Raw genomic sequence first — 56,608 nt, forward strand, 5'->3', positions numbered from 1 at the left:
CCTCTTCGAGGTCCTGCCCCAGCTCACCCAGGAAGTCCACACCCGCAAGGGCTGAACCGCCTCCCTCGCCCCGGCACGGCCCGGGACCCGCACGCGCGGTGCGGGTCCCGGGCCGTGCCGCGTCCGGGGCCCGCGGCGCGGCCCTGACCCTTGACCCTCTGCGCGCCGGGGCAGTAGCTTCCGCCAGGAAGTTCAACGTTTTGTTGATTCGAGCGCGGGTCGCGCACGGAGCAGAGGAGCGGGGCAGATGAGCCAGGGCGCCACAGTGCCGACCACCTTCGCGGAGTCCGTACGGGAACGGATCGGCGCGTCCCTCGCCGGCGTGGACGCCGAGCTCGCCCGCCGGTACCCCGGTGATCCGGGCACCCGCCAGCCGGTGCACACCGTCTACGTCCCCGGTGACGTGGTGACGCCCGCCACCGTGCGCGAGTGGGGCGAGCAGGCGCTCGCCCTGCTCGACGAGCACGCCCCGGACGCCGGCGCCTTCGCCTCCGCCGTGGGACTTCCGGAGGACCAGGCCGCGCAGGTGTACGAGCGGGTCCGCGCGAAGCTCGCGCGGGAGCCGGTGGAGGACCTGCGTATCGACTTCGAGGACGGGTACGGGCCACGCCCGGACGCCGAGGAGGACGCCGCGGCCGCCCGCGCCGCGCGCCTCGTGGCGGGCGCCCTGGGGAAGGACGCGGAGGGACCCGTGCCGCTGCGCCTGGGCATCCGCATGAAGTGCCTGGAGGCGGACGTCCGGGACCGCGGCATCCGCACTCTCGACGTCTTCCTCACCGGCCTGCTGGAGGAGGCCGGCGGGCTGCCCGGCGGGCTCGTCCTCACGCTGCCCAAGGTCACCTACGCGGAGCAGGTGACCGCGATGGCGCGGTTGTGTGACGCCTTCGAGCGGGCGCACGGCCTGCCGGCGAGGCGGATCGGCTTCGAGATCCAGATCGAGACCACCCAGTCGATCCTGGGGGCCGACGGCCGCGCCACCGTCGCCCGGATGATCGACGCCGCCGGGGGACGGGCCACCGCGCTGCACTACGGCACCTTCGACTACAGCGCGGCGTGCGGGGTGAGCGCGGCCCACCAGGCCATGGACCATCCCGCCGCGGACCACGCGAAGGCCGTGATGCAGGTGGCCGCGGCCGGCACGGGGGTCCGGCTCTCCGACGGGTCGACCAACGTGCTGCCGGTGGGGCCGCGGGAGCGGGTCCACGAGGCCTGGCGGCTGCACCACGGGCTGGTGCGCCGTTCCCTCGCGCGGGCGTACTACCAGGGGTGGGACATGCACCCGGGGCACCTGCCGACCCGCTACGCGGCCGTCTACGCCTTCTACCGGGAGGGCCTGGAACAGGTCGCCGGGCGGCTCGCCGCCTACGCGGCCCGCGCGGGCGGCGACGTGCTGGACGAGCCCGCCACCGCCCGGGCGCTCAGCGGCCATCTGCTGCGCGGCCTGGACTGCGGCGCGCTCGACGTCGCGGAGGTCGCCCGGCTCACCGGGATGACCCGGGCCGACCTGGACCGGCTGGCCGGGCGCGCCTGATCCGGGTGGCCCGGTGGCCGCCGGGCGGAGGGGCCCGCCGGCGGCACGGGCGGGCGGGGCCGTCCGTACGGCGAGGGTGCGACCCGGTGGGCCCTACCACGCGGCCGTGCGCACGTCCGGATCGCCCACGGGCGGCAGCTCTCCCGAGCCGCGGGGGATCAGCCGGGTCGGCAGCGCCACCCGGCGGGGCGCGTCGCCGGCGCCTTCCAGCCGCCGGAACAGCAGCTCGGCCGCCGTACGCCCGAGCTGGGCCGGGTCCTGGGCGACCACTGAGACCGGCGGCGACAGCAGGTCCGCCAGCTCGAAGTCGTCGAAGCCCACCAGGGCCACCGGGTGCGCATGCCCGGCCAGCACCCGGACGGCCGTCACGGTGACCCGGTTGTTACCCGTGAAGAGCGCCGTGACCGGGGCGTCGCCGGCGAGCATCCGGGTCGCGTCCGCCCGTACCCGGGCGGCGTCGGTGGAGCCGGGCGCCACCCAGCCGGGGAGGACCGGCAGCCCGGCCTCGGTCATGGCGGCCTCGTAGCCGCGCAGTCGCTCGGCGGCGGTCGGGATGTGCGCCTGGTCGCCGATGAAGCCGATTCTGCGGTGGCCGTGCGCGATCAGGTGCGCCACGCCCTCCCGGGCCCCCGCGAAGTTCTCCGAGAGCACCACGTCGGCGTCGAGGCGGCCCGGCGGCCGGTCCACGAAGACCGTGGCCATGCCGGCCGCGATCTCCGGTTCCAGATAGCGGTGGTCGTGGCCGGCCGGGACGATCACCAGCCCGTCCACCCGGCGGGCGCAGAGCGCGAGCACCAGCTCGCGCTCCCGCTCCGGGTCCTCCGCGCTGGAGCCGTTGATCAGCAGGGCGCCGTGCGCCCGTGCCACCTCCTCCACGGCCCGGCTCAGCGGTGCGTAGAACGGGTCGGCCAGGTCCTCCAGGACGAGACCTATGCTCGCGGTGCGGCCCTTGCGGAGGATGCGGGCGCTGTCGTTCCGGCGGAAGCCCAGCGCGGTGATCGCCTCGTGCACCCGCTGCTCGGTCTCCGGGGAGACGCCCTGCTCGCCGTTGACCACCCTGGAGACGGTTTTCAGCCCGACGCCGGCCCGGGCCGCCACGTCCTTCATGGTGGGCCGGGAGCCGTAGCGGGCACCGTCCGGGCGGTGCCCGCGTGCCGTGGTGCGTCCGGAGTCGGGCACGGTGTCCTGTCCTTCTCTGCGTTCGCGGGCGCATCACCGCGCGGTACCAGGGGCACGAGCAGCATAGTCGGCCCCGGGCGAGGCCCGGAACGGTTGCTGGACAACGTTGTCAGAATCCTGTGAGACTTGCCCGGACCGTGCCCGTTCCGGTCCCGAGGACCGTCACCCTGGAGAGCGCCCGCGCATGCAGAACGACCTCGTCGCCGCCCTGGACATCGGCGGCACCAAGATCGCGGGCGCCCTGGTCGACGGGCGGGGCAGCCTGTTCCACCGCGCCCGGCGCCCCACGCCGGCCCGGGAACACGGCGACCGTGTGATGGCCGCGGTGCTCGAGGTGGTGGACGAGCTGCGGGCGGCACCGGCCTGGGAGAGGGTGCGCGCGGTCGGCATCGGCAGCGCCGGCCCGGTGGACGCCCGGGCGGGCACCGTCAGCCCGGTCAACATCCCCGGCTGGCGGGACCACCCCCTGGTCGAGGGCGTGCGGCGGCGGACCGGCTCCCTCCCCGTGACGCTGATCGGCGACGGGGTCGCCGTCGCCGCCGCCGAGCACTGGATGGGGGCCGCGCGCGGCCGTGACGGTGCGCTGTGCATGGTCGTCTCCACCGGCGTCGGCGGCGGACTGGTGCTCGACGGACGGCTGTACCCGGGACCGACCGGCAACGCGGGGCACCTCGGCCACATCAGTGTCGACCTGGACGGCGCCCCGTGCCCGTGCGGCGGCCGCGGCTGTGTGGAGGGCCTCGCCAGCGGCCCGAGCATCGTCCGCCGTGCCCTGGCGGCCGGCTGGCGCCCCGCGTCCGGCACCGAGGCCGACGCCGCCGCGGTCGCCGCCGCCGCCCGGGAGGGCGATCCCGTGGCGCTCGCCTCCTTCGAGCGCGCCGCCCGGGCGCTCGCCGCCGCCGTCGCCGCCACGGCCGGGCTGGTGGAGATCGAGACCGCGGTGATCGGCGGCGGGGTGGCCCGGGCCGGTGAGGTGCTGTTCGGGCCGCTGCGCCGGGCCCTGGGCGAGTTCGCCACGCTGTCCTTCGTCCGCGGGGTGACCGTCGAACCGGCACGGACCGGCACGGACGCGGGGCTCATCGGCGCGGCGGCGGCCTGCCGGGAGCGGGTCCGTACCGAGCCGGAACCCGCCGCCTGACCCTCGTGTCTGCCTCCCGCCGCCGCCGTGGTGCCCCCGCCGCCCACTCCGGTGGGCGCGGGCGCCACGGGGCGCCCGCCCCGGCGCGTACGCGCGGGCGGCTCCCCGGCGCGTTTCCGGGACCGGGTGGAGCGGGCAACTGAAACGGGGGGCGACGATGAGGGGGAAGCGTGATCGTCTGGTTGAACGGCGCCTTCGGCGCAGGCAAGACCACTGCGGCGTACGAACTGCTGGACCTGCTCCCCGGGAGCACGCTCTACGACCCGGAGCTGCTCGGCGCGGGCCTGCGCGGCATGCTGCCCAAGGAGCGCACGGCCCAGCTCGACGACGTCCAGGAGCTGCCCTCCTGGCGACGGCTGGCCGCGGACGCCGCGGCCGCGCTGCTCACCGAGGTCCCCGGCCCGCTGGTCACGCCGATGACCCTGCTCCGCCAGGAATACCGGGACGAGATATTCGGGGCGCTCGCCGCCCGCCGCATACCCGTACTGCACGTTCTGCTGCACACCGCGGAACCGGTCCTCCGTGACCGGATAGCCCAGCGGGCCGCCGCGGACGCCGGCGCCGACCGTTCCTGGCGCCTGTCCCGGCTGCCCGACTACGCGGCCGCGCTGCCCTGGATCACCGCGGACGCGCACACCGTGGACACCACCGGGCTGACACCGCGGCAGACCGCCGAACGGATCCGGGACGCCGTGCACGGCGGCGCGGGCGCCTGCCCCATCGTGCAGACCCCGGAGCCGTCCGCGGAGACCCTGGCCGCCGGCGTGCTGCTCTTCGACGAGGACGACCGGGTGCTGCTGGTGGACCCGACCTACAAGGCCGGATGGGAGTTCCCCGGCGGAGTGGTGGAGCCCGGCGAACCGCCCGCCCGTGCCGGGATGCGCGAGGTCGCCGAGGAGCTGGGCATCGAACTCGCCACCGCCCCCCGGCTGCTGCTGGTCGACTGGGAACCCCCGGGCGACCGCGGCTTCGGCGGCCTCCGCCTCCTCTTCGACGGCGGGCGGCTGGAGGCCGCCCGTGCGGCGGAACTGCTGCTCCCCGCCGAGGAGCTGCGCGACTGGCGCTTCGCCTCCGAGGCGGAGGCCGCCGGGCTGCTCCCGCCGGTGCGCCACCGCCGCCTCAGGTGGGCGCTGCGAGCCCGGGAGCTGGGGACCACGCTCAATCTGGAGTCGGGCGTCCCGGTGGGCCGCTGAGCGGTCGCCCCCGGGGCGGAGGCCGCGCGAGGCCCGTGGCACGCGTGCCGCCACGCGCCGGCGCGTGGCGGCCCGTACGCTGAGCGGACGCACCCGGATCGCGACTCCCGCGGGCCCGGCCTAGCGTGACGGTGGCCGCCCCTCCCCGTCGCGGGGAGGGATCCGCCGGACACCGCGAGGAGGGCGCCCATGCACCACGGCTCCCGCCCGCACGGCCCGGGCAGCCCCGGCGGCCGGTTCGCGGTGGGGCTGATCGCCTTCGCCTTCGTGTTCGGGCTGGCCCTGATACGCGCCGGCACCGAGGAGGGCCCCGGACCGCCGGTCCCGGACGCGGCCGCCGCCCGCACCGCGGAGGACCGCACGGCCGGCGGGCGGGAGCCCGCGGGACGGCGCAGCGGACCCCCGGACGGGCGCCGGGACGCGGCCCCGGCACCCGACGCCGAGCCGCTGCCCGCGGCCCGGCCGCAGCGGGTGCGCATCCCCGCGATCGGGGTGGACGCCCCCGTCACCCCGGTGGGCCTCGACGACCGGGGGTGGCTGGAGGTGCCGCCCGCGGACCGCGCGAACCTCGCCGGCTGGTACCGGGGCGCGGCGCCTCCCGGCGCCCGCGGCACCGCCGTGCTGGTCGGGCACGTCGACAACGACCGCGGGCCCGCCGTCTTCTACGAGCTCGGGGCCCTGCGCAAGGGCCGTACCGTCGAGGTCGTCCGGGCGGACGGGCGCACCGCGGTCTTCACCGTCTACGGCGTCGAGCTGCACCCCAAGGACCGCTTCCCCACGGCGCACGTGTACCGGGACACCCGCCGGGCCGAGCTGCGGGTGATCACCTGCGGCGGCCGCTACACCGCGGAGGGCGGCTACGGCGCCAACGTGGTCGCCTTCGCCCGGCTCACCGCGGTGCGCTGACCGGCTCCGGTCACGGCCGTACAGGGGCGGGCCGCCCGTGCCCCGGACCGGCGGCCCGCCTCAGCCCTCCGCGGCCGTCGCGAACCGGCGGAGGAAGAGCGCCTCGGTCAGCGCCAGCGACTCCAGTTCGCGCGGGGAGACGCTCTCGTTCACGGCGTGGATCTGCGCCTCCGGCTCGCTCAGCCCGATGAGCAGGATCTCGGCTTCCGGATAGAGCGAGGCCAGGGTGTTGCACAGCGGGATCGAGCCGCCCTGCCCGGCGACCGCCATGCCGGCGCCGTCGTACGCCTCCCGCATCGCCTCGGCCATCGCCGCGTACGCCGGGCTGCCGGTGTCGGCCCGGAAGGGCTGGCCCTGGCCCACCTGCTCGAGGTCGAGGCGGGCGCCCCACGGCACCCGGGACTCCAGGTGAGCCCGGAGCAGCCCGGTGGCCTCGGCGGCGTCCGTGCCCGGCGGTACCCGCAGGCTGATCAGCGCCCGGGCGCTCGCCTGCACGGACGCCGTGGCTCCCACCACCGGCGGGCAGTCGATGCCCAGCACCGTCACCGCGGGGCGCGCCCAGATGCGGTCCGAGACCGTGCCGGAGCCGATGAGCCGTACGCCGTCGAGCACCCCGGCGTCCCGGCGGAAGTCCTCCTCCGGGTACTGCAGACCCTCCCAGGAGGCGTCCGGCTCCAGCCCGTCGATCACCGTCGAGCCGTCCTCCGCGCGCAGCGAGTCGAGCAGCCGGATGAGCGCCGCCAGCGCGTCCGGTGCGGCGCCGCCGAACTGGCCCGAGTGCAGGTTGCCCGCCAGCGTCTCCACCCGCACCCGCAGCAGCGTCATCCCGCGCAGAGTGGCGGTCACGGTCGGCAGCCCGGCCCGGAAGTTTCCCGCGTCGCCGATCACCACCGCGTCGGCCGCGAGGAGGTCCGGGTGCGCCTCGGCGTACCGCTCCAGCCCGCCGGTGCCCTGCTCCTCGGAACCCTCCGCGATCACCTTCACGCCGACCGGCACGCCGCCGTTCTCCTTCAGCGCGCGCAGCGCCAGCAGGTGCATCACCAGGCCGCCCTTGCAGTCGGCGGTGCCGCGCCCGTACCAGCGGCCGTCGCGCTCGGTGAGCTCGAACGGCGGTGAGAGCCAGGCGTCCTCGTTCAGCGGCGGCTGCACGTCGTAGTGGGCGTAGAGCAGCACCGTCGGCGCGCCCTCCGGGCCGGGCAGGTGACCGTAGACGGACTGGGTGCCGTCCGGGGTGTCGAGCACCGCCACGTCGGCGAAGCCCTCCGCGCGGAGTGCGCGGGCCACCCAGCCGGCCGCCGCCTCGCACTCGCTGCGCGGGAACTGCGCGGGGTCCGCCACGGACCGGAAGGCCACCAGCTCGGCCAGCTCCTCCCGGGCCCGCGGCATCAGCCCGGCGATGGTGGCGGCGAGGGGGCTCTGCGGCATGGGAACGCTCCTTGTGGGCGCGGTGTCGGGGAGGGCGCACGGGGTGGGTACGCCCGGGTCGCGGCCGATCCTCCCACAGCGCCCCCTCGGGCCAGGGCCGTAGGATGCCGTCGCGGACGTCAAGCCAGCGACGAGCGGAGCGGAAACACATCGTGAGCAGCGAGCACGCAGCCGGGGACACCGAGCCGGAGCGGACCGTGTGGGACGTCGTCGTCGTGGGGGCCGGCCCCGCGGGGGCGTCGGCCGCCTATGCCGCCGCTGTCGCCGGGCGGCGGGTGCTGCTGCTGGAGAAGGCGGAGCTGCCGCGCTACAAGACCTGCGGCGGCGGCATCATCGGCCCTTCCCGGGACGCGCTGCCGCCGGGCTTCGAGCTGCCGCTGCGGGAGCGGGTGCACGCGGTGACCTTCTCCCTGAACGGCCGGCTGGCCCGTACCCGCCGCTCCCGGCGGATGCTCTTCGGGCTGCTGAACCGGCCGGAGTTCGACCACGCGCTGGTGGAGTCGGCGGTGCAGGCGGGCGCCGAGGTGCGGACGGGCGTCACCGTCACCCGGGTCGAGCAGCACGGGCCCGCGGTTCCGGACCGGCGGACGGTCGCGGTGGTCCTCTCGGGCGACGAGGAGCCGGTGCTCGCCCGCGCGGTCGTCGGCGCCGACGGGAGTGCCAGCCGGATAGGCGCGCATGTCGGGGTGAAGCTGGATCAGGTGGATCTCGGCCTGGAGGCGGAGATCCCGGTGCCGGACAGCGTCGCCGAGGACTGGGCCGGCCGGGTGCTCATCGACTGGGGTCCGCTGCCCGGCAGCTACGGCTGGGTGTTCCCGAAGGACGGCACGCTGACCGTCGGGGTGATCTCCGCGCGGGGGGAGGGCGCGGCGACCAAGCGCTACCTGGACGACTTCGTCGCCCGGCTCGGGCTGGCCGGTTTCGAGCCGAGCGTCTCCTCGGGACATCTCACCCGCTGCCGGGCGGAGGACTCGCCGCTCTCCCGGGGGCGTGTGCTGGTCTGCGGCGACGCGGCCGGGCTGCTGGAGCCGTGGACGCGGGAGGGAATCTCCTTCGCGCTGCGTTCCGGCCGGCTGGCGGGGGAGTGGGCGGTGCGGATAGCCGAGGCGCACGACGCGGTGGACGCCCGTCGGCAGGCGCTCAACTACACCTTCGCCGTGAAGGCCGGTCTCGGCGTGGAGATGGGGGTCGGGAGACGGATGCTCGCGGTCTTCTCCCGCCGCCCCGGGCTGCTGCACGCGGCCCTCACCGGCTTCCGCCCGGCCTGGAACGTCTTCGCGCGGATCACCCGCGGCACCACCACTCTGGCCGAGATCGTGCGGACCCACCCGGTGGCCCGGCGCGCGCTGGACGCGCTGGACCGGCCGCAGCGGGCGGGCGCCCCGGCCGACGCTGCCGCGGTTCCGGCGGAGGAGTGACCGGCTCGGTCCGGAAGACCGGGCAGCGCTCCGGCGCCCGGCGCAGTGCGTCCTCCGGCGAGGTCGCGGTGACCCGTCCGTGAACCGTGCGACCTCCCAGTCCCACCGCCGCCGATGGGCGCGCAGCACCACGGAGTGTGTGGCACGCCGGGGCCCCGGTCGGCGGCTACTGCCGCGGGAGTAGGCGCGGGCACCGCCCGCGGCGGACGTCGCGGAAGGCATCGCGGGGCTAGCGTGAGCCGCATGACCCCCGCCCCTCCGCGCCGCGCTCCCGGCGGCGACCCGGACCCGCCGCTCCGGCCCGGGCGGCCCCGGCTCGCCCGCCTGCCCCGGCGTGCCGCCGAGCGGCTGCCTCTTCCGGTGCCGGCCGGGCTCGCGGCGCAGCTCCGTGCGGTGCTCTCCGGCCCGCCGCCCGGCCCACCGGGCTCCCGGCCACCGGCGCCCCGGTGGCCTTGGCCGTCCACCGCGGTGCTCGCGGTGGTGGTTCTCGCCGGTTCCCACTTCGCCGCGCAGGGCCAGCCGGAGCGGGTGGGCATGGACACGCTCTCCCGCGCCCTGCTCCTTCTCGCCGTCGCCTTCCTGCTGGTGCGCCGGCGGTGGCCCGCCGTGGCGGCCCTCGGTACGGCGGCGGCGGTCACCGCCTACGTCGTGGCCGGATACGCCTACGGGCCGGTCTATCTCTGCGTCGTCGTCGCCACGTTCTCCGCCGTGCCGGCCGGGCGCCGGGGGGCCGCCTGGGCCGGGCTGCTGCTGCTCTGGTCCGGGCAGGCCCTGGCGGGGCTGTGGCTGTACCGCTGGCTGCCGCCCGGCGGGGACACGTTCTCCTGGGGCGCGGCCGTCGCCCCCACCGCCTGGCTCCTCGCGCTGGCCGCGGCGGCCGAACTGGTGCGCGTCCGCCGGGAGCAGTGGGCCCGCCGGCGGGAGGAGGAGGCCGCGGCGGAGCGTCGCCGGGTGGACGAGGAGCGGCTGCGCATCGCCCGGGAGCTGCACGACGTCCTGGCGCACAGCATCTCCGTGATCAACGTGCAGGCGGGCATGGGACTGGCGCTGCTCGACTCCGACCCCGAGCAGGCCCGTACGGCGCTGACCACCATCAAGTCGGCCAGCAAGGAGGCTCTCGGCGAGGTCCGCCAGGTCCTGGGCACACTGCGCACCCCCGGCGAGGCCCCGCGGGCGCCGGCCCCGGGCCTCGGCCGGCTCCCCGAACTGGCCGCCCAGGCGGCACGGGCCGGCCTGCGGGTGGAGACCCGTACCGAGGGCGACCCCGTCCCGCTGCCGCCCGGCGCCGAGCTGGCGGCCTTCCGGATCGTCCAGGAGGCGCTGACCAACGTGGTCCGGCACTCCGCCGCCCGCCGCGCCGAGGTGCTGCTGCGGTACGCGGCGGACCGGCTGGAGATCCGGGTGGACGACGAAGGGCCCGGCAAGGCGGCGGACGCGCCCGGCGGCGGCAACGGGCTGACGGGGATGCGGGAACGTGCCGCAGGCCTCGGCGGCACGGTGGAGGCCGGCCCGCGACCCGGCGGCGGTTTCCGGGTCCGCGCCCTGCTGCCGCTGGGCGGCGCCGGTACGGTGACCGGCACACCGCAGAGGGAGGCGCCGTGATCCGGGTACTGCTGGCGGACGACCAGTCGCTCGTACGGGCCGGGTTCCGCGCCCTGCTCGACGCGCAGCCCGGCATCGAGGTGGCCGGCGAGGCGGCTGACGGCGAGGAGGCGCTGGCCCTGGTCCGTGCGCTCCGCCCGGACCTGGTCCTGATGGACATCCGGATGCCGGAGCTGGACGGGCTGGCCGCGACCCGCCGGATCACCGGGGACCCGGAGCTGGACGCGGTCCGGGTGGTGATGCTGACGACCTTCGAACTCGACGAGTACGTCTTCGAGGCGATCCGGTCCGGTGCCTCCGGCTTCCTCGTCAAGGACACCGAGCCGGAGGAACTGGTGCGCGCGGTACGGGCGGTGGTGGCCGGGGACGCGCTGCTGTCGCCCGGGGTGACGCGCCGGCTGATCGCCGAGTTCGCGGCCCGGTCCAAGGAGCCCGCGGCCGCCGCCTCCCTCGGCGGGCTGACCGAGCGCGAGCGGGAGGTTCTGGCCCTGGTGGGGATGGGGCTGTCCAACGAGGAGATCGCCCGGCGGCTGGTCGTCTCGCCGCTCACCGCCAAGACGCATGTCAGCCGGACGATGGTGAAGCTGGGCGCCCGCGACCGGGCCCAACTGGTCGTGCTGGCCTACGAGTCCGGGCTGGTGCGCCCGGGCTGGCTCGGCTGACGGCGGGGTCCCGCCCCGGGCCCTCCGGAGCCGGCGGGCCGCGCCCGGCCCCGTGCCCGGTCCCGTGCCCGTCCGGGCACGGGGCGGCCGGTGCACGGCCCGTTCCGGAGCGCGCGCATGGCGCGCCGGGCCCCTGGTAGCGTGCGGAGCATGGACCGGGCCGACGCGGAGCAGGCCGTGGTGCGGCGCTGGCGGCAGACGCTCGCGCTGCATGCGCGCACCCTCTCCGCGCTCGACCGCGCGCTGCATCCGTACGGACTCGGCGCCAGCGACTTCGAGGTACTCGAGGTGCTGGCCCAGGGCGGCGCGCGGGGCGGCGGCGGTGCCTACCGCGTGCAGGAGCTCGCGGCCCGGGTCCACCTGAGCCAGAGCGCCCTGTCCCGGCTGGTCGCCCGGCTGGAGCGGCACGGCCTGGTCAGCCGGGGGACGTGTCGCGAGGACCGGCGCGGGGTGCGGGTGGGCCTCACCGAGGCCGGCCGCGAGCGGTACGCGGAGGCGCTGCCCGTGCAGCGCGCGGTGCTGGCCCGGATGCTGGGCACCGGCCCGCAGGCCGGAGCCGTGCCGGGCCCGGCCGGCCCGGCGGCCGCACGCGCCGGCGGGGCGCCGGTCAGGACGGCCGGTGCGCCCCCGGGGTCCCGCGCTTGACGTAGAGCTGCTTGCGCACCCGGGCGACGACCGTGCCGTCGGCGCCGGTCACCTGCGTGTCGAACCAGGGCAGCGCCTTCTCCCCGTCCGCGGTCGCGGCGCGGATCTCGTCCAGCCGGTCCTCGGTCAGTTTGAAATCGGCGAACACGTCGCCCCGGCCGGGCGAGACGTACTCGATCTCCGCCGCCTTGTCCCACACGATGTACCCCTGGCCCAGGCGGTGCAGAACCAGCAGCGCCCAGAACGGGTCGATCATCGAGTACAGCGAGCCGCCGAAGTGGGTGCCGAAGTAGTTGCGGTTGAGGCGGCCGAGCCGGAGCCGGACCCGTGCGCTGCTCCAGTCCTCGGCGATGTGCAGCACCTTGATCCCCGCGCAGCGGTACGGCGGCCACCAGCTCATGGCCAGCCGCAGGCCTCGCGGGGTGGAGAGCAGTTTCGGCATGGACCGAGGCTACCATGGATGTTACCGACCGGTAGCCCCGAGGGGGCCCGCGGTCAGACGATCGCGGAGTGCGTCTGCCAGAGCGTCGCCACCGAGGCGTCGCCGTCGATCACCAGCCCGTCGCCGTACGGCAGCCGGTTCCACAGGGCCAGATAGACGGTGGCGGCGGGACCGCTCACCCGGCAGTCGTACTCTTCCGGAAGCCCCCGGGTGGTCCGCGGCGGCTCGGCGCCGATACGGACCGTCCAGGCCGCTCCCGGCACGTCCGGCGCCTGCACCGCCAGCACCTGCTCCCGGTCGCTGCGGACCCGGCTGCGGCGGCGCGCGTGGAAGCCGGTGAGCAGCTCGTCGACGCCGTCCGCCGCGAACTCCGGCGCCACGGGGGAGAGCTCCGCCCCGGCCGCCAGCTCGGCATCGGCCCGGTGCACCGCCGTCTCGTGCGCCTGCCGGCGCGCCCAGAAAGCCCGCGGGGAGGCGGAGCCGGGCAGGAACGACCAGCACTCCAGGGCGTCCTCGGCCGCCCGCAGACCCTCCGTCAGCCGCCCGTGCCCGGTGCGGAACCACGCGGCGAGCTTCTCGTCCGGCGCCGTCTCGGTGCCTATGGGTGCCGGGTCCGTGCGCCCACCGGTGACATAACCGGCCGCCCAGCGGTGCACGTTGCCCGTGTGCAGCAGCAGGTCCCGCACCCGCCAGCCGGGGCAGGTGGGCACCTCGGCGTCCGGGCCCGCGCGCTCCGCGGCCGCGAGCAGCGCCGCGCCCTCATGCTCCAGTGTCTCGATGTGCCGGGAGATCTTCATGGCGGCGATTGTGTCACCGGCCACCGACAGCCCGGCCTGCGGACGCACGGGCTCCGTCCCCGCGGAGGGAGTGCCGGGCGGCCCAGGCCACGGTGGCGGCGACGGCCGCGAGCGCGGCCACCGAGGTCAGCGCCCGCGGCAGCGAGGTCCCCTCGGCCAGGAAGCCGATCGCGACCGGCCCCAGCAGCATGCCGCCGTACCCGAGCGTCGAGGCGGCCGCGACACCGCGCGGTCCGGCCAGCGCACCGGCGCGTCCGATGGCGACCGGGAAGATGTTCGCCAGTCCGAAGCCGGTGACCACGAACCCGGCCAGCGCGGCCCACACGGTGGGCGCCAGCGAGCCCAGCAGCATGCCGCAGGCCGCGGTGAGGCCCCCGCCGACCAGGGTCCGTACCTCGCCCAGCCGGTGCACCAGTGCCGTGCCGCTCAGCCGTCCGGCGGTCATGGCCAGGGCGAAGACCGAGTAGCCCGCGGCGGCCACCCCCGGGCCGGCGCCCAGGTCCTCGGTCAGGTGCAGGGCGCTCCAGTCGGCCAGCGCGCCCTCCCCGTAGGCGGTGCACAGGGCGATCAGGCCGAGCACGGCGACGGTGCCGCGCGGATGCCGGCCCGCCGGGGCGTCGCCGCGCGCCGGGGAGTGCCGTGCGGCGGTCCCCGGCTCCCGCGTGGTCCGCCCGGCCGCCGCCGGCGGCAGCGGGTGACGCAGCAGGGTCCGCCCGGCCACGGCGGTGACGAGCAGCCCGGCCACGGCGAGCAGCGTCAGGTGCCGCCCCACGGTCAGCCGGCCCGCCAGCAGGCCGCCCAGCCCGGCCCCCAGCATCCCGCCGAGGCTGAAAGCCGCGTGGAAGGCGGGCATGACGGGCCGGCGCAGCGCCGCCACCAGGTCCACGGCGGCGCTGTTCATGGCGACGTTGACGGCCCCGTACGCGCTGCCGAAGACGAGGAGCAGCAGACCGAGGGCGAGCGCCGAGCCGGCCAGCGGGGGCAACGCGACGCCCAGCGAGATGAGCACCCCGGCGGCGACGGTGACCGGCGCGTTGCCGAAGCGGCGGCAGAGCCGCCCGGTGAGCATCATCGTCGCCACGGCGCCCGCCGACACGCCGAGCAGCGCCAGCCCGAGGTCGCCGGCCGAGGCGCCGGTCTGCTGTTTGACGGCGGGAATGCGCACGACCCAGCCGGCGAAGAGGAAGCCGTCCAGGGCGAAGAAGGCGGTCAGGGCGGTCCGGAGGCGTATCAGTCCGCGGTCGGCGGGCGGGTGCTCCGGGAGGGCGGTGAGCCGGGTGCGCCCGGTCGGGGCGGTCCGGGGTTTGTTTATTTGCGGCACAAAGTGAGAATAGAGGAGTGACCCAGACACGTACAACAAGGCTGGAGAGGGGCCGCAGCGCCCTCGGGCCCGCGCTCGCGCTCGTACACACCGGCCGGGCGCCCACGCGCGCCGTGCTCACCGCGGAGCTCGGCGTCACCCGCGCCACCGCCGGGGCGGTCGCCGCCGAACTGGAGGCGCTCGGCCTGATCACCGTGGACTCCCGGCCCGGCGCCGCCGTCGGCGTGCAGGGCCGTCCCTCGCACCGGTTGGCGGTCGACCCCGACGGGCCGGTGGTCCTCGCCGCCCAGGTGCACGCGGACGGCTTCCGTGCCGCGCTCGTCGGTCTCGGCGGCCGCATCGTCGCCACCGCCCCGGGCTGCATGACCGTGGACGCCGACCCGGCGCAGGTCCTCGGCGAGGTGGTACGGGCGGGAGCGCAGCTGCTCCGCGAGACGGGACGACGGTGTGTGGGGGCCGGGCTCGCGGTGCCCTCCGCCGTGGCCGAGCCGGAGGGGACGGCGCTCAACCCGCTGCACCTCTCCTGGGAGCCGGGCGCCCCCGTCCGGGACGTCTTCACCCGGTGCCTCGCCGAGGCCGGGGTGCCCGGGCCCGGCGGAGAACGGCCCGCCACCGGCTTCACCGCCAACGACGTCAACCTCGCCGCGCTCGCCGAGCACCGGCACGGCGCCGGGCGGGGTGCCCAGGACCTGCTGGTCGTCGGCACCGGCCACCGCGGGGTCGGCGGGGCGCTGGTGCTGGACGGCCGGTTGCACAGCGGCAGTTCGGGGCTGGCCCTGGAGGTCGGCCATCTGACGGTCGATCCGGACGGCCGTCCGTGCCACTGCGGCAGTCGCGGCTGTCTCGACGTGGAGACCGATCCGCTGGCCCTGCTGGAGGCCGCCGGCCGCGCCCCCGGCCCGGAGATGTCGCTGCTCGACCAGGCACGCGAACTGATCCGCACCGAGTACGCCACGGACGCGCGGGTGCGCGGCGCGGTCGGACTGCTCGTCGACCGGCTGGGGCTGGGCCTCGCCGGGCTGGTCAACATCCTCAACCCCGACCGCATCGTCCTCGGCGGCCTGCACCGCGCCCTGGTGGAGACCGACGGCGAGCGGCTGCGGGCGGTCGTGGCCGACCGCAGCCTGTGGGGGCGCAGCGGCGGCGTGCCGGTGCTGGCCTGCTCGCTCGACCACAACAGCCTGGTCGGCGCGGCCGAACTGGCCTGGCAGCCGGTGCTGGACGACCCGCTGGGCACCCTGACCGGCGGCTGAGGGCGGCCGGGCCGAGCCTCGCCGCACGGGCAACAGGCCCGGCAAACCCCGCCGGTACGGTGCGCGCCCGCCGGGCGCGGGCGACGAGCGCTGCGCGGGGCCGGGGGCGGCCGTGGCCCCGGCCACGGAGTGGGCGCCGGCGCGCCGTCAGGCAGCCGGGACGGGGGCCCGGGCCGGCGGAGTGCGGCACCGGGAGGCGGCGCACGGGTCCTGCGGCCGCTGCTCGTGCCGTGCCCGCAGGGCCGCGGGGTCAGCGGGTCGCCGCGGCTCCGGCGGTCTCCGGGGTGCTCATGGCCGCGGCCGCCGCCGGTACGGGGGCCGTCCGTCCGGCCGCGGCCGGGACGTGCTCACGGGTTGCCGTGCCGCCGGCGGCGGCGGACGGCTCCGGCTCGCGCTCCGCGGACGCGGCGGGCGCCCCGGTGAGCGGCAGGGTGAACCAGACGGTCCTCCCGGTGCCGTCGTGCCGCTCCCGGGCGCCCCAGCTCTCGCCGAGCTGGGCCACCAGCGCCGGCCCGCGGCCGCCGGCGGCCTGCGCTCCGGAGGGGCGTCCCCGGGGCGGCCGAGTCCCGTCGGGCCGCCCCTCCTCCCGCACCGATACGGTCAACCGCTCGGCGGTGAGGCCGAGTTCCACGGTGCAGGTGCGGCCGGAGCGGCCGTGCAGGTGGACGTCGGTGAGCAGTTCGGTCAGCCCGAGCAGGGCGCGGTCGGTGAGCGCGTCGAGACGCCAGTAGCGGAGCTGTGCAGAAACGATTCTGCGCGCCTGACCGACCCGCGCCGGCAGCGCCTGGAACTCCATCGCACAGTGCCTGCCAGGCCTGCTCTCCCGACTCGTCACCACGGCCACTCCCTCGACGAAGGAACCGGGAACGCCCGGGAGCCCCGGGGTCCCAGAGAACGGAGCGTCTGCTCACTCCCCGCGTACGCGTGTGCACCGTACGCCGGTGTATGGAGCCCAGGGTGCGACCGGCCCGTGAGGGCCGCAAGTCGGGTCCGGCCGGGCGGGGGCGCCCGCCCGGCCCGCGGGAGGCTCAGCGGCCCAGCAGCCCCCGCTCGGCCGCGTCCTTCGCGCGGGCCGTGCGGATCGCCGCCAGCAGGCTCTCCCGGCGCTCCAGACCGAGGCGCAGCAGATAGCGGGTGCCGTCCAGGGTCGCCAGCGCGCTGCGGCGGGCGCCGTACCAGGGGCTGATCCGCACCTTGTCCAGGGGCGCACTGTCGATCTCCCGGCCGTAGCTGGTGAGCAGCTCCAGCCGGCCGTCCCGGACGAGCACCTGCCCGGCCCGGGTGAGCGAACGCAGCCAGCGCTCTATGCGTACACCCCTGGCGTCGAACTCAGGATCCGCCATGCCGCACCGTCCTCCGCCTGACTCAACCCGCGGTCTACCCCCGTCCGGGTGCCCTACACCCCGGCGACACCCTCCTGGCAGTGTGCCCGGCATCGGGCGCGGCCACCAGTGCCGTTCTATCCTCGCCGGGTGAGCAGCAGCACCGGGCGGCCCGCGCGCCCCTCCACCGCCCCCGCCCGCACCCTCGACGTCGACCGCAGCGACCCGGACTACCGGGCCTGGCTGAAGGACGCCGTACGCCGGGTGCAGGCGGACCACAACCGCAGCGCCGACACGCACCTGCTCAACTTCCCGCTGCCGGAGGAGTGGGGCATCGACCTCTATCTCAAGGACGAGTCCACCCACCCCACCGGCAGCCTCAAACACCGCTTGGCGCGCTCGCTCTTCCTCTACGGGCTCTGCAACGGCTGGATCCGCCCCGGACGCCCCGTCATCGAGGCGTCCAGCGGTTCCACCGCCGTCTCCGAGGCCTACTTCGCGCGCCTGATCGGGGTGCCCTTCATCGCCGTGATGCCGCGCACGACCAGCAGCGAGAAGACCCGGCTCATCGAGTTCCAGGGCGGCCGGTGCCATCTGGTGGACGACCCGCGGACGGTGTACGAGGTCTCCGCCGCGCTGGCCGCCGAGACCGGCGGCCACTACATGGACCAGTTCACCTACGCCGAACGTGCCACCGACTGGCGGGGCAACAACAACATCGCCGACTCCGTCTACCAGCAGCTCCGTCTGGAGCGCCACCCGGAGCCGGCCTGGATCGTCGCCACCGCGGGCACCGGCGGCACCTCGGCCACCGTGGCCCGCTACGTGCGCTACATGCAGTTCGACACCCGGGTCTGCGTGGCCGACCCGGAGAACTCCTGCTTCTTCGACGGCTGGGTGCACCACGACCCCGGTGCGAGCTGCCCCGGCGGCTCCCGGATCGAGGGCATCGGCCGCCCGCGGATGGAGCCCAGCTTCGTGCCCGGGGCCCTGGACCGCATGATGAAGGTCCCGGACGCCGCCTCCGTCGCCGCCGTACGCACCCTGGAGCGGGTGAGCGGGCGGAAGGCCGGCGGCTCGACCGGCACCGGGCTGTGGAGCGCGCTGAAGATCGTGGCCGAGATGGTCGCCGCGGGGCGCAGCGGATCCGTCGTCACCCTGATCTGCGACCCGGGCGACCGCTACCTCGACAAGTACTACTCCGACGCCTGGCTGGCCGGGCAGGGCCTGGACATCGCGCCGTACACCGCGACCCTGGAGGCCTTTCTCGCCACGGGCGCGTGGCGCGACTGAGCAGCCGGACCAGCCGCCGCACCGCGTCCCGCACGGAACGGCGCACGCCCGGGCGCAGCAGGCGGAACACCGCCCGGGTCGCGGCGGGCCCGTCGAGCGCCGTGGTGTACCGCACCAGCGTGCCGGACCCCCGCGGCACCAGGCGCCACTCCTCGGCCATGGCCCGCACGCCGGGTGTGTCGGTGCGGTCGGTGCCATAGGCGAAGCAGGCCCCCCGCTCCGCGGTGAAGACCATCTCCTCGAACCACAGGCCGCCCCGGGGCCGGATGTCGCGGCCCTGCCCGTCGCGGGCGGGGCGCGCACCGCGTACGGCCGTGAACCGCCGCGGCCGGCCCGCGGTCCGGGCCGGCTCCGCGAAGACCGCGTGCGGTGGCGCCGCGACCACCCCGCCGGACTCCAGCCGCACCGGGGCGGACGCGACGAACCCGGGCTCGACGGGGCGGAGTCGGTGTGCCAAGGCGGCCTCCCACGCACGCGCCGGGGCCCCGGACGGAGCCCCGCTCGCCGTCAACCTAGCCCACGTGCTCCGCGCCGTCAGCCGGTTCCCCGGCCACCACCAGGCCCGGCAACTGCTCGGTGATCTCCGCCCGCGCCTCCGGGGAGATCCCGCCGTCCGTGACCAGGGTGTCCACCTCGGACAGCGCGGCGAACGAACTCAGTCCCACCGTGCCCCACTTGGTGTGGTCCGCGACCACCACCACGCGGCGGGCGGAGCGCACCAACTGCCGGTTGGTCTCCGCCTCCGCCAGGTTCGGCGTCGACAGACCCGCCTCCACCGATATCCCGTGCACGCCCAGGAAGAGCACGTCGAAGTGGAGCGACCGGATGGCGGCGTCCGCGACCGGTCCCACCAGCGAGTCGGACGGCGTGCGCACGCCGCCGGTGAGCACCACCGTGGCCGCACCCGGAGCGGGGAACCCCTCCCCGCGGGTGCGCTGCGCGCTGTGGAAGACGTCGGCCACCCGCACCGAGTTGGTCACCACCGTCAGACCGGGCACGTCGAGCAGGTGCCGGGCCAGGGCGAAGGTCGTGGTGCCGCCGGAGAGCGCGAGGGCGCTGCCCGGCGCCGCCATCGCCGCCGCGGCCCGCGCGATGTCCTCCTTCGCGCTCGGCTCCAGCGAGGACTTCGCCTCGAAGCCCGGCTCGTGGGTGCTCGCCTCGGCGACCGGCACGGCGCCGCCGTGCACCTTCTCCAGGGCCCCCTGCCGCGCCAGCACGTCCAGGTCGCGGCGGACCGTCATGTCGGACACCCGCAGCCGGCGGGTCAGCTCGTTCACCCGGACGCCCCCGCGCCTGCGGACCTCGTCCAGGATGAGGGCGCGCCGCTGCTCGGCGAGGAGGTTCTGGTTGTCGCCCACCCGGTGCCGTCCCTTCGTCCCGCGGCCGCTCGTCCGTTCCGGCACATCCTCCCATGCGCCCCGGCGGACGTCCCGTCACGATTCCGGGTCCGCCCGCTACGGGGGGCTGCGCCGGGGCGGCGCGGGCGGGATGCTGGAGGACGGCGGCCGGGGCGCCCGGCGCACGCGCCGGGACCGGTGCCGGAGCTGACGGACACACACCTACGGCCGGGGAGCGGTATGCAGGGGGAGCGGACGCCCGGGGCGGCACCGGTGCCGGCGGCGGGCCGGGAACCGGCGGAGGGCCCGGAGCCGGGCCAGCGGCCGGGCGGCGGCCCGGCCCTGGAGCTGCGGGTGCACGGCGTGGGCGGCGCCACCCCCGAGGAGATGCTGGGCGACCCCCGCACCCGGCGGATCACCGGGGACGACACCGCCGCGGTCCACCGGCGCGCGGCCGACGTGGACGCCGAGAGCCGGCCGCGGGACCACGCGGGCCGTACGGTGCCCGAGGCGTACTGCTGGTCGCCGCTCACCTCCGGCAACAGCGCGCGCGCCCTCTGGCTGCTCCTGCTGCCCTTCATGGTCGCCAACCTCGCGCACTGGATGCGTCCGGCGGCGGCCGGTCGCCGTACGGCCGTCCGGCTGCACGGCACGCTGGTCCGGCTGCTCGCGTTGAGCCTCACCGTGCTGCTCGTCGCGGCCGCCTGCGAGGTCGCCCTGGACCAGGTCGCCTGGCAGTGCGCCGGGTCGCCGGAGTGTGCCGGCGGCCGTTCCTGGCTCGGCTTCCTCGCCGTGGACGACCGGGGCGCGGGCGGCTGGTGGAGCGCGCCCGGACGGCGTCTCGCCCTGGCCGCCCTGGTGCCCGCCGCGCTCACGGTGCTGCTGTGGTGGCTCTCCCACCGCACCTGGAGCGCGTACGAGACCCAGCCCCCGTGGCAGCGCCCGGTGGAGACCGACGGCCCGCCCGACGGCGAGCGGCCCGCGCTGTGCCTCCCCGGCTTCTGGTACGGCAGGCGGCTGGTGGCGCGGCTGCGTGCCGCGCACACCGCGGCCGGCTTCCTCACCGTCGCCGCCGCACTGACCGCGGCCGCCTCCCGCTTCGACCGGCGGCCGGGCGGCAGCCTGGTGCTGGACACCTTCGGCTGGGTCCTGATCGCCCTGCTGGTGGCCGGAGCGGCCTGGGTGGTGGCCACCGTGTGCGCCCGGGGGCGCAAGGAGCAGGTGCCGGACGACCGCCTGGACCGGCTGACCGTGCGGGCGCTGCCCGGCGCCTCCGCCGCGGTGCTGGTGCTCTGCGCGCTCCATGCCGCCTGGGACCGCCCCGGCTGGGGCAGCGGCGGGGTGCTGCCCGGTGACGAGACGTTCGGCGTGCTGGCCGTCGCCCAGGGGTGTCTGGTGGCGGCGCTGGCGGTGCTCGGCGCGCTGCTGCACCGCACCACCCGGGTGCCGCGCACCGTGCTCCACGGGCAGGGCGCCGCGGCCACCGCGATGCTCGCCTGTGCGCTGGGCGGGGTGATGTCCGGAGGGGTGGCGCAGCGCGTCGCCGACTGGCTGGACGGCGGCGGCACGCCCGGTACGGGCGACGGGCCGATCCCCGGGCCGCCCACGGTGCTGACCTGGCAGGCCGCGACGATACCGGTGCTGCTCGGCGTCGCGGTGCTGCTGCTCGCCGTGCTGGCGGTACGGACCTGGCGCATGGGGCGCCGGCTGGCCGGGACCGTCCACCACGGCTATCCGGGCGCGGTACGCGACGCCGCCCGCTCCCGGCGCATCGGCCGGGTCCTCGCCCGCGCCGCGCTCACCGACGCCGCGCCCCGGCTGGTGGGCGTGGTCGCCCTGGTCGCCCTGGTGCTGGGCGGCGTCGCGGTGCTCGGCACCTGGCTGACCGGCGAGGTGCCCGGGCACGCCGCGGACGGGGCGCCGGCGGTGATCGACGGGCTCGCCGACACGGCGCAGGCGCTCGGGTCCTGGATGATCGGCTTCGCCTTCCTGCTCCTGGTCACCTGCGGCCGGCGCGCGTACCGGGACGCCTCCACCCGCCGCACCATCGGCATCCTGTGGGACGTCGGCACCTTCTGGCCGCGGGCCGCCCACCCCTTCGCCCCGCCCTGCTACGCCGAGCGCGCCGTCCCGGACCTGGTCTGGCGGATGGCCACCTGGACCGGCCGGTACAGCGGGGGCCGGCTCGTCCTCACCGGGCACTCCCAGGGCAGTGTGCTGGCCGCCGCCGCGGTCTGGCAGCTCGACCACGCCACCCGGCGGCAGGTCGCCCTGCTCACCCACGGCTCCCCGCTGGAGCGCCTCTACGGCCGCTGGTTCCCGGCGTACTTCGGGCCCCGGCCGCTCGGCGCGCTCCACGGCGAGCTCGACTGCTGGCGGAACCTGTGGCGGCTCACCGACCCGATCGGCGGCCCGGTGCGGCTGCCGGACGACGGCCGGCCCGAGGTCGACCGCGGCCCGCTCCGGGACCCCCTCGCCTACGGCCGCACCGCCGACCAGCCGCTCCCCGCGCCCATCCTGGGCCACGGCGGGTACGCGGCCGACCCGGCCTTCGACGAGGAGCGCGACGGCCTGCTGGCGCGGCTGTGCCCGGACGGCCGGGTACCCGCCCAGCCGGCCCCGGCGGAGGCGCCGGTACCGCCGGGAGCGGCGGAGGCGCCTCACTCCGGCTCGGGCAGGTCCTCCGCGTAGAGCAGCGTCAGCGCCTCGGTGTCCGGGTCGTCGAGCTCCGCCACCCGTCCGGCGTGCCGCTCCACCATCGCCTCGAACGTCTGCCGCGCGGTGCGCCCGTTCCCGAAGGCCGGGCCCTTCGGCAGCCGGGCGAAGTAGCCGAGCAGCGCCTCCGGCGCGCCTTCGGCGAGCCGGTACTGGTGCTCCCGCGCCTGCTGCTCGACGATGCTCAGCAGCTCCCGGGGCGCGTAGTCGCCGAAGGTGATGGTGCGGGAGAAGCGGCTGGCCACACCCGGGTTGACGGCCAGGAACCGCTCCATCTCGGTGGTGTAGCCCGCCGCGATCACCACCACCTCGTCGCGGTGGTCCTCCATCAGCTTCACCAGCGTGTCGATGGCCTCCCGGCCGAAGTCGCGGCCGGAGTCCTCGGGGGAGAGGGCGTAGGCCTCGTCGATGAAGAGCACCCCGCCGCGCGCCCGGTCGAAGGCCTCCTGGGTACGGATCGCCGTGGAGCCGATGTGCTCGCCGACCAGGTCGACCCGGGAGACCTCGACCAGGTGGCCGCGCTCAAGGACGCCCAGCGCGTGCAGGATCTCGCCGTAGAGCCGGGCGACGGTGGTCTTCCCGGTGCCGGGGGACCCGGTGAAGACCAGATGGCGGCGGACCGAGGCGGCCTTGAGACCGGCCTCCACGCGGCGCCGGCCGACCTCGATCATGTTGGTCAGCGTCCGTACCTCGCGCTTGACGCTCTCCAGGCCCACCAGCGCGTCGAGTTCGCCCAGCACGTCCGCCGCGGGCCGGGCGGCCGGCGGCGCGGTGTCCTCCGCGGCGGCCGGGGCGGTGGCGGCGGCAGCGGGGGAGGCGGGCGCCGGGCCCGCGGACGGCTCGGTGGCCCGCTGCCGGGGAACCGCCGCGGGGGCCGTGAGCAGCCCCGTGGTGGCCGCCGGAGCGGCCGGCGGCGCCGTCGGCGGGGCCGGGGCGGCGGCGCTCTCGTCGCTGCTGCAGTCCTCCACGACCGGCCCCTCCTCGGCGAACTCGAAGCCGCCGCGCGCACAGCGCTCCGTACGGCACCGGCGCAGCGTCGTGCGGCACCCGTCGATGACGTGGAAGCCGTACCCCCGGCTGCCGGTCACCCGGCAGCCGTGGAAGGTGCCGCGGCCGTCGGCGGAGACGTACACCCCGGCCTCCTCGGGGCCGGTGACGGTGCACCGCTCCACGGTCGGGTCCGCGCCCTTGGTCACGATGAACCCCGTCGCGGTCCCGTCGACCGTGCAGTCGGCGAGGGTGCCGCCGCTTCCGTGGTCACGGAACCAGGCTCCCGTGGCCGCCTCCCGGATGCGGCAGTCGTCGAGCTGCACCGTGGCCCCGTCGCTCACCGAGACCGCGGTGCCGCGCACCTGGGTCAGATCGCTGTCCAGCACGTCCGCCCGGGACCCGCGGTCCAGCACGAACAGCGCGTCCGGCACGCCGTGCACCCGGCAGGAGTCGAGCACCGCGGAGGCGCCGTCGCTGACCCAGACGGCCGGGTAGTCGCCAGTGCTCTCGTGTATCTCGCAGCCGTTGGCATCCACCCGGGTGCCCGGGTCCCACACCGAGAGGCCGTTCCGGCCGAACCGCCGCACGGTGGAGCGGGTCAGCGTGAGCACCGCGCGGGAGCGCAGGTCCACCGCGTTCTCCGGAAGGTCGTGGAGCCGGCAGTCCGCCAGGGTCAGCACCGCGTCGGTGTCCAGGGTGACGCCGTCGCCCGACGTACGGTGCACCTGGCAGTCCGTCAGGTGCCCGGTGGCCCGGGCCGTGACCTGGACCCCGGCGCCCTTGATCTCGTACAGCTCGCACCCCACCGCCTCCGCGGCGCTGCCCTCGCCGTGCAGCGAGAGGCCGGCCCCGGAGGCGTGGTGCACCCGGCAGCGCTCCAGCCGGGGGTGGGCGCCGTCGGTGACCGCGATCCCGGCCCGGCCGGCCGCCACCACCTCGCACTCCTCGTAGACCCCGCCGGCGCCGCCGGTGACGCTGACGCCCAGTCCCGCCGGGTTGTCCACGGTGCACCGCCGCATCGTCGGCCGGGCTCCGCCGCGCACCTCGATGCCGGCCGCGGACCGGGTGAGCACCCGCAGGCCGGTCAGCTCCGGGGTGCAGTCCTCCACCAGCACCGCCGGTGCGGACACGTCCTGTCCCTCGAGTTGCAGGTCGCGCACCGTCGCCGAGCCGCGCACGGTCAGCGCCACACCCTCGCCGGGCGCGATCCGGACCGAACCCGATCCGGACCGCTCGGGCCCCCGCAGGGTGATCGCCCGGTCCACCACCAGGTTCTCCCGGTAGGTGCCGGGCGCGACCGTCAGCACGTCGCCGTCCGCCGCCGCGTGGAGGGCCGCGGCGACAGACGCGTACTCGCCGGTTCGGCGCCGCCACCGCGACGAGCCGGTGTGTGTGACCTGGACCGAGGCCTGTCCCATGGACTGCTGCGTCCTCACTTCGTGCGATCGTCAAGGCTGCGCGCCGCCGCTCGCGGGCAGCACCACCGTAGCGTGCGTGCGCCGCGGCCGATCACCGGTCAGCCGTTGCCGCCCAGCCGCCCCGAGTCCGGGCCGATCCGGGCCCACTCCTCGTCCCAGCGCGCGAACCGGCGCCGCATCATGCGGCGTACCGCGCCACGCCGTCCGGCCTCCACCGCGACCGCGGCGGCCACCCCGGCCACCAGACCGGCCACCACCGCGTGCGAGGAGGCGGTGGACGCCGACATCGGGGCGCTGGTGAGGCTGCCGTGCTCGTCCGTCCAGACCCGGAAGCGGTCCCCGGGGCGGACCGGGCGGCCGGCCGTCGCGGGCCCGGTGCGCGTGGTGCCGTCGGGGCTCTTCCAGAAGGCGAGCACCGGGTAGCCGGCCTCCTCGGCGGTCCGCTCGGCGCCGTCCTCCCCGACGGGGTGCGGGAGCACCTGGTCGGTGGTGGCCCACACCGGGTGCCGGTGGCGGCGCTGCTCCGCGACGACCCGGTTCAGCTCGGCGCTCGCGGCCAGGCCGGCGGCCAGGCCCGCCAGCGGGGTCCCGAGCACGATCAGCAGCGCCGCGCACAGGGTGAGCCATGCCTCGGCGCGATCGGTCTCCCGGCACAGCGGATTGCCGCGCCAGCGCCACAGTCCGGCGACGATGCGCACGGTGCTCACCCCTTCTGCAACCCCCTGGGAGAGGGACCTTACTCGGAACCGGTGGGGCGCGGGAGGCACGGGTGCGCGCCGTGGAATGCAACCGTGACGCCGGTGCACGCCCGCGCACCGGTGTCGTCGCGGAGGGTGAAGGCGGAACCACCGGTCTCACGGTGCGTAGAGAAAGCCCGGGTGCCGCGCCCGGCGTTACCCGCCGGTGGCCGTGCCATTCCCGGTGCGCACGTCTCTTTCGGGCGATTGCCGCGGTCGTCCCGGCACTCTAACTTGCTTGCGCAGTGCGGGAATTGCCCGCTCCCGACGCAGATTGGGCTGGACTTTCATGACGACTTCGGTGGAACCGGATTCCGGCAGCGGCGACATGACGCAGCAGCAGCAACTCAGCCTCGCGACCTCGGCCGCGCGGAAACTCGCCACCACCACCAAGACACCCCCGCAGATGCAGGGCATCACGTCCCGCTGGCTGCTGCGGGTGCTGCCCTGGGTGCAGGTCTCCGGCGGTACGTTCCGGGTGAACCGGCGGCTCAGCCACACCCTGGGCGACGGCCGTGTCGAGTTCGACGACACCGGTTCCGGGGTGCGGGTCATCCCCGCCGAGCTCACCGAACTCCCGCTGCTCCGGGGCTACGACGACCAGCTCGTGCTGGAGGCGCTCGCCCAGCGGTGCGAGCAGCGGGACTTCGGGCCCGGTGAGACGCTGGTGGAGGCCGGTACCCCCGCTGACCAGCTCGTGCTGGTCGCGCACGGCAAGCTCCAGCAGGTGCGCGAAGGCAAGTACGACCAGACCACCGTCCTGGGCGTGCTGGCCGACGGCGACTACGCGGGCGACCAGGAGCTCGCCGGTGAACAGGGCACCTGGCAGTTCAGCCTCCGCTCGCTGACCAGCGGCACCGTGCTGACCCTGAGCAGGCCGGCCTTCGAGGAGGTCTTCGGGCGCTCCGACAGCCTGCGGGAGCACCTGGAGTCGGCCCGTGCCGCGGTGCCGCGGCAGGGCACCACCCGGGACGGCGAGGCGGAGATCGCGCTGGCCTCCGGGCATGTGGGCGAGCCGTCGCTGCCGGGCACCTTCGTCGACTACGACCCGGGCCCGCGGGAGTACGAGCTGAGCGTGGCGCAGACCGTGCTCCGGGTGCACACCCGGGTCGCCGACCTCTACAACGAGCCGATGAACCAGCTCGAGGAGCAGCTCCGGCTGACGGTGGAGGCGCTGCGTGAGCGCCAGGAGCACGAGATGGTCAACAACCGGGAGATCGGGCTGCTGCACAACGCCGCGCTGCAGCAGCGGCTGCACACCCGGTCCGGCCCGCCCACCCCGGACGATCTGGACGAGCTGCTGGCCACGGTGTGGAAGGACCCCAGCGTCATCCTGGCGCACCCGAAGGCGATCGCCGCCATCGGACGTGAGTGCAGCAGCCGCGGCGTGCACCCGCACACCGTCGACTTCCAGGGCCACGCGGTGCCTTCCTGGCGCGGAATCCCCATCCTGCCGTGCGACAAGATCCCGGTGTCGCCGACCGGCAGCACCTCCGTGCTGGCGATGCGCACCGGGGAGAAGGCACAGGGCGTCGTCGGTCTCCACCAGACGGGTATTCCCGATGAATACCAGCCCGGCCTCTCGGTGCGTTTCATGGGCATCAACGAGAAGGCCGTCATGTCCTATCTGGTGAGCGCCTACTATTCCCAGGCGGTGCTCGTGCCGGACGCCCTGGGAATTCTCGAGGACGTCGAGATCGGCTACTGACCCGGCACCCCAGGGAAGGTTTCTCCTCATGAGCCCCCGTCCCGATTCCCCACTCCGGACCAGCCTCTCCACCCGGGCCGCCCGCAAGCTGGCCGGAACCACCAAGACGCCCCCGCAGATGCAGGGCGTCTCGCCGCGCTGGCTGCTGCGGGTCCTGCCCTGGGTGGAGACCACCGGCGGCACCTTCCGGGTGAACCGGCGGCTCACCCACACCCTGGGCGACGGGCGGGTGGAGTTCGTGTCCACCGGCACGGACGTCCGGGTCATCCCCGCGGAGCTGCGGGAGATCCCGCTGCTCCGCGGGATGGCCGACCCCGCGGTGCTGGAGGCGCTCGCCGGCCGCTGCGTGCAGCGGGAGCACGCCGCCGGCGAGACCCTCGCCACCGCCGGCGCCCCGGTCGACGAACTGCTGCTCCTCGCCCACGGCAAGGCGGAACGCCTGGGGGAGGGGCGCTACGGCGGCCCGGCCCGGCAGGGCGTCATGGCCGGTGGCGACCACGCCGGCGACAGCTCCCTCACCTCGCGGGCCGGCACCTGGCCGCACACCCTCCGCACCCTCACCCGCTGCACGGTCCTCGCCCTGCCCCGGGCCGCCTTCCAGGAGGTCGCCGGCCGGTCCGCCGCCCTGCGCGCCCATCTGGACGCCCACCTCTCCCGGCCCGTCCCCCCGCAGAACAAGCGCGGGGAGGCGGACATCGCGCTGGCCTCCGGGCACGTGGGTGAGGCGCTGCTGCCGGGCACCTTCGTGGACTACGACGCCGGCCCCCGGGAGTACGAACTGGGCGTCGCCCAGACGATCCTGCGCGTGCACACCCGGGTCGCCGACGTCTACAGCCGGCCCATGGACCAGGTGGAGGAGCAGCTCCGGCTGACCGCGGAGGGACTGCGGGAGCGCCAGGAGCACGAACTGGTCAACAACCCGGAGTTCGGGTTGCTGCACAACGCCGCGCTGCAGCAGCGGCTGCAAAGCCGGCACGGCCCGCCCACCCCGGACGACCTGGACGAGCTGCTCGCCCGCCGCCGCAAGACCCGGTGTCTGCTGGCCCACCCGCGCACCATCGCCGCGATCGGCCGCGAGCTCAGCCGACGCGGCCTGTACGCGCCGGAGGCCGAGCTGGAGGGGGTACGGGTGCGCACCTGGCGCGGCGTGCCGCTACTGCCCTGCGACAAGATCCCGGTCGTGGACGGCACCAGTGCGGTGCTGGCGATGCGGACCGGGCAGAAGGACGAGGGCGTCGTCGGGCTGCGTCAGACCGGCCTCCCGGACGAGTACCGCCCGGGGCTCAACGTCCGGTTCATGGGTATCGACGAGAAGGCCGTCGTCTCCTATCTGGTGAGCGCCTACTTCTCCGTGGCCGTGCTGGTCCCCGACGCGCTCGGGATCCTGGAGGACGTGGAGGTCTGACGGGCCCGGCGGGAAGGCGCCGCACCGGCCGCCGCGGCACCGGCCGCCGCGGTCGGTCCGGTGCCGCCGCGCCGCCGCCGGCCGGCCCGCCCCGGCGGCACCGGGCGGAGGTCAGCCGACCCAGGCCCAGTCGGCCACCTCCGGCAGGTCGGTGCCGTGCTCCCGGATCCAGCGGTGGTGGCGGCTGCGCACGTCCGCCATGGACTGGCGCAGCCCGGCCGCCCGTACGGACAGTCCCGGCACCCGGTCCAGCACGTCCATCACCAGCCGGTAGCGGTCCAGGTCGTTGCGCACCACCATGTCGAAGGGGGTGGTCGTCGAGCCCGACTCCTTGTAGCCGCGCACGTGGAGGTTGTCGTGCACCGCGCGCCGGTAGGCGAGCCGGTGCACCAGCCACGGATAGCCGTGGTACGCGAAGACCACCGGGCGGTCACGGGTGAAGACGGCGTCGAAGTCGGCGTCCCGCATGCCGTGCGGGTGCTCCGACGGCGGCATCAGCCGTGCCACGTCCACCACGTTGACCACCCGTACCGCCAGGTCGGGCAGGTGCTTGCGCAGCAGCGAGGCCGCGGCCAGCGTCTCCTGGGTGGGCACGTCGCCCGCGCAGGCGAGCACCACGTCCGGTTCCCGCCCGTGCCGTTCGGTGCCGGCCCAGTCCCACACGCCCAGGCCGCGGGCGCAGTGCTCCCGGGCCTCCTCCAGGCCGAGCCAGTCGAAGCAGGGGTGCTTGCCGGCGACCACCACGTTCACCGTGTCGCGGGTGCGCAGCACCTCGTCGGTCACGCAGAGCAGGGTGTTGGCGTCCGGAGGCAGGTACACCCGCACCACGTCCGGGCTCTTGTTGAGCACGTGGTCGACAAAGCCCGGGTCCTGGTGCGAGAAGCCGTTGTGGTCCTGGCGCCAGGTGTGCGATGTCAGCAGGTAGTTGAGCGAGGCGACCGGGCGCCGCCACGGCACCTCCCGGGCGCTGTGCACCCACTTCACATGCTGGCTCGCCATGCTCCCCACGATGTGTGCGAACGCCTCGTAGGAGGCGAACAGCCCGTGCCGGCCGGTGAGGACGTAGCCCTCCAGCCAGCCCTGGCACAGGTGCTCGGAGAGCACCTCCAGCACCCGGCCGTGCCGGCCCAGATGCTCGTCCGTCGGGAGCTGCCGCTCCTGCCAGCCCCGGGGGGAGGCGCCGTAGACGCCGTCCAGGTGGTTGGAGTCCGTCTCGTCCGGTCCGAAGACGCGGAAGTCGCGGCGCCCGGCGGTGGCGGAGAGCAGCTCGCCGAGCAGGCCGCCCAGCACCCGGGTCGGCTCGTGCGCGGTCGTACCCGGCCGCTGCACCGGCACGGCGTGCGGCTCCAGTTCCGGCAGCGGCAGCGGGCGCAGCAGCCGCCCGCCGTTGGCGTGCGCCCCGGCGCCGAGCCGCCGGTCGCCGTCGGGCACACAGGAGAGCACCTGCTCCACCGGCCGGCCGCGGTCGTCGAAGAGTTCCCCGGGGCCGTACGAGCGCAGCCACCGCTCCAGCAGCCGCAGCCGTTCCGGGTCCTCCCGCACCCCCGGCAGCGGGATCTGGTGCGCCCGCCAGGTGTCCTCCACGGGCAGCCCGTCGAGATCGGCCGGACCGGTCCAGCCCTTCGGCGTGCGCAGCACGATCACCGGCCAGTGCGGCCGTTCGCCACCGGTGTTGTCGGCGCGTGCCGCGCGCTGGATGCCGGCGATCCGGTCGAGCGCGCCGTCCATCGCGGACGCCATGTCGCGGTGCACCCGGGCGTGCGGGGTGCCCGGCTCGGCACGTACGTGGACCGGGTCGTAGCCGTAGCCGCGCAGCAACGCGTCCAGCTCCTCCTCGGGGAGCCGGGAGAGCACGGTCGGATTGGCGATCTTGTAGCCGTTGAGGTGCAGCACCGGCAGCACCGCGCCGTCGTGCACCGGGTCCAGGAAGGCGTTGGCATGCCAGGAGGTGGCCAGCGGGCCGGTCTCCGCCTCACCGTCCCCGATGACGCAGCAGGCCACCAGGTCCGGGTTGTCGAACGCGGCGCCGTAGGCGTGCGCCAGCGAGTACCCGAGTTCGCCGCCCTCCTGGAGGGAGCCCGGGACGTCCGGCGAGGTGTGGCTCGGCAGGCCGCCGGGCTGCGAGAAGGAACGGAACAGCAGCTCCATTCCGGTGGCGTCCCGGGGCGTGTCCGGGTTGAGCTCGCCGTAGGTGCCCTCCAGCCAGGAGCCCGCCAGCACGGCGGGCGCGCCGTGCCCCGGGCCCCACACGCAGAGCGCGTCCAGGCCGCGGTTCCTGATCACCCGGTTCAGGTGGGTGTAGACCAGACCGAGACCCGGGCAGGTGCCCCAGTGGCCGAGCAGCCGTGGCTTGACGTGCTCGGGTCGCAGCGGCTCGCTCAGCAGCGGGTTCTCGCGCAGATAGAGCTGGCAGGCCGAGAGGTACAGGAGCGCGCGCCAGTGGGCGTCGAGGCGCTCCGCCTCCGCGTCGGTGAGCTGGTCGGGAGTGGGCATGGAAGCCGGGTACCAGGGACGGAGGAGCTGACACCCGTGCGTCCCGGCGGCGCCCGCCCCCATCTGCGCCTCGCCTGCGCCGCCGTCGCGTCTCCGCCGTTCCCGCCGCGCCCTCACCATGTCCCCACCGTGTTCGGACCCGGCAGTCGTTGCCTGCCGCCGGGCGGTGCAGCACGATGGCGCATGTGCTGAATCCTTGGCTCGCCCTGGAGGCGGGAGCGGATCCGGCCGAGCGCACCAGGGCGTTGCTCCGCGCACACGAGGCCTTCCTCACCGGTGCCCCGGTCTCCGCGCCGGTCCGGCAGGTCGTCGCCGACTCCTGGCGCCGCTGCGCCGGTGCCCTCGTACGCCCGGAGAACGTCGCCCGGCTCGCGCTGACCGGCGCGGACCTCGCCGCCCACCGGGACGCCCATCCGCTGGCGCGGGTGATGCCGGTGGTGCGGGAGCTGCTCGGCTCGGTCGCCGACGACGGTGCGCATCTGCTGTCGGTGTGCGACGAACGAGGGCGGCTGCTCTGGGTGGAGGGGCATCCGCAGGTGTGCCGCAAGGCGGAGCGGATGAACTTCGTGCCCGGCGCCCGCTGGGCGGAGAGCGCGGTGGGCACCAACGCGCCGGGCACCGCGCTCGCCGTGGACCACGCGGTGCAGATCTTCACCGCCGAGCACTACTGCCGTCCGGTGCAGGCCTGGACCTGCTCGGCGGCGCCGGTGCACGATCCGGTGACCGGGCGGCTCCTCGGCGCCGTGGACATCACCGGCGGTGACCACCTGGCGGCCCCGCAGAGCCTCGCCCTGGTGCAGGCCACCGTACGGGCCGCCGAGTCGGCCCTCGCCGGTCCCGCCGCCGGGCGCCCCGGCGCCGCCGCCCCCGCCCTGCGGGCCCTGGGCCGCGACGAGGCGGTGCTGGACCCGGACGACGGCCGCCCGCCGGTACGGCTCGGGCGGCGGCACAGCGAGATCCTGTTGCTGCTCACCGCCCACCCGGACGGCCTGTCCGGCGACCGCCTGGGCCGGGAGCTGTACGGCGACCGCGACGTCACCCCGGTCACGCTGCGTGCCGAGATGTCCCGGCTGCGGCAGCTTCTCGGGCCGCTGCTGGCGTCCCGCCCCTACCGGCTCCGCCGGCCGCTGCGCACGGACTACGACACCGTGCGGGAGGCCCTGGCCGCGGACCCGGCCGGCGCACTCGCCGCCTACCGCGGCCCGCTGCTGCCGCTCTCCGAGGCCCCCGGCGTGGTCCGGCTGCGGCGGATGCTGGAGGACCGGCTCCGGCAGCGGCTGCTCGGGGCCGCCGACCCGGTGCTGCTGGAGGAGTGGGTGGGCACCCCCTGGGGCGAGCACGACCTGGAGGCCTGGGAGGCGTTGCTGGGGGCGGTGCCGGCCGGCGACCCCGTGCGGCCCCGGCTGGCCACCCGGGTGCGGGAACTGCGGGACGCCTTCGGGCTGCCGGACGCCTACCCACCGTGACCGCGGTGCGTCCCGCTGCAACGTCCCCGCAACCTCCCGGCGGCTAGCCTCTCCCGCGTCCGGCGCCCGGCACGGACTTCGTGCCGGTGCGCCCCATCCGCGTCAGCCGCGAGGGAGGCCAGGCACATGAGCCGTTACGCCGCACCCGGCACCGAGGGAGCCGTGGTCAGCTACCAGGCCCGTTACGACCACTGGATCGGGGGCACCTATGTCGCCCCCAAGCAGGGCGGCTACTTCGAGAACCCCACCCCGGTGACCGGGGCCCCCTTCACCGAGATGGCCCGCGGCACGGCCGAGGACGTCGAGCGCGCCCTGGACGCCGCGCACGCGGCGGCGCCCGCCTGGGGCCGTACGCCGGCCGCGGACCGGGCCCTGGTGCTGAACCGGATCGCCGACCGGATGGCCGAGCACCTGGAGCCCCTCGCGGTCGCCGAGAGCTGGGAGAACGGCAAGCCGGTGCGGGAGACCCTGGCCGCCGACATCCCGCTGGCGATCGACCACTTCCGGTACTTCGCGGGGGTGCTGCGCGCACAGGAGGGCACGCTCTCCGAGATCGACGAGGACACCGTCGCCTACCACTTCCACGAACCGCTCGGCGTCGTCGCCCAGATCATCCCGTGGAACTTCCCGCTGCTCATGGCGGCCTGGAAGCTCGCCCCGGCCCTCGCCGCGGGCAACGCCGTGGTGCTCAAGCCCGCCGAGCAGACCCCCGCCTCCCTGCACTACTGGATGAGCCTGGTCGCCGACCTGATCCCGCCCGGCGTCGTCAACATCGTCAACGGCTTCGGCGTGGAGGCCGGCAAGCCGCTGGCGAGCAGCCCCCGGGTCGCCAAGGTCGCCTTCACCGGGGAGACCACCACCGGGCGGCTCATCATGCAGTACGCCTCGGAGAACCTGAAGCCGGTCACGCTGGAACTCGGCGGCAAGAGCCCCAACATCTTCTTCGACGACGTCTCCGACGACGGGGACGACTTCTACGACAAGGCCCTCGAGGGCTTCACCATGTTCGCCCTCAACCAGGGCGAGGTCTGCACCTGCCCGTCCCGCGCGCTCATCCAGTCGGGCCACTACCGCAGCTTCCTCGCCGCCGCCGTCGAACGGACCGAGGCCGTCGTGCAGGGGCATCCGCTGGACACCGCGACCATGGTCGGCGCCCAGGCCTCCAACGACCAGCTCGAGAAGATCCTGTCCTATCTGGACATCGGACGGCAGGAGGGCGCCAGGGTGCTCACCGGAGGCGGCCGCGCCGAGCTCGGCGGCGAGCTGGAGGGCGGATACTACGTCCGGCCCACCATCCTGGAGGGCGGCAACCACATGCGGGTCTTCCAGGAGGAGATCTTCGGGCCGGTGGTGGCGGTGACCGGCTTCTCGGGGTTCTCCGACGCGGTCGAGATCGCCAACGACACGCTGTACGGGCTGGGCGCGGGCGTCTGGACCCGGGACGGCACCACCGCCTACCGGGCCGGGCGCGCCATCCAGGCGGGCCGGGTGTGGACCAACTGCTACCACGCCTACCCGGCACACGCGGCGTTCGGCGGCTACAAGCAGTCCGGCATCGGCCGCGAGAACCACAAGATGATGCTGGACCACTACCAGCAGACCAAGAACCTGCTGGTCAGCTACTCGCCGAAGAAGCTCGGGCTGTTCTGATGCCGCGCGTGGACCTCACCCCGGACGCCGCCGCGCTGCTGCGGCGGCTCGCCGGGCGGCACGGGCCGCTGATGTTCCACCAGTCCGGTGGCTGTTGCGACGGCAGCGCCCCCATGTGCTACCCGCGCGGCGAGTTCCGTACCGGCGACTCCGACGTCCTGCTCGCCGAACTCGCCGTGGAGGGCGTCCCCGAGCCGGTGCCCTTCTGGATCTCCGCGGCCCAGCACGAACGGTGGCGCCACACCGGGCTGACGGTCGACGTGGTCCCTGGGCGCGGCGCGGGCTTCTCGCTGGAGGCGCCCGAGGGCGTGCGGTTCCTCATCCGCTCCCGGCTGCTGGGCGCGGACGACGGCTCCTGAGCGGCGCCCCGGAACACCGCCGTGCCCGTGGACGGCGCGGGCACGGCGGTCCCCCTCTCCGCCGCGCCGGGCTGCACCGGCCGCGTCCCGGCAGGCCGTTCCCGCCGGTCCTCCCCGCGCTTCCGGCCGTCCCGCGGACGGCCGCGTGCGACTGGTGCCGGTCAGTACCCCCGGCCCTGGTACGGGCGGCCGTACGGATCGTCGTACGGCCCCGGCATCTGACGGGGAGCGGAGGGCCGCGGCGGAGCGACCGGGCGCATCTGCGGGTGCTGCTGCGGCTGCTGGGCGGCGCCGCCCGGATGCTGGCCCGGACCCGGATGGCCGCGGGGCGCGGCCTGCTGCTGCGGGATGTAGGGCGCGGGCGTCTGCTGCAGCGGCGTGGGCTGCGGCGCGGCGGGATACCCGTGCGGAGGGGTGTGCTGGGGCTGTGGCTGCTGGTGGTGGGCCGGCCCGGAGGGCAGCGCGGGCAGCGCGGCCGGGAGGGCGGGGAGCTGGCCACCCGTGTCGTACGCCGCGGGGACCCGGATCGGTGCGATCTGCGGAGTGCCCCGCTCGGCGACGAGCATGTCGTAGATCGGAGTGTCGGGGAAGGCAGGTGCAGCGTAGTAACCGCCGCCGTAGGTGCTGCGGGGGGAGGTCATGTCCATAAGTTAAGCCCACGATGTGCTGGTTGGGGAGCCCGATAAGAGGGTCATTTTGCGTGCTCGGAGTGGCCGCGAGCCGCCAACCCTCAGAAAGCAGGGGAAAACGGTCGTCAGGGAGCGTTGTGATCGGGTGAAGAGCGACTTTGCGCCACTGCCGGCGCGCCGGGGTGGGTAGGTTGGGCAGCGGCCGACGAGCAGGAGGGGGAGTCCCGATGACGATGAGCAAGGGCGCCAACGTCCCGGTGGCGGCAGAGGCCGTCCGGGTGGAGCTGGGCTGGGCGACCGGACCGGGGGTGCCGGAGGTGGACGCCTCCGCGCTGCTGCTCAGCGAGGGCAGGGTGCGCTCCGACGCCGACTTCGTCTTCTACAACCAGCCCGTGCATCCCGCGGGCGCCGTCCGGCACGAGGGCCGGAGCCCGCAGGGCGGCGCCGTCCGCGAGGCTCTGGCCGTGGACCTCGCCCGGGTGGAGCCCGGCGTGGACCGCATCGTGGTCGCCGCCTCCGCCGACGGCGGTACCTTCGGCGCCGTTCCCGGCCTGCACGTACGGGTCCTGGACCCGGCCGGCGCCGAACTCGCCCGCTACGACAGCGCCGACGCCTCCACGGAGACCGCCTTCGTGCTGGGTGAGCTCTACCGGCGGCAGGGCGGCTGGAAGTTCCGCGCGGTGGGTCAGGGGTACGCCAGCGGGCTGGCCGGGCTCGCCACGGACTTCGGCATCAGCGTCGACGAGCCGCAGACGGCACCCGCCCCCGCGGCCCCGGCGCCCGCCGCTCCCGCGCCGCCCGCGCCCGCCCCCGCGCCCCCGCCGGCGTCCCCCTCCGCACCGCCGCCGGCCCCTGCGCCCGTGCGGCTCAGCAAGGTCACCCTGACCAAGGAGGCCCCCTCCGTCTCCCTGACCAAGCAGGGCGGCACCTCGGGCGCCCTGCGGGTCAACCTCAACTGGGAGGTGCAGAAGCAGTTCTCGGGCTGGGGCCGCAAGCTCGGCCGGGCCATGGCCCTGCACAACGACCTCGATCTCGACCTGTGCGCGCTCTACGAACTCGCCGACGGGCGCAAGGGCGTCGTGCAGGCCCTGGGGAACGCCTTCGGGGCGCTGCACCAGCCGCCGTACGTCCATCTCGACGGCGACGACCGCACCGGTGCGGTGTCCACCGGTGAGAACCTCACGGTCAACCTCGACCACGTCCACGATCTGCGCCGCATCCTGATCTTCGTCACCATCTACGAGGGCGCCCGCAGCTTCGCCGGCCTGCACGCCACCGTCACCCTCCAGCCCCAGCACGGCGCGCCCGTCGACTTCTCGCTGGACGAGTGCACGGTGCCGTCCCCGGTGTGCGCCCTGGCGCTCCTCACCAACCAGGGCGGCGACCTCGTGGTGCAGCGGGAGTCCCGCTACCTGATCCCGGAGCGCGGGGTCAGCCCGCAGCGCACCGTCGACCACGCCTACGGCTGGGGCATGCAGTGGACCCCCGGCCGCAAGTGAGTTCCCGTCCGCCCGCTGCGGGCCGGCCGGGGCCCCGCCCGCCGGGCCGCCCCGGTCAGCGGTAGGTGCGGCCCTTCCAGGCCGCACCCCGCCCGCGGTGGTGCCGCACGGCGGAGTCCACCGTCATCGCCAGGTAGAGAGCCGCGGTCAGCGGCAGCGTGACCGCGGTCCACACCGGCTGCCGGTAGTAGCGCAGCATCGGCACGTAGGTCGCCGTCATCACCGCCCAGGCGGCGGCGCCGGCCACCGAGCCGGTCAGCGCCGCGGCCGGCGGCAGCAGGTAGAGCACCGCCAGGCCGGCGACGGTCCCCGCCAGCAGCGGCGGGCTGTACCGCAGTTGCGCGTACGCGCTGCGCGTCACCATGCGCCACAGCTCCGGCAGTCCCGCGTACGGCCGTACGCTCCGCACGCCGTCGGCCAGGCCCAGCCACACCCGCCCGCTCCCGGACCGCTTCACCGCCCGGGCCAGCGACACGTCGTCGATCAGCGCACCGCGGATGCTCTCCGGAACCTGCGCGCGCTCGGCCGCCGCCACGCTCAGCAGCACACAGCCTCCGGCCGCGGCCGCGGTACGCGCCTGAGGCCGGTTCACCCGGCGGAACGGGTAGAGCTTGGCGAAGAAGTAGACGAACGCCGGGACGAGCAGCCGCTCCCAGCGGCCGGCCACCCGCAGCCGCGCCATCAGCGAGACCAGGTCGTAGCCGCCGGCGCAGGCCGCGCTCACCAGGTCCCGCAGCGAAGCGGGAGCGTGGGCGATGTCGGCGTCGGTGAGCAGCACGTACTCCGCGCCGGTGCGGGAGCGGGCCGCCGCCAGCCCCTGCCGCACCGCCCACAGCTTCCCCGTCCAGCCCGGTTCCGGGGGCCCGGCGGGCACCACCGTCAGCGGCAGCCCGCCCGGACGCGCGTCCGCGAGCGCACGCGCCAGCTCACCTGTCCCGTCGCGGCTCCCGTCGTCGACCAGGAACACCTCGGCGTGTCCCGGATAGCGCTGGCCCAGCAGCGAGGGCAGGCTGTCCGGCAGCACGGCGGCCTCGTCCCGGGCGGGCACCACCACCGCCACGTCCGGCCACCGCGGTGGCGCGCTGCGGCGGGGCAGCCGGGTACCGGTGTGCCAGTAGCGGCCGTGGCCGAGCAGCAGCCACAGCCAGGCCGCCAGGGGGACGAACGGAGCCCAGGTCGGCAGGGCGGTCGGCAGGGTCACCCGGCGCAGTGTGCCGCACGGCGGGCGCCGGGCGTGGGAGCCGTGCGGGGCATCGTCTAACATTCCTCCGTGAAGATCGCGCTCGTGGACTCCGGCATCGGGCTGCTCGCCGCCGCCGCGGCCGTGCGCCGGCTGCGGCCCGACGCCGATCTGGTGCTCTCCTCCGACCCCCGCGGCATGCCGTGGGGACCCCGCGCGCCCGAGGACATCGCCGCCCGCGCGCTCGGCTGCGCCCGGGCCGCCGCGGCACACCGGCCCGACGCGCTCATCGTCGCCTGCAACACCGCCTCGGTCCACGCGCTGCCCGCCCTCCGGGCGGAGCTGGAGCCGGCCGTGCCGGTGGTCGGCACGGTGCCCGCGGTCAAGCCTGCGGCCGCCGGCGGCGGCCCGGTCGCGGTCTGGGCCACCCCGGCCACCACCGGCAGCCCGTACCAGCGTGGGCTCATCGCGGAGTTCGGGAACGGCGCGCGGATCGCCGAGGTGCCCTGTCACGGGCTGGCGGACGCCGTCCAGTCGGGTGACGAGGCCGCCATCGACGCCGCGGTCGCCGCGGCCGCCGCGCTCACCCCCGCGGGCACCCGGGCCGTGGTGCTCGGCTGCACCCACTACGAGCTGGTCGGCGAGCGCATCCGGCGGGTCGTGGCGGCCGCCGGGGACGGCGCGGGGGCCCGGCTGCCCGAGCTGTACGGCTCGGCCCGCGCGGTCGCCGCCCAGGCGCTGCGCCGGGCGGCCGGGCCGGCCCGCGGGCGCACCGGTGGGGGCGGTCTGGCGGTGCTGCTCAGCGGCGTCACCGGCGAGCTGCCGGGCGCGGCCGTCACCTACGCCGAGGGACGCCTGCTCGCCGTGCCCGGCCCGGCGCACACGGCCCGCCCGGACGGGGCGGCCCGTACGGCCGGCAGCACCGCCGGCCCCGCACGGCGGGGCGGCGGGTGACCGCCGCCCCGCGGCTCCTGACGCGCCGCACGGCGACCGGGACGTAGAGTCGGCGCATGGCCATCCCCGAGTTCATCCGAGCGCTGCGGGCCACTGCGGGCCGGCAGCTCCTTTTCCTGCCGGGCGTCAGCGCCGTCGTGCTGGACGACGCCGACCGCGTGCTGCTCGCCCGCCGGGCGGACACCGGGCGGTGGGCGCTCATCGGCGGCATCGCGGAGCCGGGGGAACAGCCCGCGGACACCGTGGTGCGCGAGGTGCAGGAGGAGACGGCCGTGCAGTGCGTGCCGGAACGGATCATCCTGGTGCAGGGGCTGGAGCCGGTCCGCTACCCGAACGGTGACCGCTGCCAGTTCGTGGACGTCTGCTTCCGCTGCCGCGCGGTGGGCGGCGAGGCCCGGGTGAACGACGACGAGTCGCTGGAGGTCGGCTGGTTCGCGCAGGACGCGCTGCCGCCGCTGGAGGAGTTCGCCCTGCAGCGGATCAAGCAGGCGGCCGACGAGGGGCCCGCCTGGTTCGAGACGTCCGCGCCGCCCCCGGACTGACGCCGCCCCCGGACGACGCCGCCCGGCCGGGCTTCCCGGCCCGGCACGTCCGGCGGCAGCCGGTCAGGCGCCCCAGCGCAGCCCCGGCGTCCGTACCGGCGCGTCCCACAGCCGGAGCAGCTCCTCGTCGGCCCGGCAGAGGGTCACCGAGGCGCCGGCCATGTCCAGCGACGTCACGTAGTTCCCGACCAGTGTGCGGGCCACCGGGACGCCGCGTTCGCCGAGCACCCGCTGGACCTCGGCGTGGAAGCCGTACAGTTCCAGCAGCGGGGTGCCGCCCATGCCGTTGACCAGCAGCAGCACCGGGCCGTCCGGCCGCAGCTCGGCCAGCACCGCGTCCAGCGCGGCGTCCGCGATCTCTCCCGAGGTCATCATCGGCCGCCGCTCACGGCCCGGCTCGCCGTGGATGCCGACGCCGAACTCCAGCTCGCCCGGCGGCAGGTCGAAGGTCGGCGTGCCCTTCGCCGGGGTGGTGCAGGCGCTCAGCGCGACGCCGAAGCTGCGAGCGGAGTCCGCGACCCGCCGGGCCAGCGACTCCACCCGCTCCAGTGGCGCCCCCTCCTCCGCGGCCGCCCCCGCGATCTTCTCCACGAAGAGCGTGGCCCCGGTGCCGCGCCGGCCGGCGGTGTAGAGGCTGTCGGTCACGGCGACGTCGTCCTCCACCAGCACCTTGCCCACGCGCACCCCCTCGTCCTCGGCGAGCTCGGCGGCCATGTCGAAGTTGAGCACGTCCCCGGTGTAGTTCTTCACCACGAAGAGCACGCCCGCGCCGCTGTCCACGGCGGCCGCTGCCCGGGTCATCTGGTCCGGCACCGGCGAGGTGAAGACCTCGCCCGGGCAGGCCGCGTCGAGCATGCCGGGCCCCACGAAGCCGCCGTGCAGCGGCTCGTGCCCGGAGCCGCCGCCCGAGACCAGGGCGACCTTGCCGGACACCGGTGCGTCGGCCCGCACCACCACCCGGTTCTCCACGTCCACCGTCAGTTCGGGGTGTGCCGCGGCCATGCCCCGCAGCGCATCCGCCACCACCGTCTCCGGAACATTGATCAGCTGCTTCATCGCGGGCTCCCTCGATCGGGTGCGGTCACGGACACCGCTCACTCAACCAGGTGTCCGCCGTGCGCGGAACGACACCGGCCCGGGGGGCCTTCGTGTCGCCTCCCGGCCCCCGGCACGCCCGCCCGGCTCCCTTCCGGGCGCCCCGGGGCCCGCGCGGCAGGGCGGCACGGTGGCCGCCGCGCCGCGGTGCGTGCTACCAAGAGCCATGCCCGCCGACGCCGCACCCCCGCCCGCCGCCGACGCCGCACCCCCGCCCGCCGCTCCCCGGAAGCCCCGCTACGACGTCGTGATCGTCGGCGGCGGGCACAACGGGCTCGTCGCCGCCGCCTATCTCGCCCGCGCCGGCCGCTCGGTGCTGTTGCTGGAGCGGTCCGGCCACCTCGGCGGCGCCGCCGTCTCCACCCGGCCGTTCCCCGGTGTCGACGTCCGGCTGTCCGCCTACTCCTACCTGGTCAGCCTGCTGCCCCGGCAGATCGTCACGGATCTCGGGCTGCGCGTCACCCTCCGCCGCCGGGCGGTGTCCTCCTACACCCCCACGATCCGGGACGGACGTCCCACCGGCCTGCTGATCGGCGCCGACGAACAACGCACCCGGGAGGCGTTCGCCCGCCTGACCGGCTCCGACCGGGAGTACACCGCCTGGCGGCGCTTCCAGGAGATGACCGGCCGGGTCGCCGCGCGGGTCTTCCCCACGCTCACCGAGCCGCTGCCCACCCGCGCCGAGCTGCGCGCCCGGGTGGACGACGACGCGGCCTGGCAGGCGCTCTTCGACCGCCCGCTGGGCGAGACGGTGGAGACCCACTTCGCCGACGACCTGGTGCGCGGCATCGTGCTCACCGACGCGCTGATCGGCACCTTCAGCCACGCCCACGACCCCTCGCTCCGGCAGAACCGCTGCTTCCTCTACCACGTGATCGGCGGCGGCACCGGCGACTGGGACGTGCCGGTCGGCGGGATGGGGGCGGTCACCGGCGCGCTCGCCGACGCGGCCCGCACCGCGGGCGCCGAACTCCTCACCGGCCACCCCGTGCACCGCATCGACACCGACGGACGCGAGGCGGCCGTGCACTACCGGGCGGCCGGCACCGAGGGCACCGTCGCCGCCCGGCGGGTGCTGGTCGGCGCGGCGCCCCGTACGCTCGCCGCGCTGCTCGGCGAGGACGACGGCGCCCCGGTCTCCGGCTCGCAGCTCAAGGTCAACATGGTTTTGCGCCGGCTGCCCCGGCTGCGGGACACCGCCGTCGACCCCCGGGATGCCTTCGCCGGTACCTTCCACATCGCCGAGGGGTACGGCCAGCTCGCCGCCGCTTACCGGCAGGCCGCCGCCGGGGAGCGGCCGGCGGCCCCGCCCTCGGAGATCTACTGCCACACGCTCACCGATCCGACGATCCTCGGGCCCGGGCCCGCCCGGGCCGGCTTCCAGACGCTCACCCTCTTCGGGCTGCTCACCCCCGGGGAACTCTTCCCGGACGTGCACACCGACCCGGCCGGGCACACCGACCCGGCCGGGCACGCCGCCCGCCGCCGGGAGCTGCTGGACGCCACCCTCGCCCAGCTCGACGCCCAGCTCGCCGAGCCGCTCGCGGACTGCCTGGCCGAGGACGCCGAGGGACGCCCCTGTCTGGAGGCGAAGGCCCCGGGCGACCTGGAGCGGGAGCTGCGGCTGCCGGGCGGGCACATCTTCCACGGCGACCTGTCCTTCCCGTACGCCGCCGAGGGCGACGGGCGATGGGGCGTGGAGACCCGGCACCCGAACGTGTTGCTGTGCGGCGCCGGGGCGGTGCGCGGCGGCGGAGTGAGCGGGGTGCCGGGGCACAACGCCGCGATGGCCGTCCTGGAGGCCGGCGACGGAGGGTGACCGCCGGCTGTACGGACCGCCGCCGGCGCTGCGGGCGACGCGCCCGTCCGCCCGCCCCGGCCGAGCGCGCCGGGTAACCGAGCGGTTTGGAAATCGTGGGTACGGCAATCCGGGAGGCACCGGGCGCCCCGCGCGGCCCCCGGTGAGGAGGTCCGTACCCGATGGAGACGGCGAACATCTTCGTACTCGGGCTCGACGAGAAGAATCTCCGGACGTTGCGGGACGTGCCGCACGCCGAGGAGTACCGCTTCCGTCCGCTGCTGGACAAGGAGGAGCTGCAGCATGGCGAGATCCGCATCACCGAGCTGATCGAGAAGGCACAGCGCCGGCTCGACGCCTTCGAGGGCCGCATCGACGCGATCGTGGGTTACTGGGACTTCCCGGTGAGCTCCATGACGCCGATCCTCTGCCGTCGCTACGGGTTGCGCGGCCCGCCGCTGGAGGCCGTGGCCAAGTGCGAGCACAAGTACTGGTCCCGGCTGGAGCAGCGCGAGGTGACCGACGCCTACCCGCGGTTCGCCCTCGTCGACCCGCACGGCCCGGACCGGCCGCCCGAGAGCCTGCGGTACCCGATATGGATCAAGCCGGTGAAGTCCTACTCCTCGGAGCTCGCCTTCCGGGTCGCGGACGACGCGGAGTACGCGCGGGCGATGGAGCGGATCCGGGAGGGCGTGGGCCGGCTCGGCAAGGCGTTCGACACCGTGCTGGAACGGGTGGACGCACCGCCCGAGGTCGCCGAGGCGGGCGGCACGGCCTGCCTGGCCGAGGAGGCCATGTCCGGTGTGCAGGCCACCGTGGAGGGCTACACCCGGGAGGGCCGGGTGCACGTCTACGGCATCGTGGACTCGCTCAACTATCCCGGCACGTCGAGCTTCATGCGCTACCAGTACCCCTCCTCGCTGCCGCCCGCCATGCAGCAGCGGCTGACGGAGATCTCGGAACGGGTCATGGAGCGCATCGGCCTGGACGACTCGACCTTCTGCATCGAGTTCTTCTGCCGGCCGGAGGAGGGCGACGCCTGCATCCTGGAGATCAACCCGCGGCACTCGCAGTCCCATGCCGAGATGTTCGAGCAGGTCGACGGCATCCCCAACCACCACTGCATGGTCAGTCTGGCGCTGGGCCGGGACCCGCACCTGCCGCACCGGCAGGGCCCGTACGCCGTCGCCGCCAAGTGCCACCTGCGGCACTTCCGTGACGGCGTGGTGCGGCACCGCGCCTCCGCCGCCGCGATCGAACGACTCCGGCGGGAGATGCCCGGCGTGCAGGTCGTCCCGGTCGTGGACGTGGGGATGCGCCTCTCCGAGGCGCCCACCGCCCACGACTCCTACAGCTACGAGCTGGCCCACATCTACGTCGGTGCCGACGACGAGGAGAGCCTGCAGCGCAAGTACGACCGCTGTGTCGCGGCACTCGACTTCCGCTTCGACGACGAGGAGGACGGCTGATGCGTGAGGTGACCTCACTGCCGTGCGCCATCAAGGAGGAGGAGCACTTCTGGATCCCCGTCTCGGACGGCACCCGGCTGGCGGCGCGCATGTGGCGCCCGGTGCCCTCGGACGACGAGCCGGTGCCGGCGGTCCTGGAGTTCATCCCCTACCGGAAGCGGGACCTCACCGCGTGGCGCGACTCCATCCACCACCCGTACATGGCGGGGCACGGCTACGCCAGCGTGCGGGTCGACCTGCGCGGCACCGGCGACTCCGAGGGCGTGCTCACCGACGAGTACACCGAGCAGGAGCTCTCGGACGCCGAGGACGTGCTCGCCTGGCTCGCCGACCAGCCGTGGTGCGACGGGAACACCGGCATGATGGGCATCTCCTGGGGCGGGTTCAACGCGTTGCAGGTCGCCGCCAGGCGCCCGCCGAGCCTGGGCGCCATCGTCATCTGCTCCTACACCGACGACCGGTACGCCGACGACATGCACTTCATGGGCGGGTGCATGCTCTCGGACAACCTCGCCGAGGCCTCCACCATGTTCGCCTCCACCTCCTGCCCGCCCGACCCGGCACTGACCGGCGAGCGGTGGCGGGACCTGTGGCTGGAGCGTCTGGAGGGCAGCGGCCTGTGGCTGCACGAGTGGCTCCAGCACCAGCGCCGTGACGACTACTGGAAGCACGGCTCCGTCTGTGAGGACTACCGGAACGTGCAGTGCCCCGTCTTTGGTGTGAGCGGCTGGGCCGACGGCTACTCCAACGCGGTGTTCCGGCTGATGGAGCATCTGGACGTGCCGCGTATGGGCCTCATCGGTCCCTGGTCGCACAAGTACCCGCACCTGGGCGAGCCCGGCCCGGCGATCGGCTTCCTCCAGGAGACCGTGCGCTGGTGGGACCGCTGGCTCAGGGGTGTGGAGAACGACGTGATGGACGAGCCCATGCTCCGGGTGTGGATGCAGGACAGCGTGCCGCCCTCCACCGCCTACGCCGAACGCCCCGGGCGCTGGGTGGGCGAACCCGCCTGGCCCTCGCCGCACACGCACACCGAGGAGCTGCCGCTCGCCCGTTCCCGCCTCGCCGAACCGGGCGCGGAGGTCGCCGAGGAGGAGCTGAGCATCGAGTCGCCGCTGTCCGTCGGGCAGTTCGCCGGCAAGTGGTGCTCCTACGCGGCACCGCCCGACCTTCCGTACGACCAGCGGGAGGAGGACGGCGGCTCGCTGGTCTTCGAGACGGAGCCGCTCACCGAGCCCACCGAGATCCTCGGCGGCCCCGTCGTGCAGCTCGACCTCACCGCGACCGAACCCGTCGCGATGGTCGCCGCCCGGCTCTCCGACGTGCACCCGGACGGCCGTGCGACCCGGGTCACCTTCGGCCTGCTGAACCTCACGCACCGGGAGAGCGACGAGACGCCGGAGGAGCTCGTCCCGGGGCAGCGCTACCGGGTGAACGTGCAGCTCAACGGCGTGGCGCAGCGGTTCCCCGCCGGGCACCGGATCCGGCTGTCCCTCTCCACCTCGTACTGGCCGCTGGCCTGGCCCCCGCCGCAGCCGGTGCGGCTGGGCATCGCCACCGGGTCGAGCCGGCTGCTGCTTCCGGTGCGCCCGGTCAGCGAGACCGACGAGGTCTCCCCGCGCCCGTTCGCCGAGCCGGAGGGCACCCCGCCGCTCGACACCACCCAGCTCACGCCGCGGGAGCAGCAGTGGAAGGTCTCCCGCGACCTGGTCGGCTACGGGTCCACGCTGGAGGTGGTGAAGGACACCGGCGTGGTCCGTTTCGACGACATCGACCTGGAGGTCGGACGCCGCGCCCACCAGCACTACGACTGGGTGGCGGACGACTTCGAGTCGGTCAGCGGTGAGACGGTCTCCACCATGACCTTCCACCGGGGCGACTGGCGGGTGCAGACGGTCACCCGGACGGTTCTCTCCTGCACCCGTAAGGACTTCGTGCTCCACGCCGAACTCGACGCCTGGGAGGGGGGCCGCCGGGTGTTCTCCAAGAACTGGGACCACACGGTGCCGCGCGACCACCTGTGACCCGGGGCGGGCCGGGGCGCCGGCCCGCCCCGGCCCGTGCGGGTCAGCGCTGGTCGAGGAGGCGCTGCTGCTTTCCGGCGGAGCGCTCCAGGGTCCCCGGTTCGGTGAGGTCGACGCCGACCGAGACGCCGACGCCGTCCTTCACCGCGTCCGCCAGCGCGGCTGCCGCCGCGGCCCGCTGCTCCGGGGTGGTGCCGGGTCGCGCCTCGGCCCGTACGGTGAGCCGGTCCAGGCGCCCCTCCCGGGTGAGCACCAGCCGGAAGTGCGGGGCCAGGCCCGGGGTGCGGAGCACGATCTCCTCGATCTGTGAGGGGAACAGGTTCACGCCGCGGAGGATGATCATGTCGTCGCTGCGGCCGGTGACCTTCTCCATCCGCCGGAAGGCCGGGCGGGCCGTGCCGGGCAGCAGCCGGGTCAGGTCCCGGGTGCGGTAGCGCACCACCGGCATCGCCTCCCGGGTGAGGGAGGTGAACACCAGCTCGCCGTGGGTGCCCTCGGGCACCGGGTCGCCGGTCTCCGGGTCCACGATCTCGGGGTAGAAGTGGTCCTCCCACACGTGCAGCCCGTCCTTGGTCTCCACGCACTCCTGTGAGACGCCGGGCCCGACCACCTCCGACAGTCCGTAGATGTCCACCGCGTCCAGCCCGCAGCGGTCCTCGATCTCCCGGCGCATCTCCTCCGTCCACGGTTCGGCGCCGAAGATGCCGGCCCGGAGCGAGGTGCCGCGCGGGTCGACGCCCTGCCGCTCGAACTCGTCCAGCAGCGTCAGCATGTAGGACGGCGTCACCATGATGACCTCGGGGGCGAAGTCCTGGATCAGCCGCACCTGACGTGCCGTCATCCCGCCGGAGGCCGGGATCACCGTGCAGCCCAGCCGCTCCGCGCCGTAGTGCGCGCCCAGGCCGCCGGTGAACAGCCCGTAGCCGTACGCGACGTGCACCCGGTCTCCCGGACGGCCGCCCGCGGCGTGGATGCTGCGCGCCATGACCTCGGCCCAGACCTCCAGATCCCGCGCGGTGTAGCCGGCGACGGTCGGCTGCCCGGTGGTCCCGCTGGAGGCGTGCAGCCGGCGCAGCCGCTCCCGGGGCACGGCGAACATGCCGAAGGGATAGTTCTCCCGCAGGTCGTCCTTGGTGGTGAACGGGAAGCGGGCCAGGTCCGCCAGGCTGCGGCAGTCCGCGGGGCGGACGCCCGCGGCGTCGAAGGACCTGCGATAGAAGGGCGAGTGCGCGTAGGCGTGCTCCAGGGTGGCGCGCAGCCGTTCGAGCTGAAGGGAGCGCAGCCGCTCCCGGGTGAGCCCGTCCCCGGCACCGATGGCCTCCCGGACCTGCATCCGATCACCAACCGATCATTCGGTAGCCGCTTTCCGGGCCAGCCAACAGCCCGGGCCCGCGCCCGTCAAGGCCCGGGTGGCGTCTCCGTGACCGGTCCGGTCTGCTCCGTCACCCGCTCGATGCGGTCCCGGACCCGGCGCATCCCGCGCAGCCAGCGATCGGTGTCGGCGGCCCGGTGCGCGTAGTGGTCGCCCACCTCGGGGTGGGGGAGGATGAGGAACCGGCCGTCCGCCAGCCCCTCCACGGTGACCTCGGCCACCTCCTCGGGCGTCAGCACGGCGCCGGTCAGGGCGGCCCGGGCGCCGGGCGGGGTGCGCTCGTACATGGCGGTGCGCACCCCCATGGGGCAGAGCGCCTGCACGGTGATCCCCCGGTCCCCGTGGGTCGCGGAGAGCCACTCCGCGAAGGCGAGGGCGCCGTGCTTGCTGACCGCGTACGGGGCGGAGTCGGCGTGCGTCAGCAGCCCCGCTGCCGAGACGGTGGCGAGGAAGTGCCCGCGCCCCCGCTCCAGCCACGGACCGAGCAGCAGTCGGGCGGCCCGCACGTGCCCCATGACGTTCACCGACCAGGTCTGCTCCCAGAGCCGGTCGGGAGCGTCCGCGCCGCCGCCGGGCTCCACGCCGGCGTTGGCGCAGAACAGGTCGATCTCGCCGAGGTGCCCGCGGGCGGCGGTGACGAGCGCGGAGACGCCCTCCTCGGCCGCGGCGTCGCCCGGGACGGCCAGCCCGCCGGTCTCCCGGGCGACGCGGGCGGCCGCCGCACCGTCCAGGTCGTTCACGACGAGCCGTGCGCCCTCGGCGGCGAACCGCCGGGCGAGGGCGGCACCGATACCCGCGCCCGCGCCGGTGACGACGACTCCGGTGTCCTTCAGTTGCACGATGTCCGGTCCTTGGGTGAGGAAGGGGAGGGTGGGCCGGCCGGGTGGGCCGGGGGTGTGCGGGTCACGCGTCGGCGACGCGGAGCACCAGCTTGCCGAGGTTGTCGCCCCGGAACAGCCCGAGCAGCGTCTCCGGGAAGGCGCGCACTCCGCCGTCCACCAGGTGCTCACGGGCCCGGAGTTCCCCGGAGGCGAGCCACCGCGCCATATCCTCCCGCGCCTCCGGGTAGCGGGCGGCGTAGTCGAAGACCACCATGCCGGTCATGGAGGCCCGGTTGACCAGGAGCGACATGTAGTTGGCCGGCCCCCGGACCGCCGTCTCGTTGTTGTACTGGGACACCGCGCCGCAGATGACGATCCGGGCGCCGCGCGCCAGCCGGGTCAGCACGGCGTCCAGGATGTCGCCGCCGACGTTGTCGAAGTAGACGTCGACGCCGTCCGGGGCGTGCTCGCGCAGTGCCTGACGGACGTCCTCGCTCTTGTAGTCCACCGCCGCGTCAAAGCCCAGCTCCTCCGTGAGATGGCGGCACTTGGCCTCGCCCCCGGCGATGCCGATCACCCGGCACCCGTGGATACGGGCGATCTGTCCCACCGCGCTGCCGACGGCTCCGGCGGCACCGGAGACCACGACCGTCTCGCCCTTCTGCGGGCGGCCGATGTCGAGCAGGCCGAAGTAGGCGGTCATGCCGGGCATTCCCAGGACGCCCAGGTGGACGGGGAGCGGCGCCTGCTCCGGGTCGATCCGGAGCACCCCCCGCCCGTCGGAGAGGCAGTACTCCTGGACGCCGAACATCCCCGTGACATGGTCGCCCTCGGCGAAGTCCGGGTGGCGTGAGGCCACGACGCGGCCCACCGCGCCCGCCCGCATGACGGCGCCGATCTCCACCGGCGGGATGTAGGACTTCCCCGCGTTCATCCAGCCGCGCATCGCCGGGTCCACCGAGAGGTGGAGCACCCGCACCAGCATCTCGCCCTCGGCCGGCTCGCCGGCCGGCTGCTCGGTGAACTCCCAGTCGGACTCGCGGGGCAGTCCCGCCGGGCGTGCGGCCAGCCGGAGCTGGAGGTTGGTGCGGGTCATGCGGTGTCTCCTCTGCGCTGTGCTCGGCCCGGCCGGCGAGGCGCGGATTCCGAGGCGCCGCACACCGACCAGTCGGTATGGTGCGGGCGAGCGTATGCCGTCCCGCCGCGTGAGGCAAGGGGCCGCCGGCACGCACGGCCACCGGCGGGCCCATGCGGCCGGGCCCGGGCGGTACGCCACCCGGGCCCGGCCGCCTCCGCCGTGCCTACTCGGTCACCGGTCCGAACTCCGCGCGGGTGTCCACCGGCTCCCCGAAGACCTGCCAGCGCTCCCCCTCGACCCGCATGAGCTGCATGGTCTCGATCGGGAAGCCGTCCTCCGGTCCGGTGGCCAGGGTGACGCCGGGCAGCAGCATCTTCACCTCGACGTCGTCGAGGTTCCGCACGGCGTCCCGCAGTCCCTCCCGCGTCGGGCACTCCATCGCCTCCAGCGCCCTGTGCATGCTGGCGGCCGCCGCCCAGCCGTACGCGTTGAACTGCACCGAGGGGTCGGCGTCCGGGGCGTACTTCTTCAGGGCCGCCCGGTACCGCTGCATCTCCGGGTCGTCCTTCCACTGCGGGTCCGCGGGGTCCTTGAAGTAGGTCGCGGAGACGATGCCCTGCACGTTCTCGAAGCCCACCGGCTTGATCACGCTGGTCGACGCCGAGACGTTGTTGACGATGTGCAGCGGGTCCCACTCGGGGTTCTTCGCGTCCGCCGCCAGCGCCTGGCTGCCGAACTTCGGCGTGGTGACGTTGAGCAGCACGTCGGCGCCGGAGCGGGCGAGGTTGCCCATCTGGGCGGCCACCGAGGGGTCCGTGACCTCGTAGCTCTCCTTCGCGACCACCGTGATGCCGGAGCCCTCGACCGCCTTCCGGAAGCCGCCGAGCAGTTCCTTGCCGAAGTCGTCGTTCTGGTAGAGGACCGCCACCTTCGCGTCCGGCTTCTCCTTCTTCAGATAGGCCGCGTAGACCCGGGCCTCGGAGATGTAGTTCGGCTGCCAGCCGATCGTCCACGGGTGCTCGTCGCTGGTGCCCCAGAGGGAGGCGCCGGTGGCGACGAACGGCTGCGGCACCTTGCGCTTGTTGAGGTAGTCCCGCACGGCCGCGGTCGACGGGGTGCCCAGCGTCTGGAAGACCGCGAAGACCTTCTCCTTCTCGACCAGTCTGCGGGTCTCCTCGACCGCCTTCGGGGGCTGGTAGCCGTCGTCGCGGACGACGAACTCGACCGTGCGGCCGTCGATGCCGCCCTCCTCCGCGTTGACGTGGTCGAAGTAGGCGCCGATCCCCTTGCTGATCGTGCCGTAGGCGGAGGCGGGACCGGACAGCGGGTAGACGCCGCCCAGCTTGATGCTGTCCTCGGTGATCCCGGTGGTCTGCTGGCCCTCGCAGGCGCCGTCCGCGGCGGAGCCTCCTTCGTCGTCGCCGCGCTGGGAGGAGCAGGCGGAGGTGGCGAGCAGCACGGCGCATCCCGCGGCGGCCGCGCGCAGAGCGGTGTTCTTGCGCATGCGGATCGGTCCTTTCACGTGGTGGGCGGCATGCCGAGGGGTTCGGCATCCCGGGTCGTGGCTCCGGCGGTGGGGGACGCGGAGGGGGGTGGGGAGGCACCGCCGGACGCGGCGTCCGGCAGCCGGCGGGGCGGGCGGGCGAGACGGCGCCGCACCGCCCGCGTCAGGCGCCCCGCCAGCCCGGCGAGCCCGGTCGGGGCGACGTACATCACCACGATGATCAGCAGGCCGAACACGACACCCGGCGCGGCCTCGCTCACGTCCTGGGAGATGCTGGGCACGTACATCACGAACGCCGCGCCGAGCAGCGGCCCGTACAGCGAGCCCAGCCCGCCTACCACCAGGCCCGCCAGCAGCGTGATGGAGAGCACGAAGGTGAAGGAGTCCGGCGACACGAAGCCGATCACCCAGGTGTAGACGCAGCCCGCCACGCCCGCGAACATCGCGCTCCAGGCGAAGGCCAGCGTCTTGTGGACGGACAACCGCACGCCGAGCATCTCGGCCGCCGCCTCGTTCTCCCGCACCGCCAGCAGCGCCCGGCCGGTCCGGGAGCGCTGCACGTTGCGGGCCACCAGCAGGGCGACCGCCGCCACGGCGAGGGCGAGGAAGTACAGCCACTGGTCCTCCGCCAGTCCCGTCCACTCCGGCGGCACCGGCTTGTCGACGGTCAGCCCCATGGAACCGCCGGTCACCGACGCGTACCGCTTGAGGAGCGGCGGCAGGAAGACCGCCAGGGAGAGCGTCACCAGCGCCAGATAGAGACCGCGCAGCCGCAGCGCCGGCACGCCGAAGGCCAGCCCCAGCAGGAAACACCCCACGGCGGCCACCGGCAGCGTGGCGAGATGCGGCAGGCCGGTGCGGTCGAGCAGCACGGCCGCGGTGTAGGCGCCCGCCGCGAAGAAGGCACCGTGTCCCAGCGAGATCTGCCCGCCGTGCCCGACGAGATGGTTGAGGCCGGCCAGCGCCACGGCGTACAGCAGCACCATGGTCAGCTGGAAGACCCGGAAGGGGGCGAAGTAGAACGGCGCCCCGAGGACCGCGGCGGTCACGGCCGCCGCCGCCAGCAGGCGGAGCGCCCGCGCCGCCGGGGCGCCACCGGTGAGAGGACGTGCGTCGTTCATGCCCGCTCCACCGCCGCCCGGCCGAAGAGTCCCTGCGGGCGCAGCAGCAGCACCACCAGGATGATCAGCAGCGGCACCCCGATCTTCAGATCGGCGCCCACCGCGTCCACGTACGCCCCCGCCAGCGTCTCGGCGACGCCGACGACCAGACCGCCCGCGACCGCACCGACCGGGCTGTCGAACCCGCCCAGGGTGGCCGCCGCGAACGCATAGATCAGGACGCCGCCCATCATGTTCGGCTCCAGGAAGAGCTGCGGCGCCACCAGCACCCCGGAGAGCGCGCCGACCGTGGCGGCCAGCCCCCAGCCGAGCATCAGGACCCGCCCGACCCGGACGCCGGACAGCCGGGCGGAGACCGGGTTGCAGGAGACCGCACGCATGGTGAGCCCCACCGAGGTGTGCCGGAAGAGCAGATAGAGCAGCCCCATCACGGCCGCCACCACGCCGACGACCCCGAGCACGGACCAGCCGAGGCGCACCCCGGCGAGCTCCGCGCCGCCGTCCGGGAACGGCTGCGGGAAGCTCTTCACGGTGAACGACCAGATCAGGCCCGCCGCCGCGTTGACGAAGATGAACAGCCCGACGGTGACGATGACGATCGTCAGCTCCGGGGCGCCCTCGACGGGCCGCACGATCACTCGTTCGATCAGCATGCCGCCCACGAACGAGACGCCCAGGGTGACCGGCAGCGCCAGCCAGAACGGCATCCCGGAGTGGACCAGCTGCCAGGCGACGTAGGTGGAGAACATGGCCAGCTCGCCCTGGGCGAGGTTGACGATCCCGGTGAACCGGTGGATCAGCACCAGCGCCAGGGCCAGACTGGCGTAGACGGCGCCCGAACCCACCCCCTGCACCACCTGCTGGAGGAATTCCGTCATGCCGGTCACCCGCCCGTCCCGGCACCGGCGGACACCCCGAGATACACCTCGGCCACCTGGCCGTCCCGGCTGATCTCCGCGGCCGGCCCCGACAGCATCAGCCGGCCCGACTCCAGTACATGCGCCCGGTGCGCGACATCCAGCGCGAGCCTGGCGTTCTGCTCGACGACGACCACGGTGGTGCGCTCCTCCTCGTTGACGGTACGGACGATCCCGAACAGCTCGCGGGTGACCAGCGGCGCGAGCCCCAGCGAGGGCTCGTCGAGCAGGAGCAGGGCGGGCCGGAGCATCAGCGCCCGGCCGATCGCCAGCATCTGCTGCTCGCCCCCGCTGAGGCTCCCCGCCGGCTGCCGGTGGCGCTTGCGGAGCTTGGGGAAGTAGCCGTAGACCCGCTCCAGGTCCTCCGCCACCGCCGCGCGCTCGTCCCGGCGGGCCGCCCGGCGGGAGAACACCTGCGCAAGCCGCCCCCCGCTGCGGAGGTAGGCGCCGACGCGCAGGTTCTCCTCCACGGTGAGGTCGTTGAAGGTGCCCCGCCCCTCGGGCACGTGCGCCACGCCGAGCCGGGCGGCCTGTTCCGGGGAGCGGCCCAGCAGTTCGGTGCCGTCCAGCGTCACCGAGCCGCGCCCCCGCACCATGCCGCTCAGCGCCCGCAGCGTCGTGGTCTTCCCCGCCCCGTTCGGCCCGAGGATGGCGCACACCTCGCCGCGGGCCACCTGGAAACCGATGGCGTGCAGCACTCGCGCCTGCCCGTATCCGGCGTGCAGTCCGGACACCCGCAGGAAGTCCGGCTCGCCGCCGGGCACGGGCCGGTCCGGGGTGTCCGGCCTGGTGTCCCGGCGGCGCTCCTCCGGCACGGGTTCCGGCGCCGTCGCCGGTCCCGTCACCGGCGTCGCAGCCGCCGGGTCCCCGGTGCTCACGGCGCTCTTCCCCGGTGTCGCCGGCTTCTCCGGGCCGCTCATGCCGCCGCCCCCAGGTACGCCTCGATCACGGCCGGATCGCGCTGCACCGTCTCCGGCGGCCCCTCGGCGATCTTCCGGCCGAACTCCAGGCAGACGACCGTGTCGCACAGGCCCATCACGAAGCCCATGTGGTGCTCCACCACCACGAGCGTGAGCGCGAAATCCCCGCGCAGCTCCCGCACCAGGCCGGCGAAGTCCTCGACCTCGCCGTGACTCAGCCCGTTGACCGGCTCGTCCAGCAGCAGCAGCCGGGGCCGCGCCGCCAGCGCCCGCGCCAGCTCGACCCGCTTCAGGGTGCCGAACGGCAGCCCACTGGCCGGGCGGTCCGCGACGTCCGTGAGGTCGAGCCGGCGCAGCAGCTCCTCGGCTCCCTCCCGGAGCTCCGCCTCCTCCCGGCGGACCCGGGGCAGGCGCAGCGCGGCCGAGGCGTAGCCCGTGCGGCCCCGGTGGTGGGCGCCGATCAGCACGTTCTCGCGGACCGTGAGGCGCTGGAAGAGCCCCAGGTTCTGAAAGGTCCTGGCGATGCCGCTGCGGGCCACCGTGTGCGGCGGCATCGCCAGGAGATCGCTGTCCTCGTAGCGCACGTTGCCCGCATCGGGGGTGCAGCGCCGGGTGAGGCAGTTGAACAGTGTGGTCTTGCCGGCTCCGTTGGGACCGATGAGCCCCACGGCGGTGTGCTTCCCGACCGAGAATCCGACGCCGTCGAGTGCCGTGATTCCGCCGAAGCGCACGGTGATACCGTCGACCGTGAGCATGGGATGCCGCCCTTCACAGGTACTGGGGGGTGGGCGAGCGAAACAGTAGGTGGGCGTCCCGCCCAGGGGCATTGGGCGCGGAAACCCAACTTCGCCGCCGCGCCCCTGTGCGCCGCGCACAGTTCCCCGCCGGTGGACACCCGGACCATTGACGTCCGGCTGTGCGGCGGTCACGATCCCGGCATGTCCCGCGCACCCCTCCTGCGCCCGCCCCGCCTCTCCGAGCCCCAGCGGCAGGAGCGGCTGCGACTGCTGTGCGCGGTGAAGGAGCGGGTCGAGGAGGTGGCCGACACCGCCGTCGCGGTGATGCGCGCCGAGATCCCCTCGTACGCCGTACAGGACGCGCCGTTCTTCGCGGACGTGCGCGACCAGGTGCTGGCCCACTACCGCATCCAGCTCGCCCTGCTCGCCGACGAGCGTCGCATCGAGCCGGAAGACCTGGTGTTCAGCCGGGCGGCGGCCATGCGCCGGGCCCGGGCCGGCTTCCCGCTGGAGGACTGGATCAACGCCTTCCGCGTCGGCCGGCAGGTCTTCTGGGACGCGGTCCTGGAGTGCGCGGGCCCCTCGGAGGCGGCGCGGGAGGCCGCGCTCTCCCTGGTCGCCCCGATCATGCGCTACGTCGACTACGCCGGCAGTCACGCGGCGCAGGCCTATGTCGAGTTCCAGCAGCACGTCGTCGCCGACGCCGACCGCGAACGCCGCGACCTGCTGGAGCAGCTCCTGGCCGGGGCCGCTCCCGGCCGCGGGCCGCTGCACGCCGCCGCACAGGCGTACGGCATCGGTGCCCAGGCGCCGATGATGGTGGTGACCGGGGCCTGCGTCGGCGGCAGCCGGCACACGGGCGAGGACGCGGCGGCGGAGAGCGGCTACGCCACCAGCGCGGCCGTCTCCTCCGCCGGGGCGCGCGGTGGGCGCACGCTGGTCGTGGTGCGCCACGGCGAGATCGTGGCCGTGCCGGTGCTGCGCACCGGGATGGAGCCGGAGGACGTGTGCGCCCGGTTCGAGACGGTGCAGCGCAGCCTGGCCCGCGACGGCACGGTGCTCGCCCTCGGGGTCAGCACGGTGGCGCACGGCGTGGCCGAACTGCCGCGCGCCTACCAGGAGGCGCGCTCCGCCCTCGACCTGGTCCCACCCGGTGGCGGGATGACCGCGCTGCCGCGGATGTCCTCCTTCGACTATCTGGCGCTGCGCGCCGACGGCATCGCCCGCCAGCTCGTCGACCCCCGGATCACCGCCCTGCTGGACGAGGACGACCGGCGTGGCGGCGTGCTCGGACGGACGGTCCGGGCCTTCGCGGACGCCGACATGAACCTGCGGGTGGCCGCCGCCCGGTTGCGCGTGCACCACAACACCGCGCACTACCGGCTGCGCCGCATCGAGGAGCGAGCCGGGCGCAACCCGCGCCGGATCGCCGACCTGATGGAACTGCTGGTCGCCCTCGCTCTGCGCGAAGCGGCCGGGGAAGACGAGGACGGGCAGTGAGCCAGACCGGAACAGAGCGCACCGCACCACAGGCCGCAGCGGAGTCCCCCACCCGGACGGCGCTGCTGGAGGCCGCACTGGACGTCTTCGCCGAGCGCGGCTACGCCGACGCGAGCGTCACCGAGATCGCCACCCGCTCCGGCAGCCCGGTGGGCAGCCTCTTCCAGCACTACGGGGGCAAGCGTGGTCTCTACCTGGCGCTCTGGGAGGACTTCCAGGAGAAGCAGGAGCACCGCACGGCCGCGGTCCTCGCCGAGCTGCGGACTCGCGGAGTCGACGACCCGGTCGCCCGCTTCGTCGCCGGCGCCCGCGCCTATCTGGAGGGCGCCTGGGAGCAGCGGCGCATCGGCCGGCTGCTCTCCGGCGAGGACGGCCCGCCGGGCTTCGACGCGCTGCGCCGGCAGTGGGACCGGTCCTGGGTGCGGCGGAACTCCCGGTTGCTCCGCGTGGACGAGACGCACCGCGCGGGGCGGGTGCGCGTACGGGTGCTGACCACCGTGATCGGGGGCGCCGGCCGGGAGCTGGCCGACTGCGCGGACGAGGGCGAGGCACGGGAGATCGTGGACGAGGTGTGCGGCATCCTCGCCCGGTTGTCCGTACCGGGGGACCACTCCGGGCCGGAGGCGGGGACAGTTGCGTCCGCGGCCTGTCCCGGGCCCGGCCCCCGTGGATAGTCTGGCCGGGACGACGACCGGGAGGAGTACCCACGTGGCCGACGGCACCCTCACCGCCGCGGAGGCGAGGCCCGAGCTGGACCTGGCCGGCGCGGACTGGCAGTCCGGCTCCCAGGGGAAGGGCGATGTGGAGATCGCCTTCGTCGAGGGCTTCATAGCGATGCGCAACGCGAGGGACCCGGAGGTCCCGGCGGTGATCTTCTCGCCGAGCGAGTGGCGTGCGTTCGTGCTGGGGGCCCGCGAGGGCCGGTTCGACCTGACCTGACCCCGGCCGGCTCCCGCCCGGCCCCGCACGGGCGGGGCTCGCCCCCGGACCGGGCCGGGCCGGTGCACCGTGCGGGCCGGCCGGTGTGGGCGCCCGCGGGAGCG

General features: G+C 75.2%; 46 protein-coding genes and 2 pseudogenes. 25 read left to right on the forward strand and 23 right to left on the reverse strand.

What is annotated here, in order from left to right:
- The first annotated feature begins 247 nt into the window (after positions 1-247).
- Positions 248-1,531, forward strand: coding sequence for an aldolase/citrate lyase family protein (locus HOY81_RS15025; RefSeq protein ID WP_237320866.1), 1,284 nt, complete (start codon positions 248-250; stop codon positions 1,529-1,531).
- A gap of 93 nt (positions 1,532-1,624) precedes the next feature.
- Here HOY81_RS15025 and HOY81_RS15030 read toward each other — a convergent pair whose 3' ends face one another.
- Positions 1,625-2,638 (reverse strand): LacI family DNA-binding transcriptional regulator, encoded by a 1,014-nt coding sequence (locus tag HOY81_RS15030; RefSeq protein ID WP_237320944.1) that lies wholly within the window; start codon positions 2,636-2,638, stop codon positions 1,625-1,627.
- Positions 2,639-2,894: 256 nt separating this feature from the next.
- Between HOY81_RS15030 and HOY81_RS15035 the strand changes: the two genes are divergently transcribed.
- The 3 genes from HOY81_RS15035 (at position 2,895) to HOY81_RS15045 (ending at position 5,947) form a co-directional block, all read left to right on the forward strand.
- Positions 2,895-3,848: an ROK family protein gene (locus HOY81_RS15035; RefSeq protein WP_237320867.1), complete on the forward strand. Its 954-nt coding sequence runs from the start codon at positions 2,895-2,897 to the stop codon at positions 3,846-3,848.
- Positions 3,849-4,018: 170 nt separating this feature from the next.
- On the forward strand, positions 4,019-5,041 hold the full coding sequence (locus HOY81_RS15040; protein ID WP_237320868.1) for an NUDIX hydrolase: 1,023 nt from the start codon (positions 4,019-4,021) through the stop codon (positions 5,039-5,041).
- Positions 5,042-5,230: 189 nt separating this feature from the next.
- On the forward strand, positions 5,231-5,947 hold the full coding sequence (locus tag HOY81_RS15045; RefSeq protein ID WP_237320869.1) for a class F sortase: 717 nt from the start codon (positions 5,231-5,233) through the stop codon (positions 5,945-5,947).
- A 60-nt stretch (positions 5,948-6,007) separates the two neighbouring features.
- Here HOY81_RS15045 and HOY81_RS15050 read toward each other — a convergent pair whose 3' ends face one another.
- Entirely contained in the window at positions 6,008-7,372 is a 1,365-nt protein-coding gene (locus HOY81_RS15050; RefSeq protein ID WP_237320870.1) for a dipeptidase, read from the reverse strand.
- A 104-nt stretch (positions 7,373-7,476) separates the two neighbouring features.
- Between HOY81_RS15050 and HOY81_RS15055 the strand changes: the two genes are divergently transcribed.
- The 4 genes and pseudogenes from HOY81_RS15055 to HOY81_RS15070 form a co-directional block, all read left to right on the forward strand.
- On the forward strand, positions 7,477-8,790 hold the full coding sequence (locus tag HOY81_RS15055; RefSeq protein WP_272892828.1) for a geranylgeranyl reductase family protein: 1,314 nt from the start codon (positions 7,477-7,479) through the stop codon (positions 8,788-8,790).
- 243 nt (positions 8,791-9,033) lie between these two features.
- The gene (locus HOY81_RS15060) at positions 9,034-10,392 is read left to right on the forward strand and encodes a sensor histidine kinase (RefSeq protein ID WP_237320872.1); all 1,359 of its coding nucleotides are present in this window, start codon (positions 9,034-9,036) and stop codon (positions 10,390-10,392) included.
- A complete protein-coding gene (locus tag HOY81_RS15065) occupies positions 10,389-11,054 on the forward strand; it encodes a response regulator transcription factor (RefSeq protein WP_237320873.1) in 666 nt (221 codons plus the stop codon). The genes HOY81_RS15060 and HOY81_RS15065 overlap by 4 nt, the downstream gene beginning before the upstream one ends.
- A 150-nt stretch (positions 11,055-11,204) precedes the next feature.
- Positions 11,205-11,591 (forward strand): annotated as a pseudogene (locus HOY81_RS15070) (MarR family winged helix-turn-helix transcriptional regulator); the annotation flags it as partial.
- A 70-nt stretch (positions 11,592-11,661) separates the two neighbouring features.
- Here HOY81_RS15070 and HOY81_RS15075 read toward each other — a convergent pair.
- From HOY81_RS15075 to HOY81_RS15085, 3 genes are read right to left on the reverse strand one after another with little or no spacing between them, the layout of a single operon-like run.
- The gene (locus tag HOY81_RS15075) at positions 11,662-12,141 is read right to left on the reverse strand and encodes a DUF4442 domain-containing protein (protein WP_237320874.1); all 480 of its coding nucleotides are present in this window, start codon (positions 12,139-12,141) and stop codon (positions 11,662-11,664) included.
- Positions 12,142-12,194: 53 nt separating this feature from the next.
- The gene (locus tag HOY81_RS15080) at positions 12,195-12,938 is read right to left on the reverse strand and encodes a maleylpyruvate isomerase family mycothiol-dependent enzyme (protein ID WP_237320875.1); all 744 of its coding nucleotides are present in this window, start codon (positions 12,936-12,938) and stop codon (positions 12,195-12,197) included.
- 13 nt (positions 12,939-12,951) lie between these two features.
- Positions 12,952-14,172, reverse strand: coding sequence for an MFS transporter (locus HOY81_RS15085; RefSeq protein WP_237320946.1), 1,221 nt, complete (start codon positions 14,170-14,172; stop codon positions 12,952-12,954).
- A 104-nt stretch (positions 14,173-14,276) separates the two neighbouring features.
- Between HOY81_RS15085 and HOY81_RS15090 the strand changes: the two genes are divergently transcribed.
- Positions 14,277-15,512, forward strand: a complete 1,236-nt coding sequence (locus HOY81_RS15090; protein ID WP_237320876.1) for an ROK family protein — start codon at positions 14,277-14,279, stop codon at positions 15,510-15,512.
- Positions 15,513-15,762: 250 nt separating this feature from the next.
- Here the strand turns inward: HOY81_RS15090 and HOY81_RS15095 are convergent, their stop codons facing one another.
- Complete coding sequence (locus tag HOY81_RS15095; RefSeq protein ID WP_237320877.1) at positions 15,763-16,347, reverse strand: ATP-binding protein; 585 nt, start codon at positions 16,345-16,347, stop codon at positions 15,763-15,765.
- 193 nt (positions 16,348-16,540) lie between these two features.
- Complete coding sequence (locus HOY81_RS15100; RefSeq protein WP_237320878.1) at positions 16,541-16,855, reverse strand: hypothetical protein; 315 nt, start codon at positions 16,853-16,855, stop codon at positions 16,541-16,543.
- Between the two features lie 129 nt (positions 16,856-16,984).
- On the opposite strand from HOY81_RS15100, the gene HOY81_RS15105 reads away from it, so the two are divergent.
- On the forward strand, positions 16,985-18,127 hold the full coding sequence (locus HOY81_RS15105) for a PLP-dependent cysteine synthase family protein (RefSeq protein ID WP_308341047.1): 1,143 nt from the start codon (positions 16,985-16,987) through the stop codon (positions 18,125-18,127).
- A 10-nt stretch (positions 18,128-18,137) separates the two neighbouring features.
- Here HOY81_RS15105 and HOY81_RS15110 read toward each other — a convergent pair.
- Positions 18,138-18,533, reverse strand: a pseudogene (locus HOY81_RS15110) (SRPBCC family protein); the annotation flags it as partial.
- A gap of 106 nt (positions 18,534-18,639) precedes the next feature.
- Entirely contained in the window at positions 18,640-19,485 is an 846-nt protein-coding gene (locus HOY81_RS15115; RefSeq protein ID WP_237320879.1) for a DeoR/GlpR family DNA-binding transcription regulator, read from the reverse strand.
- Between the two features lie 219 nt (positions 19,486-19,704).
- On the opposite strand from HOY81_RS15115, the gene HOY81_RS15120 reads away from it, so the two are divergent.
- Positions 19,705-22,155 carry a hypothetical protein gene (locus HOY81_RS15120; RefSeq protein ID WP_237320880.1) on the forward strand — a complete coding sequence of 817 codons (2,451 nt, stop codon included), beginning with the start codon at positions 19,705-19,707 and terminating at the stop codon, positions 22,153-22,155.
- On the opposite strand, the gene HOY81_RS15125 is transcribed toward HOY81_RS15120, so the two are convergent.
- Complete coding sequence (locus tag HOY81_RS15125; RefSeq protein ID WP_237320881.1) at positions 22,125-24,587, reverse strand: right-handed parallel beta-helix repeat-containing protein; 2,463 nt, start codon at positions 24,585-24,587, stop codon at positions 22,125-22,127. The genes HOY81_RS15120 and HOY81_RS15125 overlap by 31 nt on opposite strands.
- Positions 24,588-24,685: 98 nt before the next feature.
- A complete protein-coding gene (locus HOY81_RS15130; protein ID WP_237320882.1) occupies positions 24,686-25,294 on the reverse strand; it encodes a hypothetical protein in 609 nt (202 codons plus the stop codon).
- 319 nt (positions 25,295-25,613) lie between these two features.
- On the opposite strand from HOY81_RS15130, the gene HOY81_RS15135 reads away from it, so the two are divergent.
- Entirely contained in the window at positions 25,614-27,032 is a 1,419-nt protein-coding gene (locus tag HOY81_RS15135) for a family 2B encapsulin nanocompartment shell protein (protein WP_237320885.1), read from the forward strand.
- A gap of 28 nt (positions 27,033-27,060) precedes the next feature.
- Complete coding sequence (locus HOY81_RS15140) at positions 27,061-28,437, forward strand: family 2B encapsulin nanocompartment shell protein (RefSeq protein ID WP_237320887.1); 1,377 nt, start codon at positions 27,061-27,063, stop codon at positions 28,435-28,437.
- 111 nt (positions 28,438-28,548) lie between these two features.
- Here the strand turns inward: HOY81_RS15140 and HOY81_RS15145 are convergent, their stop codons facing one another.
- Positions 28,549-30,930, reverse strand: a complete 2,382-nt coding sequence (locus HOY81_RS15145; RefSeq protein ID WP_237320893.1) for a phosphoketolase — start codon at positions 30,928-30,930, stop codon at positions 28,549-28,551.
- A gap of 185 nt (positions 30,931-31,115) precedes the next feature.
- On the opposite strand from HOY81_RS15145, the gene HOY81_RS15150 reads away from it, so the two are divergent.
- From HOY81_RS15150 to HOY81_RS15160, 3 genes are all read left to right on the forward strand, one after another.
- Complete coding sequence (locus HOY81_RS15150; protein WP_237320894.1) at positions 31,116-32,396, forward strand: helix-turn-helix domain-containing protein; 1,281 nt, start codon at positions 31,116-31,118, stop codon at positions 32,394-32,396.
- Positions 32,397-32,522: 126 nt separating this feature from the next.
- Positions 32,523-34,046: an aldehyde dehydrogenase family protein gene (locus tag HOY81_RS15155; protein ID WP_237320896.1), complete on the forward strand. Its 1,524-nt coding sequence runs from the start codon at positions 32,523-32,525 to the stop codon at positions 34,044-34,046.
- Entirely contained in the window at positions 34,046-34,405 is a 360-nt protein-coding gene (locus HOY81_RS15160) for a DUF779 domain-containing protein (protein WP_237320898.1), read from the forward strand. The genes HOY81_RS15155 and HOY81_RS15160 overlap by 1 nt, the downstream gene beginning before the upstream one ends.
- A gap of 161 nt (positions 34,406-34,566) precedes the next feature.
- Here HOY81_RS15160 and HOY81_RS15165 read toward each other — a convergent pair whose 3' ends face one another.
- A complete protein-coding gene (locus HOY81_RS15165; RefSeq protein ID WP_237320900.1) occupies positions 34,567-35,046 on the reverse strand; it encodes a DUF6643 family protein in 480 nt (159 codons plus the stop codon).
- Positions 35,047-35,261: 215 nt separating this feature from the next.
- On the opposite strand from HOY81_RS15165, the gene HOY81_RS15170 reads away from it, so the two are divergent.
- The gene (locus tag HOY81_RS15170; protein WP_237320902.1) at positions 35,262-36,533 is read left to right on the forward strand and encodes a TerD family protein; all 1,272 of its coding nucleotides are present in this window, start codon (positions 35,262-35,264) and stop codon (positions 36,531-36,533) included.
- Positions 36,534-36,588: 55 nt separating this feature from the next.
- On the opposite strand, the gene HOY81_RS15175 is transcribed toward HOY81_RS15170, so the two are convergent.
- The gene (locus HOY81_RS15175; RefSeq protein WP_237320904.1) at positions 36,589-37,734 is read right to left on the reverse strand and encodes a glycosyltransferase; all 1,146 of its coding nucleotides are present in this window, start codon (positions 37,732-37,734) and stop codon (positions 36,589-36,591) included.
- Between the two features lie 69 nt (positions 37,735-37,803).
- Between HOY81_RS15175 and HOY81_RS15180 the strand changes: the two genes are divergently transcribed.
- Both HOY81_RS15180 and HOY81_RS15185 read left to right on the forward strand, forming a co-directional pair.
- Positions 37,804-38,667 carry a glutamate racemase gene (locus HOY81_RS15180; RefSeq protein WP_237320910.1) on the forward strand — a complete coding sequence of 288 codons (864 nt, stop codon included), beginning with the start codon at positions 37,804-37,806 and terminating at the stop codon, positions 38,665-38,667.
- Positions 38,668-38,723: 56 nt separating this feature from the next.
- Positions 38,724-39,209, forward strand: coding sequence for an NUDIX domain-containing protein (locus tag HOY81_RS15185; protein ID WP_237320911.1), 486 nt, complete (start codon positions 38,724-38,726; stop codon positions 39,207-39,209).
- Between the two features lie 63 nt (positions 39,210-39,272).
- On the opposite strand, the gene dhaK is transcribed toward HOY81_RS15185, so the two are convergent.
- Positions 39,273-40,265: a dihydroxyacetone kinase subunit DhaK gene (gene dhaK, locus HOY81_RS15190; RefSeq protein ID WP_237320912.1), complete on the reverse strand. Its 993-nt coding sequence runs from the start codon at positions 40,263-40,265 to the stop codon at positions 39,273-39,275.
- Positions 40,266-40,470: 205 nt separating this feature from the next.
- Between dhaK and HOY81_RS15195 the strand changes: the two genes are divergently transcribed.
- The 3 genes from HOY81_RS15195 (at position 40,471) to HOY81_RS15205 (ending at position 45,595) form a co-directional block, all read left to right on the forward strand.
- Positions 40,471-42,123 carry an NAD(P)/FAD-dependent oxidoreductase gene (locus tag HOY81_RS15195; RefSeq protein ID WP_237320913.1) on the forward strand — a complete coding sequence of 551 codons (1,653 nt, stop codon included), beginning with the start codon at positions 40,471-40,473 and terminating at the stop codon, positions 42,121-42,123.
- Between the two features lie 161 nt (positions 42,124-42,284).
- A complete protein-coding gene (locus HOY81_RS15200) occupies positions 42,285-43,571 on the forward strand; it encodes an acetyl-CoA carboxylase biotin carboxylase subunit family protein (protein WP_237320914.1) in 1,287 nt (428 codons plus the stop codon).
- Positions 43,571-45,595 (forward strand): CocE/NonD family hydrolase, encoded by a 2,025-nt coding sequence (locus tag HOY81_RS15205; RefSeq protein ID WP_237320917.1) that lies wholly within the window; start codon positions 43,571-43,573, stop codon positions 45,593-45,595. Before HOY81_RS15200 ends, HOY81_RS15205 begins: the two co-directional genes overlap by 1 nt.
- A gap of 43 nt (positions 45,596-45,638) precedes the next feature.
- On the opposite strand, the gene paaK is transcribed toward HOY81_RS15205, so the two are convergent.
- From paaK to HOY81_RS15245, 8 genes are all read right to left on the reverse strand, one after another.
- Positions 45,639-46,928: a phenylacetate--CoA ligase PaaK gene (gene paaK / locus HOY81_RS15210; RefSeq protein ID WP_237320925.1), complete on the reverse strand. Its 1,290-nt coding sequence runs from the start codon at positions 46,926-46,928 to the stop codon at positions 45,639-45,641.
- A gap of 65 nt (positions 46,929-46,993) precedes the next feature.
- A complete protein-coding gene (locus HOY81_RS15215) occupies positions 46,994-47,809 on the reverse strand; it encodes an SDR family oxidoreductase (RefSeq protein WP_237320949.1) in 816 nt (271 codons plus the stop codon).
- 61 nt (positions 47,810-47,870) lie between these two features.
- On the reverse strand, positions 47,871-48,884 hold the full coding sequence (locus tag HOY81_RS15220) for an NADP-dependent oxidoreductase (protein ID WP_237320926.1): 1,014 nt from the start codon (positions 48,882-48,884) through the stop codon (positions 47,871-47,873).
- A gap of 205 nt (positions 48,885-49,089) precedes the next feature.
- Positions 49,090-50,370, reverse strand: coding sequence for an ABC transporter substrate-binding protein (locus tag HOY81_RS15225; protein WP_237320928.1), 1,281 nt, complete (start codon positions 50,368-50,370; stop codon positions 49,090-49,092).
- Between the two features lie 14 nt (positions 50,371-50,384).
- Positions 50,385-51,491 carry a branched-chain amino acid ABC transporter permease gene (locus HOY81_RS15230; protein ID WP_237320930.1) on the reverse strand — a complete coding sequence of 369 codons (1,107 nt, stop codon included), beginning with the start codon at positions 51,489-51,491 and terminating at the stop codon, positions 50,385-50,387.
- On the reverse strand, positions 51,488-52,369 hold the full coding sequence (locus tag HOY81_RS15235; RefSeq protein ID WP_237320932.1) for a branched-chain amino acid ABC transporter permease: 882 nt from the start codon (positions 52,367-52,369) through the stop codon (positions 51,488-51,490). Before HOY81_RS15235 ends, HOY81_RS15230 begins: the two co-directional genes overlap by 4 nt.
- Before the next feature lie 5 nt (positions 52,370-52,374).
- Positions 52,375-53,286 (reverse strand): ATP-binding cassette domain-containing protein, encoded by a 912-nt coding sequence (locus HOY81_RS15240; RefSeq protein ID WP_237320934.1) that lies wholly within the window; start codon positions 53,284-53,286, stop codon positions 52,375-52,377.
- A gap of 38 nt (positions 53,287-53,324) precedes the next feature.
- Positions 53,325-54,083: an ABC transporter ATP-binding protein gene (locus HOY81_RS15245; RefSeq protein WP_237320937.1), complete on the reverse strand. Its 759-nt coding sequence runs from the start codon at positions 54,081-54,083 to the stop codon at positions 53,325-53,327.
- Positions 54,084-54,266: 183 nt separating this feature from the next.
- Here HOY81_RS15245 and HOY81_RS15250 point away from each other — a divergent pair, with 183 nt between their 5' ends.
- Genes HOY81_RS15250 through HOY81_RS15260 form a run of 3 tightly spaced genes read left to right on the forward strand, consistent with a single transcriptional unit; the run spans position 54,267 to position 56,504 of the window.
- A complete protein-coding gene (locus HOY81_RS15250; RefSeq protein WP_237320938.1) occupies positions 54,267-55,565 on the forward strand; it encodes a CdaR family transcriptional regulator in 1,299 nt (432 codons plus the stop codon).
- Positions 55,562-56,239 (forward strand): TetR/AcrR family transcriptional regulator, encoded by a 678-nt coding sequence (locus tag HOY81_RS15255; RefSeq protein WP_237320940.1) that lies wholly within the window; start codon positions 55,562-55,564, stop codon positions 56,237-56,239. The genes HOY81_RS15250 and HOY81_RS15255 overlap by 4 nt, the downstream gene beginning before the upstream one ends.
- A 34-nt stretch (positions 56,240-56,273) precedes the next feature.
- Entirely contained in the window at positions 56,274-56,504 is a 231-nt protein-coding gene (locus tag HOY81_RS15260; RefSeq protein ID WP_237320941.1) for a DUF397 domain-containing protein, read from the forward strand.
- The last annotated feature ends 104 nt before the right edge of the window (positions 56,505-56,608 follow it).

This window comes from Streptomyces sp. JJ36, assembly GCF_021696945.1.
Lineage (GTDB): Bacteria > Actinomycetota > Actinomycetes > Streptomycetales > Streptomycetaceae > Streptomyces.

Bases quoted from the DNA above. Each gene is read 5' to 3' on its own strand.
- dhaK (WP_237320912.1), bottom strand. From the start codon at position 40,265: ATGAAGCAGCTGATCAATGTTCCGGAGACGGTGGTGGCGGATGCGCTG.
- HOY81_RS15225 (WP_237320928.1), bottom strand. From the start codon at position 50,370: ATGCGCAAGAACACCGCTCTGCGCGCGGCCGCCGCGGGATGCGCCGTG.
- HOY81_RS15120 (WP_237320880.1), top strand. From the start codon at position 19,705: ATGCAGGGGGAGCGGACGCCCGGGGCGGCACCGGTGCCGGCGGCGGGC.
- HOY81_RS15220 (WP_237320926.1), bottom strand. From the start codon at position 48,884: ATGACCCGCACCAACCTCCAGCTCCGGCTGGCCGCACGCCCGGCGGGA.
- HOY81_RS15145 (WP_237320893.1), bottom strand. From the start codon at position 30,930: ATGCCCACTCCCGACCAGCTCACCGACGCGGAGGCGGAGCGCCTCGAC.
- HOY81_RS15060 (WP_237320872.1), top strand. From the start codon at position 9,034: ATGACCCCCGCCCCTCCGCGCCGCGCTCCCGGCGGCGACCCGGACCCG.
- HOY81_RS15125 (WP_237320881.1), bottom strand. From the start codon at position 24,587: ATGGGACAGGCCTCGGTCCAGGTCACACACACCGGCTCGTCGCGGTGG.
- HOY81_RS15045 (WP_237320869.1), top strand. From the start codon at position 5,231: ATGCACCACGGCTCCCGCCCGCACGGCCCGGGCAGCCCCGGCGGCCGG.
- HOY81_RS15100 (WP_237320878.1), bottom strand. From the start codon at position 16,855: ATGGCGGATCCTGAGTTCGACGCCAGGGGTGTACGCATAGAGCGCTGG.
- HOY81_RS15170 (WP_237320902.1), top strand. From the start codon at position 35,262: ATGACGATGAGCAAGGGCGCCAACGTCCCGGTGGCGGCAGAGGCCGTC.
- HOY81_RS15205 (WP_237320917.1), top strand. From the start codon at position 43,571: ATGCGTGAGGTGACCTCACTGCCGTGCGCCATCAAGGAGGAGGAGCAC.
- HOY81_RS15030 (WP_237320944.1), bottom strand. From the start codon at position 2,638: ATGAAGGACGTGGCGGCCCGGGCCGGCGTCGGGCTGAAAACCGTCTCC.
- HOY81_RS15055 (WP_272892828.1), top strand. From the start codon at position 7,477: ATGCCGTCGCGGACGTCAAGCCAGCGACGAGCGGAGCGGAAACACATC.
- HOY81_RS15160 (WP_237320898.1), top strand. From the start codon at position 34,046: ATGCCGCGCGTGGACCTCACCCCGGACGCCGCCGCGCTGCTGCGGCGG.
- HOY81_RS15135 (WP_237320885.1), top strand. From the start codon at position 25,614: ATGACGACTTCGGTGGAACCGGATTCCGGCAGCGGCGACATGACGCAG.
- HOY81_RS15250 (WP_237320938.1), top strand. From the start codon at position 54,267: ATGTCCCGCGCACCCCTCCTGCGCCCGCCCCGCCTCTCCGAGCCCCAG.
- HOY81_RS15025 (WP_237320866.1), top strand. From the start codon at position 248: ATGAGCCAGGGCGCCACAGTGCCGACCACCTTCGCGGAGTCCGTACGG.
- HOY81_RS15235 (WP_237320932.1), bottom strand. From the start codon at position 52,369: ATGACGGAATTCCTCCAGCAGGTGGTGCAGGGGGTGGGTTCGGGCGCC.
- HOY81_RS15230 (WP_237320930.1), bottom strand. From the start codon at position 51,491: ATGAACGACGCACGTCCTCTCACCGGTGGCGCCCCGGCGGCGCGGGCG.
- HOY81_RS15195 (WP_237320913.1), top strand. From the start codon at position 40,471: ATGCCCGCCGACGCCGCACCCCCGCCCGCCGCCGACGCCGCACCCCCG.
- HOY81_RS15165 (WP_237320900.1), bottom strand. From the start codon at position 35,046: ATGACCTCCCCCCGCAGCACCTACGGCGGCGGTTACTACGCTGCACCT.
- HOY81_RS15200 (WP_237320914.1), top strand. From the start codon at position 42,285: ATGGAGACGGCGAACATCTTCGTACTCGGGCTCGACGAGAAGAATCTC.
- HOY81_RS15050 (WP_237320870.1), bottom strand. From the start codon at position 7,372: ATGCCGCAGAGCCCCCTCGCCGCCACCATCGCCGGGCTGATGCCGCGG.
- HOY81_RS15140 (WP_237320887.1), top strand. From the start codon at position 27,061: ATGAGCCCCCGTCCCGATTCCCCACTCCGGACCAGCCTCTCCACCCGG.
- HOY81_RS15080 (WP_237320875.1), bottom strand. From the start codon at position 12,938: ATGAAGATCTCCCGGCACATCGAGACACTGGAGCATGAGGGCGCGGCG.
- HOY81_RS15245 (WP_237320937.1), bottom strand. From the start codon at position 54,083: ATGCTCACGGTCGACGGTATCACCGTGCGCTTCGGCGGAATCACGGCA.
- HOY81_RS15035 (WP_237320867.1), top strand. From the start codon at position 2,895: ATGCAGAACGACCTCGTCGCCGCCCTGGACATCGGCGGCACCAAGATC.
- HOY81_RS15075 (WP_237320874.1), bottom strand. From the start codon at position 12,141: ATGCCGAAACTGCTCTCCACCCCGCGAGGCCTGCGGCTGGCCATGAGC.
- HOY81_RS15155 (WP_237320896.1), top strand. From the start codon at position 32,523: ATGAGCCGTTACGCCGCACCCGGCACCGAGGGAGCCGTGGTCAGCTAC.
- paaK (WP_237320925.1), bottom strand. From the start codon at position 46,928: ATGCAGGTCCGGGAGGCCATCGGTGCCGGGGACGGGCTCACCCGGGAG.
- HOY81_RS15185 (WP_237320911.1), top strand. From the start codon at position 38,724: ATGGCCATCCCCGAGTTCATCCGAGCGCTGCGGGCCACTGCGGGCCGG.